This is a genomic window from Propioniciclava soli (assembly GCF_038502305.1).
GTDB classification, from domain to species: domain Bacteria; phylum Actinomycetota; class Actinomycetes; order Propionibacteriales; family Propionibacteriaceae; genus Propioniciclava; species Propioniciclava soli.
Window position 1 is genome coordinate 1,489,916 of the sequence record NZ_CP115965.1, and the last position, 57,671, is coordinate 1,547,586.

The following is a 57,671-nucleotide window of genomic DNA, read 5'->3' on the forward strand; positions in this document are numbered from 1 at the left end:
TCTTGGTGAGGGCCAACCCGGGCGCCAGTTCGACGCCGACCGTGGCCGCCCCGGCCCCCGTGACCGCCACGCCGTCGGGCAGTGTGCCGGTCGCCGTGGCGCCGTTCAGGACGCCCCCGGCGTCCACGTCGGCCTGGGTCAGCGTGTAGGGGGCCACCGCGCACGTCATGGACGCCGCCCCCGCCAGGCTCGTGGCCGGGCACGTGACGGCCAGCTCCACCCCGGTGGCCAGGGCGTCCGTCACGGTGATGGCGTCCACCGTGCTCGGGCCGGGGTTGGTCACGAGAACGGTGTAGTCCACGACGGCGCCCACGCCCGCGGCGACGTCGGTCGAGGCCGTCTTGACCACCTCCAGGCCGCCGCTGCTCACGATGGGGGTGCTGGTGGCGTCGGTGTTGTTCGCCAGCACGGGTTCATCCAGCCCGGTGGCCACCGAGGCGGTGACGGCCAGCTGGCCGGTCGCGTCCGCGTCCACCACGCCGCTCACCCGGAACGCCAGGGTCGCGCCGGCGGCCACGCGGGCCGCCCTGAAGCGCAGCGTCGTCGTGCCCGAGGCGTCCGGGGTGGCCGTCACGCTCCAGCCGTCCGGCAGGTCGAGCGTGGTCACGTCCGCGACCCCGGCGGGCAGGACGGCGGTGAGCACCACATCGCTCGCATCGGAGGGTCCGACGTTGGCCACCGCCAGGTCCCACGCCACCACACCGCCGGCCACCGCCGGGTCGGGCTGGCCCTGGGACACGGTCACGGCAAGATCCGGGCGCGGCGTCACCGGGACGACCACCGTTGAGCTGTCGTTCCCCGTCGACGGGTCCGGGGTGGTCGACGTGAGCTCGGCGGTGTTCGTCACGTCACCGATCACGTCGGAGGCGAGCGTGCCGCCCACCACGATCTCCACGGCGTTGGCCTCGCCGACGCCCTGTTCGGGGATCGAGCAGGTCAGCGTCGCGTCCGCCACCGCGCACGACCCGAAGGCCGCCGAGGTGGTCACCGTCACCTCGGTAAGACCGGCGGGTAGGGCGTCCGTCACCACGCTGTCGCGGGCGAACGACGGCCCGAGGTTCACCACGCGGATCAGCCACGCCACGCTCTCGCCCGGCACCACCGGCTCCTCGGAGACCAACGTCTTGGTCACCCCCTGGTCGGCCACCGCGCTCACCGTGGTGTCCACGGACGCCACGTTCGAGGCATCGTCGAGGTCGGGGGTGGCCGCATCCACGGTCGCGTTCTGCCGGAACGTCCCCACGAAGGCCGGGTCGATGACGGCGCTGACCGTCATGACGACGCTGGCCCCCGGTGCCAGCCGCTCGCCCGAGCAGTCCGGCCCCGTGTTCGTGGCTTCACACGACCAAGAGGGGTCGTCCACGCTCGCCACCACGTCGTTGAGCTGCTCCAACGGCGGGAGGTCGACCACGCGCGGGTTGAGCGCCGTGGACGGGCCCGCGTTGGTGAGGGTGAGCGTCCACGTGATCGGATCGCCGGCCCGCGCGGTGGCCGGCCCTGCCTTCACCAGGACGAGGTCGGCCCGCGGCTGCGTGGCCGCCCGGGCGACGCCGGTGTTGTCCGTCGGGTCGAGGTCGACTGTGTCGCTGGTCACGTTGGCGGCGTTCACCAGGTCACCCGAGAAGTCCGGGCTGAGGACGCCGGCGATCGTGATCGTCGCCTCCGCGCCGAGCGGCACCGTCGCTGCCGTGCAGGACACCTCCTGGCCGTCCACGGCACAGGACCAGCCGGCCGCGTCCGCCCCCGGCGTCACCGTCAGGTCGCCCACGCCGTCCGGCACGCGGTCGGCCAGCAAGGCGTTGAGCGCCAGAGACGGCCCGGCATTGCGCACCGTCACGTCCCAGCTCACCGCCTCGCCGGGCACCGGCACGGCCGGGGTCGGCGCCGACTTCCTCACCGACAGGTCGGCGCGCTGGGCCACCGGGGACTCCGAGGTGGCGCTGTTGTCGGTGTCGTCCGGGTCGAGCGTCGCCTGGCCGAGCAGGGCCGTGTTGGGCAGCGTCCCGACCAGGTCGGACCGCACGACGCCCGTCACGAACACCGTGATGGCGCTGCCGACCGGCATGGTCGCGGCGTCACAGTGCACGTCCTGACCGGACGCCGCACACACCCAGCCCGGCGCCGCGGTGCGGACGCCGACCAGCTCGACGTCGGAGACCACCGCGTCGTCGAGAGTCAGGCCGGTCGCGGTCGACGGACCCGCATTCACGACCGTCAGCGCCCACTCCACGGCCTCACCGGCGATGGCGGGGTTGGGGATGGTCTGGCTCTTCGTGAGCGAGAGGGCCGTCGTGGGCTGCACGGGCGTCCTCGCGGTTGCGGTGTCGTTGCCGGGCACCTCATCGGTGGTCGAGGCGGCCACGGAGGCCGTGTTGACCAGGTCAGCGGTCGTGGCGGGGTCCAAAACGCCCGCGACCGTGATCGTCACCGACGCACCCGCGGCCAGGGCGTCCGCCGCGCAGTCCACCCTCTGGCCGGCCACCCCGCACGTCCAGGCCGGGGCCGTGGTCGTGACCTGGACGCCGCCGACGACGTCCGGCACCAGGTCGGTCAGCGTCACCGCGCGCGCCAGCGAGGCCCCGTTGTTGGTCACCGTGAGCGTCCACGTCACCGGGGAGCCCGGCACCGCGGGGGGCGGGCTGGTGAGCTCCTTGGCCACCGCCAGGTCGGCCAGGGCGCGCACCGGTGAGGTCACCGTGTCGGAGTCGTCGGACGAATCAGGGTCCTCCACCGGCGAGGACACGCTCGCGGTGTTGCTGATCTCACCGGTGAGGTCGGAGGCCAGCACACCGCTCACGGTCACCGTGGCCGTCGCGCCCGCGGCGAGGCGCTCACCGTCGCAGACGGCCCGCCCGCCCGCCACGGAGCACGACCAGCCGGCGTCGTCCGACGATGCCGTCACGTCGGACAACCCGGCCGGCAACGTGTCGACCACGTGGGCCTCCCGGGCGTCCGACGGCCCCGCGTTGCCCACGGTGAGCGTCCAGGAGACCTCCTCGCCGGCGACCGGCGGGTTGGGGGTGGGGTCGGACTTCACCAGCGTCAGGTCGGCCAGCCCGGTGGTGGCCGTCGACGTGGCGCTGGCGTTGTTGCCGAGCGTCGGGTCGAACGTCGCACTGGTGAGCACCACCGCGTTGGCCACGGCCCCGGTCGTCGCCGGGTCGAGGTCGGCGCCCACGAGGAAAGTCATGGCCGCCCCCGCAGCCAGGGCGCCGGCGGTGCAGCTGGCGACGGCGGCGGTGGACGCCGAGCAGTCCCAGTCCGCCGCACCCGGGGCGTCCGGGTCCTCCGGGGCCACGGTGGCGTTTGTCAGCCCGGCACCGAGCTCATCGGTGAACCGCGCCCCGAGCGCTGTGGAGGGGCCGTTGTTGGTGACCGTGATGCGCCACTGGGCCGCGCGGCCGGGCACGAACACGACGTCCACCGCCTCCTTGGTGACGGCGAGGTCGGCGGTCGGCACCGTGGCGGTGGTGCTCGAGGCCTCGTTGTTGTCGGCATCGACATCGTCGGCGACGGTCACGCTGGCCGTGTTGGTCACGGCGCCGAGCGTCGACTCCGCCAGCACTCCCGAGACCGTGATCGTCACCGCCGCGCCGACGGCCAACTCGGCCGCCGCGCAGGTCACGTCCTGCCCGGCCACGGCGCACTCCCATCCCGCCGCGTTGGCGGAGGCGGCGGGTGAGAGCACGCTGGCGGGGAGGCTGTCGGTCACGACCAGGTCTCGGGCGAAGGACGGCCCGATGTTGGTCACGCTCAGCGTCCACTGCACCGGCAGGCCCGGTACCGCCGGCGACGGGGAGGCCACGCTCTTGGTGAGCGCCACGTCCACCTGGGGGCTCACCGGCAGGCTCGCGTCCGCCGACAGGTCGGTGTCATCGAGGTCGGTCGTGGTGGCGCTGAGCGTCGCCGTGTTGGTCAGCGACTCCTCCGCGAACGACGGGTCCAGCGCTCCGCTCACGGTGATGCTGGCCGAGCCGACGGCGAAGCTGTCGGCCGCGCAGGTCAGCTCCTGGCCGGAGAGGTCACACGTCCAGCCGTCGGGCACCGCGTCGAGGGTGAAACCCGACTGCACGGGTGGCAGGGTGTCGCGGACGAACACATCCCGGGCGACCGACGGCCCGGCGTTCGTCGCCGTGATCGTCCAGCTCACGCGCTCACCGGGCACCGCCGAGGCCTGGGGGCTCGTCTTGGCCACCGACAGGTCCGCCAGCGGCGTGATCGTCGAGCGGGTGGCGTCGGTGTTGTTGCCCGTGTCGTCACCCGGGGTCGAGGTGCTGATCGTGGCGGCGTTGTCGAGTTGGCCGGTCGCGGCGGCGTCCAGGGTGCCCGTGAGGGTGAAGGACGCGCTCGCGTTCGGCGCCAGGTCCGGCCCCGCGCACTCCACCACGGTCGCGGTGCTCGCCGCGCAGTCCCAGCCGGCGCCGCTGACCTCGGTCAGGCTCACGGCGGCCGGCACCGCGTCGGTCACCACGATGGCGCGCGCGGCCGACGGGCCGTTGTTGATCGCGACGACGGTCCACGTGACCGGCTCGCCGGGCACGGCGGTGGCGGGGGCGATCTTGTCGATCGTGACCTCGGCGGCCGGGAACGTCTCCGACGTGCTGCTCGCCTCGTTGTCGCCGAGGGCGTCCTCGGCCGTCGCGCTGGTGACCGCGGCGGTGTTCGTCAGCACCCCGACGTGGAAGGGGTCGAGCAGGGTGCCCGTGACGGTGATGGTGCTGGTGGCACGCGGCACGAGCGATTCCCCGGTGCACGTGATCGTGCCGTCCGCGATCGCGCAGGCCCAGCCGGCGGCGTCCGCCACGGCGACGAGGTCGCCGACGACGGCCGGCGGGGTGTCGGTGACCACGAGGTCGGTCGCGGTCGACGGGCCGGCGTTCGTGACGGTCAGCTGCCAGGTCACGGACTCACCCGGGACGACCGTGCCGGAGATCTCCGCCTTGCCGATCGCGAGGTCGGCCAGTGGGGTCAGCGGGGTGGTCGCGGTGGCGGAGTTGTCATCCGGATCCCGTTCGGTGGTGAGGGACGCCACCGTCGCGGTGTTGGCCAGCTCTCCGACGGCCGAGGGGTCCACCCGGCCGGCCACCGTGACGGTGAACGTGGCGGACGCGGCCAGCGCGCCGCGGGCACAGCTCACCTGCGTGGTGGAGACCGAGCAGCTCACCGCGGGGTCGCTGCTGGTCGCCGTGGCGTCCAGCAGCGCGTTGGGCAGCGCATCACTCACGACCACGTCGGTGGCCTCCGACGGCCCGTCGTTGGTCACCACCACGTCCCAGGACGCCTGGTTACCCGGGGTGAACGTCGTGGCGGACGGGGTCTTGGCGACCCGCAGGTCGGCCTCCTGGCCGACGGGCGTCGACGCCTCGGCGCGGACGGACACCGGGTCGCCCTCGGCGTCCGAGGCGCCGCCCACGACGCGGTTGCCGACGGCGCCGACGGCGTCGGGGGCCACGGTGCCGGTGACGACGACGGTCACGGACGCCCCGGGCAGCAGTTGGTCGCCGGTGCACGTGATCGTGGTGCCGGGGGTGCAGGCCCAGGCGGCCGGATCAGGGGCATCGGTCACGACGACGCCGCTCACCGTGATCGTCGGGTCCGGGGTGTCGACGAGGCTCGGGGCGAACGCGGTGGCGGGCCCGTCGTTGGTCAGCACGACGGTCCAGCTCATGGCCTGCCCGGCCACGACGGCCGCGCGGTCGGGCGTCTTGGTGACGCGGAGGGCCACGTCGGCGTCCACGGGCGTCACCGACGTCGCGGTGTTGGCCTGGACGCCGGGGTCGGGGGTGTCGGCCGCCACCGTTGCGGTGTTCGCGAGCGGACCGGAGAAGGACGGGTCGAGCGTGCCGCCCAACGTGAGGCTCAGCGACTCGCCGGGAGCCAGCGTGGCGTCGGCGCACGTCACGCGCTGGTCGACCACGGTGCAGGACGCCCACGCCGGCGACGCCGCGTCGACGGTCACGTCCGAGACCCCATCGGGGACCTCGTCGGTGGCCGTGACGCCGGTGGCGACGGCGGGCCCGAGGTTGCTGACGCTCACCGTCCAGGCCACGGCCTCACCGGGGGAGGCAGGGTTCGGGGTTGCCTGTGTCTTGGCGATGGCCAGCTCGGCGGTGGCCGCCACCTCGGTCGTGACCGAGGCGGTGTCATCCTCGTCCGACGGGTCGTCGGTGGCGGTGGAGACCGTCGCGGTGTTCGTCAGTGACGAGCCGGGGGCGGTGGCGGGGGGCAGGAGCGCCGAGACGGCGAAGGTCACCGTCGCGCCGGGGGCCAGGGTGGGGGCCGAGCACGCGACGTCCTGGCCGGTCACCGTGCAGGTCCATCCCGCCGTGTCGGGCAGCACGGTGGTGACGGTGGCGGGGGAGGGCACGGCGTCGGAGACCACCGGATCGACGGCGGTCGAAGGGCCGTCGTTGGTGGCCGTGACGAGCCAGGTCACCTCGGTGCCGGCCTGCAGCGGAGCGTCGCTGAGGAGTTCCTTGGCGACGCGCAGGTCGGCCTCGGGAACCTTCACGTCGTCGGTGCGGGCCGTGTTGTCCGACGGGTCGGAGTCCGCCGTGTCCGAGCCCAGCCGGGCCACGTTGCTGAGCGTGCCCGTGACGTTGGGCGCCAGGTCGGCCTCGATCGTGATCGTCGCGCTCGTCCCCGGAGCGATCGACGGTGCGGTGCACGCGACCTCGAGCTCGGCCACCGTGCACGCGAAACCGGGGGCCGTGCTGGTCGGGTCGACCGTCGCCGTGACCCCGCTCAGGGTGCCGATCAGCGTGTCCGCCAGGCGGGGGTTGACGGCCGTGGAGGGGCCGGCGTTGGCGACGACGACCGTCCAACGCTGCCGGGTACCGGGGACGGGCGGATCGTTCTCGAGGTCCTTCGTCACGACCAGGTCGGCCGCGGGGGCGACCGGCGTGGAGCTGGAGGCGGTGTTGTCGGCCGGCAGGGCGTCGGGAAGGTCGGACGCCGCCGTGGCGGAGTTGACCAGGGGGGCCAGGCGGTCGGCGTCCACGGTGGCAGTGACCGTCGCGGTGACCGGAACGCCGGGGGCCAGGGCGTCCGCGGCGCAGGTGAGGGCGGTGTCGTCGCACGTCCAACCGGCCGCATCGGTCCTGATGGTGCCGGCGCTCGTCCCGGCCGGCAACGCGTCGGCCAGCGAGACGCCGTAGGCGGTGGACGGGCCGCGGTTGGTGAGCGTCACCGTCCAGGTCACGGTCTCACCCGGCACGGCGGGGTTGGGCGAGCCGACGCTCTTGACGACCTGCAGATCCACGCTGCGGGTCACCGGCGCGGTCAGGGTGGCCGTGTCGTCCGCCGTGCCCCCGCTGTCCGGCGTCGCGGTGGTGAGCGTCGCGGTGTTGGTCAGCTCGGGCCCCTGCGCGGCGATCCAGTCGGCGTCCACGACGGCGGAGAAGACCACGGAGCTGGACGTCTCCGCGGCCAGCGTCGGGCGGGTGCAGGAGAGATCGGTGCTGGTCGTGGAGCAGAGCCAAGTGGCCGACGACACGAGCTGCACCCCGGAGAGGCCCGGCGTCAGCGCGTCCGTGAGGACCAGTCCGGTGGCATCGGAGGGCCCGGCGTTGCTCGCGGTGAGCCGGAAGGAGACGCGCTGCCCGGCGACGACCGTCGCCGTGGCGGGCTCCAGGGTCTTGGTCAGGCTGACCTGGGCGTCGGTGGTGATGGTGTCGCTCACCGACGCGGCGTTGTCGGACAGGTCCGGGTCGGTCGTGGACGCCGCGAGCGTCGCGTTGTTGGTGAGCGTGCCCGTGGCCGAGCCGGCGACGGTTCCCGACACGGTGATGTCGGCGGACGCGCCGACGGCCACGGCGTCCGGCCCGGTGCAGGTCACACGACCGGAGGCGACCGTGCAGGCCCAGCCGTCGGGCGCGGTGACGCTCGCACCGGTGACCGCGGCGGGCAGCACGTCGGTCACGACCGGGCGGACGCCCACCGACGGACCCTCGTTGGTCGCGGTCAGGGTCCAGGCGATCGTCTCCCCGGCGACGGGGGCGGCGGCGGGTGCGGGCGTCGTCCGCGCCTTGGTGAGCGTGAAGTCGGCCTCGGCGGCGACGGGGGTGTCGCTGGCGTCGGTGTTGTCCTCGGCCTCCGGGTCGTCGGTGGCCGCCGTCACGGTGGCGGTGTTGGTGAGGACGCCGGTGCGCGCGGCGTCCACGCGGCCGGTGACCGTGACGGTCGAGGTCGCGTCCGGCGCGAGGCTGGGCAGGGTGCAACCGGCGGTGCCGGTGTCGCAGGCCCAGCCGTCGCCGGTCACCTCGGTCGGGGTCACCCCGGCGGGCAGGGCGTCGGTGAGTTGCAGATCCGTCGCGGTGGAGGGGCCGAGGTTGGCGACGTCGATCGTCCAGGTCACCGCCTCACCCGGCACCGCCGGGTTGGGAGCACCGACGGACTTGGTGAGGTGGAGGTCGGCGCTGGGCGCCACCTGGGTCTCCACCGTCGAGACGTTGTTCTCCGTGTGGGGGTGCGGCGTGGTCGAGGTGACGGTGGCGGTGTTGCTGAAGTCCTCGGTGACCGACGGGTCCAGGAGCCCCGAAATGGTGAGGAAGACGTCGGCGCCGACGGGCAGCTCCGTGCCGGAACAGGTCACCGTGTTGTCGGTGACGTCGCATTCCCAGCCCGACACGTTGACGTCGGCCGTGATGTCCCCCAGACCGGCGGGGACCTCGTCGGTCACCGTCACCGTCCGGGCCACCGAGGGGCCGTCGTTGTGCACCTGCAGGCGGTAGCTGGCGCGCTCGCCGGGGGTGACGGGGTCGGCGGAGCCGTTGGTCTTGGTGATGCCGGTGTCCGCGCTGGCCACGGTGGTGACCACGTCGGTGTCGGCGTTGTTGCCGGGTGCCGGGTCGGTCGACTCCGACACCACCGACGCGGTGTTCGAGACGGTGCCGGTCGTGGCCGGGTCCAGGACGCCGGCCACGGTGATCGTGGCGGTGGCCCCGGTGGCCAGCGATTGGGCGGTGCAGTCCACGGTCTGACCGGTCACCGTGCACGTCCAGCCGGCGGCGATGGCGTCCTCGTCCGGGGTGGCGGTGACACGGGTGACGGCCGGGGGCACCCGGTCCAGCATCTCCGGGTTGGTGGCCGCCGACGGCCCGGCGTTGGCGACGACCAGCGTCCAGGCGATGGCCTCACCGGGGGTGCCGCCAGTCGCGAGGCTCTTGACCAGGGAGACGTCGGACTCGACCCCGACGTTCGTCGTGACGGCGTTGGTGTTGTTCGCGGTGACCGGGTCGGCGGTGGCGGCGGAGATCTCGCCGGTGTTGGTGATCTCACCGACGTGGGTGGGGGACAGGGTGCCGGCGATGACGAGGTCGATGGGCGTGGCTCCCGGCAGCAGGTCGGGGTCGGTGCAGGTGACCAGCTGGCCGTCGAGCGAGCACGTCCACGCCGGGTCCGAGGGGGTGACCGTGACGTCGGTGACGTCGTCCGGGACCGCGTCGGTGAAGGTGGGGGCGACGGCGGTGGACGGGCCAGCAGTGGTCACGCGCGCCGTCCACTCGATGGGCCCGCCGGCGACCGGTGTGTCGCCGGTCAGCCGCTTGGCCACCGCGAGGTCGGCCGCGGGGGCGAGCTCGTGGGTCGCGGACGCGGTGTTCTGGCTCGTGTCCGGGTCCGCGGTGGCCGCGGTGGCCGTCGCGGTGTTGGTCAGCGTGCCGGTGGCGGATGCGTCGAGGGTGCCGGAGACGGTGATGCTCGCGGTGGCGCCCGGGGCCAGGGAGGCTGCGCCGCACGTCAGGTTGCCGGTGGCCGCGGTGCAGCTCCACCCGGCCGTCGGGGTGGTGGTGGCGACGCCGGTCAGGCCGGCGGGCAGCGTGTCGGTGATCGAGGGGGACGCCGCCGTCGACGGCCCGGCGTTGGTGAGGGTCAGCGTCCAGCTCACGGTGGCGCCCGGGGTGACCGGGGCGGGCGAGGCCAGGGCCTTGCTCAGGCGCAGGTCGGCGCTCGGCGCCGTCGGCGTCGTGCTCGTGGCGGCGTTGTTGGTGGTCACGGGGTCGGCGGTGGCCGCGCTGATCGTGGCCGCGTTCGTGAGCGAGCCGGTGGCCGTGGGGGCCAGCGTGCCGGTCACGGTGAACGTGGCCGAGGCGCCGGGGGCGAGCGCGGCCGCCGTGCAGCGGCGGGTGTCGGTGCCGGTGCACGTCCAGCCGGCCGGGGCCGAAACGGTGGCGCCGGACACCTGGGCTGGCAGGGCGTCGGCCAGCGCGAGACCCGTCGCGGTGGACGGACCGAGGTTGGTGACGGTCACCGTCCAGCTCACCGCCTGGCCGGGCACGGCGGGGTTCGGCGAGGCCGGGCTCTTGCTGACCGTCAGGTCGGCGCGAGGAGTGCTCGGCGTCGTGGCGGTGGCCGTGTTGTCGGACGGGTCGGCGTCGGTCTCGGTGGCGGTGAGCGTGGCCGTGTTGATGAGATCGCCGGTGCGGTCGGGCGCCAGGGTTCCGGTGACCGTGAATGTGACGGACGCCTCGGGAGCCATCGTGCCGTCGGCGCACGTCGTGGCGGTGCACGACCAGCCGGCGGCGGTGGTGGTGAGGGCCGCACCCGTGACCCCGGCGGGGATCACGTCGGTGAGGGTCACGCCGGTGGCGGTCGAGGAGCCGTTGTTGGTGGCCACGAGCGTCCACGTGGCTGGCTGACCCGGCACGGCCGGGTTGGGGCTGGCCTGGCTCTTGCTGAGCGCGAGATCGACGCTCGGGGTCACGTCCGCGGTGGTGCTGCTGGTGTTGTTGCCGGGCACGCTGTCGGGCGTCGAAGCACTGACGGTGGCCGCGTTGGTCAGGGCACCGCGGAACGACGGGTCGAGCTCGCCGACGACCGTGGCCGTGACAAGGTGGCCCACCTCGTGCCGGTCGGTGGCACAGGTGATCGTCTGCCCATCGACCGCGCAGGGGCCCTCCCCAGAGTCCTTCGTGGCGCTCACGATCGTGACGCCGGCGGGCACCACGTCCACCACCCGCTTGTCGAGCGCCGCGGAAGGGCCGTTGTTCATGATCTGGATCTGCCAGGTCACCTGTTCGCCGGGCACCGCGTCCCCGACCAAGGTCTTGGTGACCGCCATGTCGGCGTCCGGGGTGATCGGGTCGCTGGTCGTGGCGACGTTGTTGGTGAGATCGGGGTCGGCCGTGTTGGTGTTGATGCGCGCCGTGTTGGTCAGGGTGCCGGTCGCCGTCGGGTCGAGCAGGCCCGAGAGGGTGACGGTCGACGTTCCGCCGGCAGGCACATAGGCCGCGGTGCAGGTGAGGGACTGGGAGGCCAACGAGCAGCCGAAGGCGTGGTCGGACGTCGCGACGACCTCGATGTCGGAGATGGTGGCCGGGATGACGTCGGTGACGACCTTGTCCCGCGCCGCCGAGGGGCCGGCGTTGCCGAGGTTCAGGGTCCACGTGACGCGTTCGCCGGGCACCGCGGGTGTGTCGAGCGTCTTGACGACCGACAGGTCGGCGCTCGGGGCCGTCGGGGTGCTGGCCGTGGCGGCGTTGTTGCTGGTGACCGGGTCGGAGGTCGCGCTGGTGGCGGTGACGCCATTGGTCAGGGTGCCCGTGGTGTCGGAGGCCAGCGTCCCTGCGATCGTGAAGGTGGCGCTCTGGCCCGCGGCGAGCGTAGCCGCCCCGCAGCCCCACAGGCCGGCGGTGGCGGCATCCTCGGCACAGGTCCAGCCCGCGGGGCCCGTGACGGTGCCGCCGGTGACGGACGCGGGCAGCTGGTCGGTGATCGCGGGGGACACCGCGGTCGAGGGGCCGACGTTGGTCAGGGTGACCGTCCAGCTGACCGGCTGGCCGGGCACCGCCGGGTTGGGCGAGGCCGGGCTCTTCGCGACCGCGAGGTCGGCGCTGGGCGCGGTGGTGGCGGTGACGCCCGCGGTGTTGTTGGCGGGCACGGGGTCGGCGGTGTCGGCCGCCACCTGGGCGGTGTTCGCCAAGGTGCCGGTGAACGAGGGGTCGAGGGTGCCGCTGACGGTGATGGTGCCGACGGTGCCGACCGGGAGGGCGGCCGCCGCGCAGGTGATGGTCTGGCCGGTGGTGGTGCAGGTGATCGCGGACGACGATGCCGTCACGGTGATGGCGGTCAGCGCATCGGGCAGCGTGTCGCTGCCCACGATGTTCGTGGCCACCGACGGGCCCAGGTTCTCCACGGTGAGGGTGTAGGCGACCCGCTGACCCGGCACCGGGTTCGTGGGGGAGACCGTCTTGGCCATCGTCAGGTCGGCCCGGGGGGTGAGGGGCACCGCGACGGTGGCGGCGTTGTCGGCGGTCACCGGGTCGGTCGTGCTCGAGGTGGCGGTCGCCGTGTTCGTCAGCGTTCCGGTGGCCGTCCCCGCCAGCGTCCCGGTGACCGTGACGGTGGCCGAGGCCCCCGGCGCCAGCGCGTCGTCAGCACAGGAGACCGCGTTGCCGGTGCCGACCGAACAGGTCCAGCCCGCGGTTGCGCTGGCGTCGTCGGGAGTGGCCGTGACGCCGGTGACGGTGCCCGTCAGGGTGTCGCTCAGCCGGGGCGCAACGGCCGTCGACGGGCCCGCGTTGGTGAGGGTCAGCCTCCACGTCACCGAACTCCCCGGCACCGCCTCGCCGATGAGTTCCTTGGCGAGCCCCAGGTCGGCGCTCGGGGCGGTGGGCGTCGAGGCCGTCGAGGAGTTGTTGGTGGTGAGCGGGTCGGTGGTGGCCGAGGCGAGGCTGGCGGTGTTGACGAGGTTGCGGGTGTGGGACGCGGCCAGGGTTCCGGTGATGGTCACGGTGACGGACGCCCCGGCGTCCAATGACGCGGCCTCACAGCCGACGGTCTGGCCGGTCACCGAGCACGTCCAGCCCGCCGCGGCGGTGGTGGCCCCGATGCCGGTCACGGTGGCGGGCAGCGTGTCGGTCAACGTCGGATCCAGCGCCACCGAGGGCCCGTTGTTGGTGACCGCGACCGTCCAGCTCACCGCCTGCCCGGGCACGGCGGGGTTGGGCGTGGCGGCCGACTTCACGGCCAGCAGGTCGGCGCGCGCCGTGGTCGGCGTGGTGGCCGTCGCAGTGTTGTTGGCCGCAGTCGGGTCGGGGGTGGTGCTGGCGACCGTGGCCGTGTTGGCGAGGTCGCCGGTGTGGGTGGCGGCCAGGGTGCCGCGCACGGTGACCGTGACCGTGGTGCCGGGCGCGAGCGAGGCGGCGGCGCAGCCGACATCCTGCCCGGTCACCGTGCACGACCAGCCCGGCGCGGCGGTCGTGGCCGTGATGCCGGTGACGTCGCCGGCCAGGGTGTCGGCGACGCTGACGCCGGTGGCGGTCGACGGGCCGGTGTTGGTCACGGTCAGCGTCCAGGAGACGGGCTGGCCGGCGACGCCCGGGTTGGGCGTCGCGCCCGACTTGGTGATGCCCAGGTCGGCGCTCGGGGCGGTGGGGGTGATGAGGGCGACGCTGTTGTTGGTCGACACCGGGTCGGCGGTGCTGGCCGTGACTGCGGCAGCGTTGGTGAGGTCGCCGGTGTGGGAGGCCGCCAGCGTGCCCGTGACCACGAACGACGTGTTCGCGGCGGGCGCCAGCGTGGCCGTGGTGCAGGTGACCGTGCTGCCCTGGACCGAGCAGGTGGTGCCGGCCGGGACTCCGCTGACGGCGACGCCGGTCACGTCGGCGGGGACGGCGTCGGTGGTCGTGACGCCGGTGGCCGTCGAGGGCCCGCCGTTGGTGACGGTGACGCGCCAGCTCACGGTCTGGCCCGGCACGGCGGGCGACGCGGTGAGCAGTTGCTTGCCGACGCCGAGATCCGCGCTGGGGGCCGTGGCGGTGGTGACCGCGGCGCTGTTGTTGCCGGTGACCGGGTCGGTGGTCGAGCTCGAGGCGCTCACGCTGTTGGTGACCTGGCCGGTCGTGGCGGCGGCGATCGTGCCAGTGACCGTCACGGTGACGCTGGTGCCGGGGGCGAGGGCGTCGTCGCCGCAGCCCAGCGACGTGCCGCTCACGGTGCACGTCCAGCCCGCGGCCGACGCGTCGTCGGACAGCGCGGCGGTCGCGCCCGTCAGCGCGGAGGGCAGGGTGTCGGTGATGCGCGGGGCCAGGGCCGTCGACGGGCCGGCGTTGGTGAGGGTGATCGTCCAGCTGGCCGGCTGCCCGGGCACGAGCGGGGTGGGGGAGGCCGCCGACTTCGTGACGGCCAGGTCGGCGCTGGGGGACGTGGGCGTCGACGTGGTCGAGCTGTTGTTCGTCGTCAGCGGGTCGGTGGTTGCTGAGCTGACGGTGGCGGTGTTGGTGAGCGTGCCGGTGTGGCTCGGGCTGAGCGTGCCGGTGACCGTGAACGTCACCGAGGTGCCGGCGGCCAGCGTGGGGGCGCCGCACGCCACGGCGTTGCCGGCGCCGACCGTGCAGGCCCAACCCGTCGCGGGCGTCGTGACGGCCACGCCGGTGACCGAGGCCGGCACCGTGTCGGAGAACACCGGGGCCGTGGCCACCGAGGGGCCGTTGTTGGTGAGCGTCACCGACCAGCTGACCGGCTGGCCCGGCACCGCGGGGTTCGGGGCGGCCTGGGACTTGACCGCCAGCAGGTTTGACGACACGGTGATCGGCGTCGTCGTGGTGGCGGAATTGTTGACCGGCGCCGGGTCGGCCGTCGACGTGGTCAGGGTTGCCGTGTTGGCCAGGGATCCGGTGGCGGTGGGCGACACGCGGCCGCTGATCGTGATGCGGGCGGACGCCCCGACGGGCCAGTCGGTGTTGGGTGTGCACGTCACCGTCTGCCCGCTCAGCGAACAGAATCCCTGGGGCAGGCCGGTCGTGATCGTGATGCCGCTCACCGCGTCCGGCACCACATCGGTCAGCACGATGTCCCGCGCCACCGACGGGCCGTTGTTGACGACGTCCAGGTTCCAGGTGACCGTGCCGCCGGCCGTGACCGAGGTGCTGGTGGCGGCCTTCGTCACCGCCACGTCGGCGCTCGGCGTGAGGGTGACCGAGGCGCTGGCCGTGTTGTTGGCCGAGGTGGGGTCGGTGGTCGCGGAGGCGACGCTGGTGCTGTTTGTGAGCGTTCCGCTGGCCGTGGCGGCCAGGGTGCCGGACAGTTGCACGGTGGCGGACGCCCCCGGCGCCAGACTGGCGGCCGAGCAGTTGACGTTCTGGCCCGAGACCGTGCAGGTCCACCCGCTCGGGGCCGTGGCGGTGATGCCGGTGACGGCCGCGGGCACGGCGTCCGTGAGGGTGGGGGAGGCCGCCGTGGAGGGCCCGTTGTTCGTCACGGTGGCGCGCCAGCTGACCGGTTGGCCCGGCGTGGTGCCCGCGACGTGGGTCTTGGCGGCGACGAGGTCGGCGCGCGGGGCCGTGGGCGTCGACGTGGTGGAGGAGTTGTTGGTGGTCACCGGATCGGTCGTGGCCGCGGTCACGGACGCGGTGTTGACCAGCGTGCCGGTGAAGCTCGGGCTGAGGGTGCCCGCGATGGTGACGGTGAAGGACGCGCCGAAGGCCAAGGAGGGGTTGGTGCAGGTGACGTTCTGCCCGGTCGTCGAGCACGTGACACCGCTGGGGGCGGTGACGGCCAGGCCCGTGACCGCGGCGGGCACGGCGTCGGACAGGTTGACCACCGTGGCCACGGAGGGGCCGTTGTTGGTGACCGTGACGTTCCACGACGCGGTGCCACCGGGGGTGAACGACGTGGCGCCGGCCGTCGACTTCACCGCCAGCAGGTCGGCCGCCTGGGTGATCGGCGTCGTCACCGAGGCGCTGTTGTTGGCGCCGGCCGGGTCGGGAGTGCTCGAGGTGAGCGCACCGGTGTTGACGAGCGACCCGCTGGCGGTGGACGCGACCGTGCCGCGGACGGTGACCGCCGCGGTGGCGCCGGGGGCGAGCGAGGACGCCGAACAGGTCACCGTCTGCCCGCTCACCGCGCACGTCCACCCGGTGGTGGCGGTCGTCGCGGTGATGCCGGTGACGGTGGCCGGCAGGGTGTCCGTGATCGTGGGGGTGACGGCTGTGGAGGGGCCGGCGTTGGTCGCGGTCAGCGTCCACGTGGCCTGCGAGCCGGCGACGAGCGGGGAGGTCGTGGCGGCCTTCGCCAACGACAGGTCGGCACTCGGGGCGGTGGCGGTCGTCTCGGAGTCGGTGTTGTTGGCCGTGTTGGGGTCGCCCGAGGAGGAGGACGTGGTGGCGGTGTTCGTCAACGGGCCGGTGTGGGCCGGGTCGAGCGTGCCGGTGACCCGGATGGAGGCCGTGGCGCCGACGGCGAGGCTGGCGGCGTTGCAGTTGACGTTCTGGCCCGCGATCGAACACGTCCAGCCGGCGGAGACGTTGCTGACGGCGAGGTTGGTGACCGCGTTCGGAACGACATCGGAGATGGTCGGGTTGGTGGCGACCGACGGGCCGTTGTTGCGCGCGGTGACCGTCCAGCTCACCTGCTGGCCCGGCACGAACGGGGTGGCCGCGCCGACGGTGACGGACTTGTCGGCCACCAGGTCGGAGCTCGCGACGTAGGGGACGGTCACCCGGGTGCTGGTGGCGGTGACCTGCTGTGCGGTGGGCGTCGTGCCGGCGGCCGTGGCGGTGTTGGCGACCTGGCCGGCGGTCACGTCCGCCGCCGTGGTGGTGTAGGACGCCGTACAGGTCGTGGACGCCCCCGGTGCCAGCGTCGTCGTGGGGCAGGAGACGGCGGACAGCCCGCTCAGGGGGTCGGCGACCCGGACGCCCGTCAACGTCTGGCCGCCGGAGTTGGTGACGACGAAGGAGTAGGCGACCGGCTGGCCCGCGGCCGAGAACGACGTCATCGATGCCGATTTCACGATGCAGATCGCCGGTGGGGGCGCGGTGTTGGTGAGGATGCAGGTGATGTTGTCGTTCGCCGTGGTGGGTGAGATGGACACCCTCGTGCCAGTCGTCCCCTGGGCCGGAAGCACCGTGGCGGATCCGGTGGCGGCGTTGGTGCAGGACCAGGACTGGGAGTACCGGCTCAGGTCGGTCCCGGCGTTGGCCGCCACCTCGTCGAGGGTGACGGCGCCGCCGATGAATCCCATGGCGGAGCCGGTGGTGGCCGAGTTGGCGCCCGAGGTGGTCGCGGTGATGGGGGTCCCACCCGTGGGGGTGGCGCGGATGGTGAAGGCGTCGGAGGCGTTGACGAGGCCGTTCACGTTCTTGCGCAGCGTGATGGTGGGCAGGTAGACGCCGAACATGAACCCCTGCGCGCCGAATGAGGGGCGGTTGAGGCGCACGTCCATGGACATGTTGCTCGTGGCGGGGGCCTGGACGATGAGCGCCCCCGGGTTGGCGACGTTGCCCACGCCGTCGATCGAGGTGGAGGTGGTGGTGAGCCCACCCGTGCAGGCCAGGGCACCGGTGCCCGAGGGCACGTTCTCCAGCACCGAGACCGTCGTGTTCTGCACCGAGAAGCGGATGTACTCCCGAAGGGAGCCGGCGGCGTCCGTGGACTCGCCGTCGGCCCCGATGAGGGCGAAGTTCGTGATCTGGGCTCCTGCCGGGTTGCGCAGGACGACCCCTGAGACGCGGAAGGTCTCGTTGAGGCTTGAGCCGGCCGTGACGTACCACACCGGCTGTCCCTCGATGCCCAGGTACGCCGTGTTGCCGATGGCCGCGCCCTCCCCCGACGCGGTGTCGTACCACGTCGGTGTGGCGCTCGCGGACGCGGTCGTGCCGGTACCGGTGGTGCGCCGAAGTTGAACGTGAGGGTGAAGCCGCCCGGCAGGGTCTGGGTGACGGTCTGGCCGTTCGCCGAGTTGACGGTGCTGTTGCTGAAGTCGGCCAGGTTGACCCAGCAGATCCGGTCACGGTAACTCCCGACGCCACCCCGGTCGGCGAAATCGCACCCCGGCGTCGCGGCCGCGGCGGGCGTGGCGTTGAGCACGGTGATCACGGGCAGCCCGAGAAGAGCCAGGGTGAACGCGACCACGAGGGCGACCAGACGGCGGGTGTGGCCGGCTGGGCGACGGACCTCGGGGGCGGCGTGCAACACGGGGGATGCCTCTCGGGGACGACGACGACTCAAGGCGTCCCCCCGGCGCGAGAAGGAGTGTAAGGGGAAACGGCGAATTTGGCATCCCTGGCCGCGGGGCGGGCGGGGGTGGGGCACGGGCCGCGGCAGCTGGGCTGCCAGTAGGGTGGTGGCGCGCTGGGGGCGTTAGCTCAGCCGGTCAGAGCAGGGGACTCATAATCCCTGGGTCGCGGGTTCGAGCCCCGCACGCCCCACCAGCCCCGCAGATGCGGGCCGACACGCACACTGTGGTCTCACACTCCGGTTCCGGTCGCGGAGTTTGAGGCACATACCGGAGTGTGAGTTGCGCCGGAGCCGGCGCGTCGCCCGGACGGTGGCACCTGGCAGCCGGGAGCGAGGCGGCGCCGGACGCCCATCCCACCTCGCCAGGGTGGGTTAGGGTGGCGGGGAGTCGTCGTGTGACGCTCGGCTTGGCCAGAGGGGATTGGCACCATGGAGATCGGTCTGCTCAGTTCGTACCCGCCCACCCTGTGTGGGTTGGCCACGTTCAACGCCGCCTTGGCCGGCGCTCTGCGTTCGCACGGCGCCGGGATCCGCGTGGTCCGCTCCCTGGACGCCCCCGAGCACCTCGCCCTGCCCGACGTGGCCAGCGAGCTCTGGGCCGGCGACGAGCTGAGCCGGCGGCGGGCGGCAGCGGAGTTGAACGCCTGCGATGTCGTCGTCGTGCAGCACGAGTACGGCATCTACGGCGGCCCGGACGGCGTCGAGGTGGTGGACGTCCTGGACCGGATTCGGGTGCCCGTGATCGTCGTGGTGCACACCGTGCTGACGCAGCCCTCCACCACGCAGCGCGCCGTTCTCGAACGGGTGATGGACCGTGCGGACGCCGTCGTGACCATGACCCAGGCAGCCCGGACGCGGCTGCTCGGCGGCTACCGCGTCGACCCGGAACGCGTCGTGGTCATCCCCCACGGCGCCGCCCCGCCGGCCCAGGCCCGTTCCACCGACGAACGCCCCAGCCCGCGCATCCTCACATGGGGGCTCATCGGGCCCGGCAAGGGCATCGAGTGGGCGATCGAGGCGATGCCCCGCCTGCGCGACCTCGACCCCCGTCCGCACTATCTCATCGCCGGCGAGACGCACCCCAAGGTGGTGGCGCGCGAGGGCGAGCGCTACCGCGACGGCCTCCGCCGCCGCGCAGACGAGTTGGGTGTGGGGGACATGGTGCGCTTCGACGCGACCTACCGCGCCACCGACGCGATCCCCGCGTTGCTGGCCACCGCCGATGTCGTGCTGCTGCCCTACGACTCCACCGAGCAGGTGACCTCGGGCGTGCTCATCGACTCGGTCGCGGCCGGCGTGCCGGTCGTCTCCACGGCCTTCCCGCACGCCGTCGAGCTGTTGGCCGGCGGGGCGGGCGTGACGGTGCCCCATCGGACGCCGGAGGCGATGGCGGACGCCCTCACCACCATCCTGACCCACGAGGAGGAGGCGGATCGCATGCGGGCCAGCGCCCAGCGGGAGGCCGCGTCCCTCTACTGGCCGGCGGTGGCGGCACGCTATCTCGACGTCGCGGCGGCCCTCCTCGGCGCGCGCCACGGGGACCCGGCCGGGGAAGCCCGGTGACCCTGCCGGAGCCGAGGTTCACCCACCTGAGGCGCCTCACGGACGCGCGCGCCCTCTTCGAACACGCCGAGATGGACGCCCCCCGCGTCGGGCACGGCTATTGCGTGGACGACAACGCGCGGGCCGTCGTCCTGCTCTGCCGGGCGGCCGACCCGTCCCTCGATGACCTGCTCGCCGTCCACCTGCGCATGGTCTGCGACGCCGTGACGGCCGACGGTCGCTGCCACAACAGACTGGGCCCGGGGGGCTGGCAGGACGAGCCGGGGGAGGGTGACTGGTGGGGCCGGGCGACGTGGGCGCTGGGGACGGCTGCCGCCGACCACCGGCTGGACGCCTCGGCGCGACGCGACGCCGCGCGGGGCTTCGCGCTGCTGGCGCGCCGCCGGCCACGCTCCCCCCGGGCGGTGGCCCTCGCCGTGCTGGGCGCCGTGGCGGAGGGCGGCCCGGCGGCCCGCGCCCTGGTGGCCGACGCCGCCGACTGGCTCGCAGCGCTGGGCTCGGGGCCCTGGCCCGAGGAGCGCCTCGCCTACGACAACGCGCGTCTACCGGAGGCGCTGCTGGCGGCCGGCTCCGCGCTGGCGCGCCCCGACCTCATCGCCCTCGGGCTCGAGCAGCTGCGCTTCCTGGTCGACGCCGAGACTCTGGGGGACCACTTCTCGGTGACCCCCGTGGGTGGGCGAGCCCTGGGGGAGGAGGGCCCCGGTTTCGACCAGCAGCCGATCGAACTGGCCGCGTTGGCCGATGCCTGTGCCCGCGCCCACGACCTCACCTCGGACGCCTTCTGGTCGGTCGCCGTCGACCGCAGCTGGCGGTGGTTCACCGGCGACAACGACGTCGGCGTGTGCCTGTACGACGAGGCCACCGGTGCTGGTTACGATGGCTTGCAGCCGCACGGGCGCAACCAGAACAGGGGCGCGGAATCCACCCTGTCCGCGTTGTCGGTGCTGCTCCAGGCCCGCCGCAAAGGAGTTGTGCATGCCCCCGCACGTCATCCGTCACGCCGACCAGACGCTGGATCCCGACCCTGAGCGCGTCGTGGCGCGCCTGTTCATGCCCAGCGCCGACCCGGGGCACGGCAACCTCGCACCCGATCTCGTCGCCCGCGTCATGGCCCTCGACGAGGCCGAGGTGGAGCGGCTCGCCGGCGACGTCGTGGCCCGGTTCGCCCTCCACCACGGCACCCTCCGCCAAACCCTGCTGCAGCACGCGCACCCCCTGACCCCGCGGGGCGAGCACATCAGCGACGCCCGCGCCGTCGTCCTCGGCGCGGTGTTCACCGCCGAGTTCTCCCTTGAGGGCGCCGCGCTGTGCAACCCCAGCGCCGTGCCGCACCCCGACCAGTCCGGCCTCGGCCCCGACGAACTCCGGGTGGCCCTCAGCCTGCGGGCGATCGGGGAGGGTCACGTGTCGTCGATCGAGTTCGCGTCCGGGGTCGTGGGCGATGACGGCTGGCGATTCGAGCCGCGCTCCGGGCCGCCGGTGCTCGGCACCATCACGCCCGCGGCGCTGCCCTGGGAATTGATCGCCGCCCTGACCGGAGCGGCGGGGGAGGGTGGTGAGCTGACCACGGCCGTGCTCGGCCGGCTGCCCGAGCGGATCCGTGCCCAGGACGTCGACCAGGCCTTCGACGATCTGCCCCCCGACCTGCTCCTGCACCCCGCCTCGCACCGGCAGGCCGAGGCGTTGCGGCGCGCGTCCCGCTCGGCCTACTACACGGCGTTCGACCCCCGGACGCGGCTGGACCAGCGGGTGCTGATGCCGGCCGTGGACGACGAATCCCACGGCCTGGAGGACGCCCGGTTCACCCTGTTCACCGACGAGGAGGGCAGCACCCAGTACCGCGCGACGTACACGGCGTACAACGGACGCGACATCCAGGTGCGGATGCTGACCAGCGCCGATCTCACCTCCTTCCAGTCCACCCCCCTGGCGGGGGTGGCCGCCACCAACAAGGGCATGGCGATCTTCCCCCGGCTGATCGGTGGGCGTTTCGCCGCGCTGACCCGGCACGACGGTGCCCGCAACGGTGTCTCCTTCTCCGCCGACGGGCTCACCTGGGACGATCCCACCGTCATCGAAGAGCCCGGTGGGGCTCCGTGGATGATCCGGCAACTGGGCAACTCGGGCGCCCCTGTGGAGATCGACGAGGGCTGGCTCGTCCTCACGCACGGCGTGGGCCCGATGCGCGTCTACAGCCTCGGCGCGCTGCTGCTCGATCGCGACGACCCGACGCGCGTGATCGCCCGGCTCGAGGAGCCGTGGCTGACGCCGCACCCGCACCACGGGGGGTATGTACCCAACGTCGTCTTCTCGTGCGGGGGGCTCGTCCACCGACGACGGCTGTTCGTGCCCCACGGGATCGGCGACCAGCGCATCGCGGTGGCGTCCGTGGCCGTCGACGACCTGGTCGCTGCGATGCGCCCGGAGCCTCAGCCCAGCAGGCGCGCGTAGGCGGCGAGGTAGCCGTCCACCATCGTCTCGACGCCGAACCGGTGGGCCGCGCGCGCCCTCACCGCCGCCCGGTCCAGGCCGACAGCAGCCGTCACCGCCTCCGCGGCGGCGGCCACACCGCCCTCCCCCTCGTCGACCAGGAAGCCGGTCACCCCCTCGTCGACGACCTCGGGCATGGAGCCGCGCCGGTGGGCCACCACGGGCGTGCCGCAGGCCATGGCCTCCGCGACGGCCAGGCCGAACGGCTCGTCGAAGCCGATGGGGTGGAGCAGGGCGGCCGCCGATCCCAGCACCTCCGCGCGGCGTTTTGGACCGACGGAACCCAGATAGGTGACGGCCTCGCCGTCGACGTGGGGCAGCACCTCCCGGGCGTGGTACTCGGCGTCGTGCACGGGCCCGCAGATCACCAGCCGCCGCCCGGCCGCCCTCGCGATCGCGATGGCGTCCGCGGTGCCCTTGTCGGCGTGGATGCGCCCGAACGCCACCAGGGCGTCCCCGCCGGGGCCCTCGGGCAGCTCCGCCAGGTCCAGCCCGTGGTGGACGGTGGCGAGGTAGTCGAGGTCGGGGCTGCGGTCGGCGTCCGAGATCGAGATGTAGGCAGAGCGACCGGCGCGGTAGGCGGGCAGGATCGCCGGCCCGGAGAAGCCGTGGATCGTCGTCACCATGGGGGCCCGGCACAGACCGCTGAAGGCCAGGGGGAGCCAGTCCAGCTGGTTGTGGACGAGGTCGAACTCGCCGGAGCGCTCCAACGCGTGGGCGACGTGCAGCGCCTCGGCGATCCGTCCGTCGACCGTCGGGTCCTCCTCGTAGCCGCAGGGCACCACGCCGTCGAGCTTGGCGGAGGTCACCGAGTCGAGCGTGGCGAAGAGGGTCACGTCCACACCCCGGCGCACCAGCCCCTCGGTGAGCAGGCTCGTGACGCGCTCCCACGGGCCGTAGTGACGCGGCGGCGTCCGCCACGCAATGGGCCCCAGCATCGCCACTCTCACGCGCCCACCCTTCTGGGTGGCGGATGAGGTGTCAAGCGCCCTGGGGGGCGCCGACACGCACGCTTGGGTCTCAAACTCCACTTCCGGTGGCGGAGTTTGACGACAGAACCGGAGTTTGAGCCCGTCCGCCGGAAGCCGTGACGCAACGCCCCAGGCCGCCGGCGTCCTTGCCGCCCTCAGGCGTGGTTCGCGTACCAGGTGCCCAGGTACCCGCAGAACAGCGCCACCGTCACGACGTGGACCACCGTGCACCAGGAGCAGATCTGGCCAAGGCTGATCTCGCCGTAGACGAGGTAGAGCACGAACAGGACGCCGAGGCCGGTGTAGCCCGCACCCAGCAGGCGCGCCCGCTGCTGGGGGAGCCGGGGCTCCAGCACCCAGGCGAACACGGTGCCCGCCACGAACCAGAGCAGCCCGAGCAAGGCCACGGGGACGCCGAACACGTACGCCCACCGGCTGGTCGTGACCGACTCGCAATTCACGATGCCCGCGTTCGTGCACGCCAGGGTGGCGTTGCCCGTGAAGTGCTGGACGGTCAAATACGCGGAAACGAGCAGCCCGACAGTCCACAGCCCCCGGCTGAGCCACGTGGGCATCAGCCGACGAATTCGGCGGCGGCCCGGACGCCGGGGGCGTCGCACACCTCGCCCGGCTGGTTGCCGGTGAGCGCGCAGATGCGGGCGGTGTGCACGTTGGCCGCCCCGAGGATGCCCTGCGCCTCGGAGCTGTTGGCGTCGCCGAGGCGGGCCAGCACCTCGTCGGGGTTCGCGTCGGCGAGGAAGCCGCCGTCGTAGGACGCCCCGAGCTGATGGGAGGTGCCCCAGTACGTCCAGGGAACGCTGCCACCGGGATTGAACTGCCGAAGCGTGGCGTCGTCGTCGGCCGACAGTGTCTGGAGTGGTCGGCCCTCGGCGTCGGCGGTCTCGAATCCGTCGAAGACGATGAGATCGCTCGCAAAGGTGGCGTGTTCGTAACTGACGGTGGGGATGCTCGACTCATTGGCGGGGGTTCGGGACGCCTCCAAGCCATCGAACGTGCCGAACCGCGACAGCGCGATGGTGAGCGCCCAGCGTTCCATGCCGCAGTAGGGGCAATACTCCGTGCCCACGTACAGCACACGGGGCTTCCCGTCGACCATGACTGGTTCGCCGCCCTCGACGGGGGTGGCGGCATCGCGCGCCGCGCCCACGCCCACGGCGTCCAACTGGGGGGCCGAGACCTGCGACAGGCCGGACACATAGGCGTCCGACCCCTCACCGGCCGCTTCGCGCTGACGTGCGGCGTTGGCGAGGAGCATGGCTCCGATGATCATCGCGAGCGCGACGACGACCGCCACGCCCACCATGATCATCCTGGTGCGCTTCCGGCGCACCTGCTCGGCGCGCTGCTGCTCCGCGATGCGCTGGCGCGCCGACACGGCCGCCTGCTTGTCTCTCCTGCTCGCCACCGGACCTCCTCCACTGCTCACCCGATTCTGGCACTCCACCCGTCCCCCCAAGAGGCGCCGACACTCACGTTTGAGACTCAAACGCCGGTTCCGGTGGCGGAGTTTGAGGACCAAACCGGAGTGTGAGCGGCGGCGACGACGTCTGCCGCGCGGCCGACACGCTGCTCCGCCTGAGCGTCGTGCACGGGTCCCCTGTGGACGGCCATGTCGACCTGCACGGCGCTGAGACCGGACGCCGCGAGCTTGGCTTCCAGATCGGCCCCAGGCCGCGGTGGGCCGGGGCACGGACTGGCCTCACCGCGCGCCGGCGTCCGCCACGGATCCGAGGTCTTTCAGCTCCAGGAGATCGGGGTCGAGACCCAAGTCGTCAACCACGCTTCCGTCCGGATCCTCGAGACGATCGGCATGATCGAGACGGGACGCGGTGCCGACGGCCACCGCCTGGGGCGACCGACGTTCCACCGCCGATTTCGGCTCGCCCGTCCGGTTGGGTTCGCTCACACTCCGGTTTGGGCCTCAAACTCCGCTACCGGAACCGGAGTTTGAGCCCGAAGTGTGCGTGTCGGCGCCCGGACGGGCGGGCCAGCCGACGCTCGCCAGACGTCAGGAGCCTGCGCGCACACCCACGGTCAGCAGCAGGTTGGCGTACAGGCGCTGGTCGGCCGAGACGATCACGACCGTCACGTCGCTCGCCCGGGCGGCCTCGTAGAAGTCCCAGCGCGTGATCTCGTCGAACGCGACGCCCGGCAACGCCGCCCGGTACTCGTCGTGGGCCGGGATGGAATCGGGACGCTCCGCACCGGTCGCGTCGTCGGCCGGAACCATCAACCCCGCCCGCTCGATCGGAATCGCCTGCCGCACCACGTCGAGGATCTGGCTCACGGTCAGCAGCCCGGGCGCGAGGTTCAGGTACACCCGATCGGCGGACGCCGGCGCCCCGCTCGTCACGGGGTAGTTCCCATCGGTGATCAGGAGCTTGCCGCCGTGGCCGGAGCGGCCGAGCGCGGAGAGCAGTTCGGGATGGATCAGGGGTCCGTACAGCATGGTTTCCTCTCAGGTGGACGCGCGGACGATCAGGGTGGGTTGGATGACGGACGACGTGGCCGCCTGACCATTCATCAGGAGGTTCAGCGACGCGACAGCCTGGCGTCCCACGCCGTGGAAGTCCTGGCGCAGCGTGGTCAGCGGCGGATGGAACGAGTCGGCCCCAGGAATGTCGTCATAGCCCACGACGCGGACGTCGCCGGGGACGGAGCGGCCGGCCCGCCACAGCGCGTGGAGCGTGCCGAGCGCCAGTTGGTCGTTGGCGGCGAACACGCCGTCGATGTCGTTTGGCAGCGCGCTGACGAGCGGCACGGCCGCGGCGGCGTCCCAGGAGTCCGCGGGCAGTACCAGCTCGGGCATCCCTGCCTCCGCGCACACCGCCCGGTAGCCCGCCAGGCGGAGGTGGGCGTCCATCCAGTCCGGCGGCCCCGACACGTGCGCGACGCGCCGGCACCCGACGTCGAGGAGGTGGGTCACCCCCGCGCGCGCCCCGGCTTCATGGTCCACCGCGACGCCGACCGCCGTCGCCGGCAGCCGGTGCACGCGTCCCATGACGACCGTCGGCATCAACGCGGCGATTTGGTCGACCCACGGGCTCGGCTCGGTGCGGCCGCCGAGGATGATGATGCCGTCCGCCCCCATCGGCACCAGCTCACGGATGTCCGCCTCCTGCGTCCCGGGCGGCAGGACGGACGTGGACGTGTGCAACCCCAGCGCGGCCAATTCCTCGCAGATCGCCACGAACGCGGCCACCTGCCCGTGGAACATCTGGACGGCGTTGATGACGTGCACCGACCCGGTGCGGTGGGCCGACAGGGACCGCGCGGCCAGGTTCGGTTGGTAGTTCAGCCGACGCACGGCCTCCAGCACGCGCTCCCGCGTGGGTTCCGCCACCAGATCCAGCCCACGCACGACCCGGGAGGCCGTCACGACCGACACCCCCGCGTCGGCAGCGATGTCGCGCAGGTTGATCCGCTTCCCCCTGTTGTTCATGCCCTCATTCAATCCCACGCGCGGCCGGGTCGAAGGTGCGCGTCGCGGTGGACGCCGTGATCACCCCGGCGCGCTCGTCCGGCCCGAACGCACCCGTCAGCTCCAGCTGCGCGAGCAGCGAACCGAGCGCAGACGCCTCGGCCGGCCCGGCGACCACGGGGACGCCCACGGCGTCGGCGGTCAGCTGGCACAGCAGACCGTTGCGGGAGCCGCCGCCGACGACGTTCACCTGATCGGGCGGTCGGCCGGTGAGGTCGGCCAGGTCGCGGACGCCGCGCGCGTACCCGGCCGCCAGCGACTCGAGGACGACCCGCACGGTGCCCCCCTCGTCCAGCGGCGGCCCACCGCCGGCCGCCACGGCCGCGCCGATGCGCTCCGCCATGCCCCCGGGCCGGGCGAAGCCGGCGTCGTCGGGGTCGATGAGGACGCCGGCGCTCGGCGTCGCGCTGGCCCGCGTCACCAGCTCCGCGATGTCGTGGCAGGCGCCGGCCCGGCGCCACTCGCGCTGGCACTCCTGCAGCATCCACAGGCCCGTGATGTTGAACAGGGGGCGCAGCCCGCCGCCCGCGCAGGCCTCGTTGGTCAGGCCCAGGGCGCGGGCGGCGTCCGACAGCAGGGGTGCGTCGTGCAGCACGCCGAGCACCGACCACGAGCCACAACTGAGGAAGGCCGTGGTCGAGCTCACCGCGCGCGGCAACGCCTGGACGGCGCACGCGCTGTCGTGGGCCCCGCCGCGCACGACGGTCAGCCGCTCCAACCCGGGCAGGAGGCAGGGGCCGACGACGGTGTGCTCCGGCGTCACCCCACCGAACCAGGAGCGGGGGAGGCCCAACGCGGCGAACACCTCGTCGGAGAACGTCCCCGCGCCCGGCCGGGTGAGGGCGGTGGTCGAGGCGATGGACCGCGACCACCCCAGCTCGCCCGTCAGCTCCCGGACAAAGTAGTCCGGCAGCAGGAGCACGCGCTCGACGCGCGCGGCGGCGTCCGGCTCCTCGGTGCAGAACGCGAAGAGCTGGTTCGCGGTGTTGATCAGCGCGGGCGCCGTCCCGGTGGCCGCCCAGACGGCGGCGTCGTCCAGCCGCTCGCGGAAGGCGGGCAGCGTCCGCTCGGTGCGCTCGTCGCGGTAGGCGCGCACCAACGTGACGCGCTCACCCGCGGCGTCCAGGGCCGCGAAGTCCACCCCCCAGGTGTCGATCGAGACGGTGGCGGCGTCCGGAAACCGCTCCACCCCGGCCCGCAGGCCGGTGGCGATGTGGCCAAGGATGCCGTCGACATCCCAACACAGGTGCCCGTCGACGCGCTGGGCCTCGTGGGCGAAGCGGTACACCTCGGTCTGGCGCACCGCCTCGCCGTCGAAGGACCCGGCCACGACGCGGCCGCTCGAGGATCCCAGATCGACGGCGAGGGCGGTGGGTGCCATGGTTCAGCTCCCCTCGATCAGCCGTACAGCGGGCCGAAGGTGGCGCAGGCCCGGAAGTCGGCTCCCTCGGCGTCCTGCGTGCCGAACGACAGCCACGCCTTGGGCCGGAACACCTGGTCGGGCGCCACGTTATGCATGTTCACCGGGATGCGCAGCATCGCGCACAGCGTGATGAGCTGCGCACCGATGTGGCCGTGGCTGATCGCGCCGTGGTTGGCACCCCAGGCGTTCATGACGTCGTAGACGCTGGTGAGGGCGCCCTCGCCGGTGAGGTTCGGCACGAACCAGGTCGTCGGCCACGCCCGGTCGGTGCGCGCCTCGATGGTGGTGGCCACCTCGTCGGGCAGCTCCACGGTCCAGCCCTCGGCGATCTGCATGACCGGGCCGAGCCCGTCCACCAGGTTGACCCGGCACATCGTGACCGGTACCTCACCCGCGGAGCGGAAGTGCGTCGAGAAGCCGCCGCCGCGGAAGTAGCCCACGTTGGCCGGGTGGAACGTGGTGGCCCCCAGCATGGCCGCCTGGTCGTCCTCGGTGAGATCCCACCAGTGCTTGATGCCCGGCTCGCCGTCCACCGTGGCGGCGAACGTGCCGTCCAGCGTGGTGGAGCCGGAATTGCGCAGGTCGATGATGCCGCCGGACGCCCGACCCTCCAGCCGGTGCCCGGTGACGCGTTCGACCGCCTCGGGGCTCCAGTAGGTGCGCACGTCGGAGAAGAGCTGCGCCTTGTTCGTCAGCAGGTGGTTGAACAGCATGGACGCGCCGTTCAGGGCGTCGTTCTCCGTTGCCATGATGTGGGGCGGACGCGGCCCGTTCCAGTCGAACTGGGTGTTGAGCACGGTCTCCATCACGTCGCCGTTGGGCATGCCGTCGGTCCACTGCCGCTGGCCCTGGAAACCGGACGCCAGCGCCCCGTGGCCCAGCGCCTCCTCGCCGAAGCCGAGCTCGGCGAGCCGCGGGTTGCCCACCATGAGGTCCCGCCCGATGAGCGTCATCTTCGTGCAGTAGTCCCACCAGTCGTCGTGCTGGGCGGTCATCTGGTCCTCGGCCGGGTTGAAGTCCTCGCCTTGGGTCAGGTTCTCCCGGATCCACGAGCGCGCCTTCTCGTACTCGTCGGGGTCGTAGATGCCTTCGCGCACCCGCCGGTCGAACTCGCTCATGTCGATGTACTCGTTGCGCATGCCGAGGTACTTCGACCAGAACTCGTCCTTGACGACCGACCCGGCAATACCCATGGACACGCCGCCCATCGCGAGGTAGCTGCGCCCCTTCATGGTCGCGACGGCCAGGCCGGCGCGGGCGTAGTCGAGGAGTTGGGTGCGCACGGCGTCCGGGATGGTCTCGTCGTCGGCGTCCTGGACGTGTTCGCCGTAGATCCCGAACGCGGGAATGCCCAGCTGCGCGTGGCCGGCGAGCGCGGCCGCGAGGTAGACCGCACCGGGGCGCTCGGAGCCGTTGAAGCCCCAGATCGCGTGCGGCATGGTGCGATCCATGTCGATGGTCTCGGTGCCGTAGCACCAACACGGTGTCACCGAGAGGGTGAGCCCGACGCCCTCGCGGCGGAACTTCTCGGCCGCCGCCTGGGCCTCGGGAACGCGGCCGATCGTGGAGTCGGCGATCACGCACTCGATGGGGGTGCCGTCGGGGTGGCGCAGTTCGGCCGAGTAGAGCGCCGCGACCCGCTCGGCCATCGCCATCGTCTGGTCCTCGAGGCTCTCGCGGACGCCGCGGCGCCGGCCGTCGATGATGGGGCGGATGCCGATCTTGGGGTGTGGGAACGGGGGCTGCGGGGACGGGGGTTGCGGGGTCACGAGGGGGACACTTCCTTGGGTCGGTGGGGGGGGGCGGGTGGACCCGTGGGCCCACCCGCACCGGGGGTCACTCGTAGAGGTTGGCGGCGATCTGCGGGTCGTCGATGTTGGTGGCGTCATACCAGGCGTAGCCGGAGTCGATGACCTCGTCGAGCGGGAGGTCGTTGATCGCGCGGACGGCGGCCTCCACCGTCAGGTAGCCCATGCGCACCGGGGACTGGGTGACGGCACCGGCCTCCTGGCCGCTGCGGATGGCGTCCAGCTGGGCTTGGCCGGAGTCGAACCCGACCACCGTGAGATCCTGGCCGGACTCGACCGTGCCCTGCAGCGCGCCGATGGCCGACGCCTCGTTGGAGCCGTAGATGCCGACCATGCCGGGGTTGGCCTGGATCAGGGCGCGGGCGGTGTTGGCGGCGAGCCCGACCTCACCGGCGTACTGCGGATCCAACAAGGTGATCTCGGGGGCGTTCTCGGCCATGTACTCCTGGAAGCCCTCGCAGCGCTGCTGGCCGGTGGCGGAGGTCTGGTCGTGGCAGACCAGGCCGACGGTGCCCGTGCCGCCCACCAACTCCACCATGTGCTCGGCCGCAGCCGCTGCGGCGGCCCGGTTGTCGGTGGAGACGGTCGTGAGCGGGATGTCGGATTCCACCCCGGAGTCGAACGCGATGACGGGGATGTCCGCGGCCTGGATCTCCTCGAGAACGGGGCCAGCCGCCCCCGAGTCGAGCGCCGCGAAGCCGATGGCGGCCGGCTGCTGCTGCAGCGCCGTCCGCAGCTGGTCGAGCTGCTGGGTGATGGCCTGCTCGTTCTCCGGGCCGACGAACTCGACGCGGTAGCCGTAGTCCTCACCCGCCTGCTCGGCCCCCTCGCGGACCGCCTGCCAGAAGCGGTGCTGGAAGCCCTTGGAGACCAGGTAGACGGTCTGGGTGCCGTCGCCCTTCGGCAGGGTGGGGTCGGCCGCCAGATCGCCCGACGGCGCAGCGGTGGTGGACGTCGTGGCCGGCGCCGCAGGCGTCGTGCCGGTGGCCGGCGAGGTGGTTCCGGAGCCGGAGGTCGAGCAGGCCGTGAGCCCCAACAGGAGCACGGACGACACGGCCAGTGCGGAGCGCAGAGTGCGCATGGCGGTTTCCTTTCGTGGGGGGAGGACGGGCCTCCCGGTGGTGGGGTGGTGGATCAGAGGGAGGCGGCTCGCTTGCGTCGCAGGATGTCGGCGTAGACGGCCATGAGGACGACGACGCCGGTCACGACGAGCTGCCACTGCTGGGCGACGCCCATCATCTGCAGCCCGACGCTGAGGGTCATCATGAGCAGCGCGCCCATCATGGTGCCGACGATGTTGGCGCGTCCGCCGGCCAGCGAGGTGCCACCGATGACCACGGCGGCGATGACCTGGAGCTCCATGCCCAAGCCCTCGGCCGGCTGGACGAAGCCGAAGCGTCCGGAGTAGAGGATGGCGCCGAGGGCGGTGAAGACGCCGGCCGTCACGTACACCAGGGTCTTCCAGAGCCGCACGTTGATGCCCGAGAGCCGCGTCGCCTCCTCGTTGGAGCCGATCGCGAGGGCGTAGCGCCCCAGCAGCGTCTTGCCGAGCAGGACGGCGGCGACCACGCCGAGCAGGATGAAGATGAGCGCTGCGTTGGACAGGAACGGCAGCAGGCGGCCGTTGGAGATCCAGGCGTAGTCGGGGTTCTCGATCCGGATCGACGAGGAGCCGGAGATGATGAGCGACAGCCCGCGGGTGACCATCATCATCGCGAGCGTGGCGATGAACGGCGGGATGTCGAGGAAGGCGATCAGGATGCCGTTGACCAGCCCGATCGCCACGCCGACGCCGAGGGTGAGGAGCAGGCCGACGCCCAGCGGCAGGTTCATGAACGCGCTCGACATGAACACGCCCGCCATGACGGCGCAGAACGTCATGCCGGTGCCGACGGACAGGTCGATGCCGCCGGTCGCAATGATGAATGTCGCACCCAGGGCCATCGTGCCGATGGCGGCCGCCTGGAGCAGGATGTTGGGGATGACGACGACGGGGTCGAAGTTGTTCGCGAACGCCATGAAGAAGACGAAGACGACAATCAGGGCGGCGAACACGAAGAGTTGCTGCAACGAGGCACGAAGGGCGTCCCGCACGGGGGAGCGGCGCTCGTCCGTGCCCTCGGGGGTGACGGGGACGGGTGGGGTGGTCGGGGCGGTGGCGGCGGTGCTCACGAGACGTGTCCTTTCAACTGGGCCTTGCCCACCGTGGCGAGCTGCATGATGGATTCCTGGTCGGCTTCGGCGTTGTCGAGGAAGCCGGTGATGCGGCCGTGGGCCATGACCGCGATGCGGTGGGAGACGCGGAGAACCTCGGGCAGTTCCGAGGAGATGACGATCACGGCCTTGCCCTGGGCCGAGAGTGACTCGATGAGTTCGTAGATCTCCTCCTTGGCGCCCACGTCGATGCCGCGGGTCGGCTCGTCGAAGATCAGGACGTCGCAGTCGCGCACGAGCCACTTGGCGATGACGACCTTCTGCTGGTTGCCGCCGGACAGGTTGCGCACCAGCTGGTTGACGCTCGGCGTCTTCACGCGGAGCCGTCGGGCGTACTCCTCACCCGTGGCGCGGATCTTGGCGTCACGGGTGTAGCCGGCCGTGCTGAAGTCACCCATGGCGGCCAGGGCGGTGTTGGCCTTGACGTCTTGTTCGAGCACGAGCCCGTAGCGCTTGCGGTCCTCCGACAGGTACCCGATGCCCGCGCGACGGCGTCCGCCGCCGACCGGATGCGCACCGGGTGACCGTTCACCGCTATGGTGCCGGACTGGCGCGGATCGGCCCCGAAGATGCAGCGAGCGACCTCGGTGCGACCGGCCCCCATCAGCCCGGCGAACCCCAGCACCTCGCCCCGGCGCACCTCGAAGGACACGTCGGAGAGGAAGTTGCGGGTGGAGAGGTTCTCCACGGCCAGGGCGACGTCGTCCGAGCGTCGGTGTGGGGCCGGACGCGCGTCCCCGGAGACCTCGCGGCCGACCATCATCGAGATGATCTCGCGCATCTCCACCTCCCGCGTCGCGACCGTGCCCACGTACTGGCCGTCGCGCAGCACGGACACCCGGTCGGTGATCTCCTCGATCTCGGGCATGCGGTGGGAGATGTGGATGAGGCCCGTGTCGGGGGCCACGAAGTCGCGGATGAGCTCGAACAGGGCGTCGCTCTCGGCGAGGGTCAGCGCGGCCGTCGGCTCGTCCATGACCAGCACCTTGGAGTCATAGGACAGGGCCCGGGCGATCTCGACCATCTGCTGGCGCGCCACCGACAGGTCGCGGATGAGCGCGCGCGGGTCGAGTGCCTTCATGCCGAGGCGCTCGAAGAGTTCACCGGCCCGTCGATTGAGCTGGCTGTCGCGCACCAGGCCGCGGGTGTGGCTCTGGGGCCTGCCCAGGAACAGGTTCTGCGCGACCGTCAGGTCCGGCACCATGTTCAGTTCCTGGTGGATGATGCTCAGCCCGAGCTCGCGGGCGTGATTGATGTTGCGGACGTGCACCTGCTGGCCCTGGAGCCAGATCTCGGCCCCCGGGTCGGGGGTGTAGATGCCGGTCAACACCTTCATCAGGGTCGACTTGCCCGCACCGTTCTCGCCGCACAGGCCGAGCACCTCGCCGGCGCGCAGATCGAGGTTCACGTTCTGGAGCGCTCTGACGCCGGGGAACGTCTTGGAGACGTTCTTCAGCTGCAGAAGAGTGTCCACGGGGTACTCCTTCGTACCGGGTTGTGATGCTTCGTGTTGCAGCGATGATAACGCTGTCATTCCAATCGGGCAACCCAGCGCCTGCGTCTGTTGGGGCCCGACAGGCACACTCCGGTCTCAAACTCCGCTTCCGGTGGCGGAGTTTGACGACCAAGGTGGAGTTCGAGCCGACAGGAAGGGGCGGTGTCGTTGACCCCTGCGTTTACGGTGACCCCATGAACCGCCTGCCGCCGGTCGTCACGCTGCGTCCGTCCACGCTCGCCGACGCCGACGTCATCGCCGGATGGGGATCCGATGACGCGTTCTGTCGCGCGGCAGACTGGACGGTCGGGTTGCCGCCGGATCGCCTTCTCGCGTTCCACCGGCGCCTGGTGACGGACCCCCCGACCGGACTGCTCCGCCTCAGCGTCGTCCACGAGGTGCAGGTGGTCGGCTACGTCGACCTCTACGGCACAGACCCCGGACGCCGCCAGCTCGGCTTCCTCATCGGGCCACGGGAGCGGTGGGGCCGGGGGTTCGGCCTGGCCGCGGCGCAGGCAGGCGTGCGCCACGGGTTCGACGTCCTCGGCCTGGACGAGATCTGGGCCGAGGCCCTCGACGCCAACCGCGCCTCCGTCCGAATCCTCGAGAAGATCGGGATGATCGAGACCGGACGCGGCGACGACGGCCACCACCTGGGCCGTCCGACGTTCCACCGCCAGTTCTGTCTCACCCGTCCGGTCGGACTCGCTCACACTCCGGTTTGGGCCTCAAACTCCGCGACCTGAACCGGAGTTTGAGCCCGAAGTGTGAGTGTCGGCGCCCGGATCCGGGGCGCGTCAGCCGAGCAGCCGCGACACCGCGGCGGACGCCAGCGCCCGCACCTCGGCGTCCGGGCGCGGCGCGTAGAGCAACTGTGTTGCCGCCCCGTGGGCGAGCGCCACGAACGTCCAGGCGACGCCATCGGCGTCCACCTCCTCGCCGACGCGGCCACGCGCCTGCTCCTCGCGCACCCAGCCCGCGATGGTCGCACGCAACCCTGCGTCGGACGCCGCGACAGCGCCGGCGATGCGCGCGTCATGGGCGGCGCGTTCGGTGAACGCGGCCGCCTCGAGCGTCGTGGCGCGGGACGCGGCGTCGCCGGGCATCAAGGACATGAACACCGCCACCAACCGCTCGGCCAGGGGGCCGGAACCCACACCGAGCGACGGCGCGCCCTGCCGGTGCCGGATGTACATCGCCCGAACCAGCTCGTCCTTGGAGCCGAACGCCTTCTGCACGGCCCCGAGCGACCACCCGGACGCCGACGCCACCGCCCGGAAACTCACCGCCCCCAGGCCCTCACGCGCCAAGATCGAAAGGGCCACATCGGCGAGTTCGGTCTGGCGGGGCGAGAGCACGAATCCCAGCCTAGCGAGCGGGCCGCTGCACCCGGCGGGCTGGGTCGGGCACAATGGCCCCCATGGTGGACGAGAGCGCGGCGCGCTGATGCCCACGTCGATCACGTGGCAGGGCGCGCTGCTGGCGTTGCAGATCTTCGGCGCCGGCCTCCTCGTGTCCTATGCCGTCCGGTGGCTCGCCCGCCGGCTCCTGTTGTGGCGCGGCCGCGGCCCCAGCTCCGCGGCCGTGTTCGCTCAGGTCACCCAGTGGGTCGTGGTGTTCGCGTTCCTGAGCGCGGCCATGACGGTGGTGTTCCCGAGCGTCCGCCCCGTCGACATCCTCGGTGGTGTCACCATCGTCTCGGTGGCCGCCGGTACCGCGTTCCAGACCGTGCTGGGCAACATGTTCGCGGGCCTCGTCATCCTGGCCCGTGACCGGTTCCGCGTCGACGACCAGATCTCGATGGACTCCCTCTCCGGCACGGTGGTCGCCATCGGCCTGACCTCCACCGTGGTGCGCACGTTCGACGGACGCCTCGTGGTCGTCCCGAACACGGTGCTGCACGACAACATCGTCACCGTCCAGACCGGGTATGAGCAGGTGCGCAGCACGGTCACGTTCAACCTCGACCCGGGTGCCGATTTCGAGCATGCCCGCACGGTTGCGCTGAAGGCGCTCTACGACATCCGGGGGGTGTTGAACGACCCCGAGCCCAAGGCGCTGCTCACCGAGGTCGACGAGGCGGCGGTCACCCTGGAGCTGCGTTTTTGGACCGGATCGCTGCAGCTCGAGACCCTCGAGGCCCGCAATCTGGTCGTCTCCCGCGTGCTCCAGGCCTTCGCCGCGCAGGGGGTGGCCACGCAGTCGGCCACCGTGATGATCGAACCTGGGCCGGTGTTGCGCTCCCTGCTCAACGGCTCCCTGCGGCCGCCCACGTCCTCACCGGCCGCTGACTAGCATGGGGGCATGGCAGCGAAGCAGAACTCACGGCGCAAGGTGCTCATCACGGGTGTGACCGGCAATCTCGGCCTCGTGCTGGAGGAGCGGTTGGGTGAGGACTACGACCTCGTGACCCAGGGTCGTCACCCGGCGAACGAACACCAGGAAAAGACCATGCACAAGGTCGACCTCGACGACTACGACGAGGTTCTCGGCATGATGGAGGGCGTCGACACGGTCGTCCACCTGGCGGGCGCGGCCTCCCCCGATTCGGAGTGGGACGCCGTCCTCACGGCCAACATCGTCGGCCTGCGCCACGTGCTGGAGGCGGCGCGCGAGTCCGGCGTCCGCCGGGTCGTCTTTGCCTCCTCCAATCACGCCATGGGCATGTACGACCGCCACGAGGAGTGGCCGGTCTACCCCCACCACCTGCCGCGACCGGACTCGCTCTACGGCGTGTCGAAGGCGTTCGGCGAGGTGCTCGGCCGGTTCTACCACGACGAGTTCGGCCTGGACTTCATCGCCCTGCGCATCGGTTGGATGTCGGGCGACCCGATGGCGGCCGACGAGGACATCCTGCACGCCATGTGGCTCAGTGAGGACGACTGCGAGCACGTCATCCGCCGCGCCATCGAGGCCGAGGTGACGTTCGGCCTCTACTACGCGATCTCGGACAACCCGAACCGCCGGTGGGACCTCACGAACACCATGCTCGACCTCGGCTACCGCCCCCAGGACTCGTGGACCGACCGCACGACGGAGCAGGAGGAGGTCGTCGAGGGCGGCGCCGAGGTGCGCGACAACTGGCCCGCCGGTTCGTGACGCACCGCGCCCCGGGCGGGGTGGGGTCGCCCGGGTGCCGTAGTCTCCACCCATGACGAATCCCACCACGCCGTCCGATCCCGAGTGGGAGCCGGCGGATCCCGACGCCACCCGGGTTGAGCCGGCCGGGCATGGGGACGCCTATGCGGACGCTTACGCCGATGTCGACGCGGACGCCCCCGCGTCCGACCCGGACGCCTCGCACCTCGGCGCGCCGACCACGCACAGCGAGTACACCCGCGTGGAGTCCGGGATGGCTGAGACGGCCGTGACACCGCGGCCGATCACCAGCCAGTGGTGGTTCTGGGCGCTCCTGGCCGCCCTGGTGGCGGGGCTCGTCATCTGGGCGCTGACCTCGTTTCGCGGCAACCAGAGCGCGACCCCCGCGGCGACCCCCACGCCGTCAACCGTCGTCACGGCGACCGCGACCACGTCGCCCAGCGCGACCGCGGAGCCCAGCCCGAGCGCGACGGCGAGCGCGACGGCGAGCGGGACGGGAACCCCGTCCCCGTCGGCCACGTCGACGGCGACGACCACCCCCGGCAGCGACCTGGGCGACGCGGCGGGTGAGGAACTGCACCCGCTGGGCAGCGTCGTCTCTTCGGGCCCGTTGGACCTCGTCGTGCACAACGCAACCTTCGACGAGCCCTCCGGTGGCACGCGCCGCCTCGTGGTCGACGTCACGGTCACCAACAACGACGCTGCGGCCCTGCCCCTCATCCCCGGCCAGTTCGTGGCGGTCACGCCGCAGATGTCCGGTGACCAGGTCGAGTTCGTCCGGCACCAGCTGGACGAGGCGGCGACCGCCGACCTCGGCACCGCGATCTTCGACGCGCAGGTGCAGCCCGGTGAGGCCGCGCAGGGACAGCTCGTCTACGAGGTGCCGGCGGACGCCGTCGCCTACGCCCTCGCGTTCCGTGGCACGACGGACGCCTCGATCGTCGGCATCGACCTCGGTCGCCCCTGACCCGGCGGCGGACCCCCGGGCTGCGGCCTCAGCTTTCGCAGACCACCCCGTCGTCGTCACCGTCCCGGTACCAGTCGTACTCCGGGTCGACCCCACTGCGGTAGGGGCCGTGCCCGTTGGCCCGCGCCTCCTTGCAGGTCGAGAAGCGGGGATCGGTCTGGGCCGCGGCGGCGGGCACGGACGCGAACCCCGCCGGCTGTGCGGGCGGAGCCGCCTCGACCGTTGTCGTCACCGTGACGGCCGGGGCGGTCAGGGTCACCGGGGGCGCCGTGACGGTCGCTGGCGGTGCCGTGCGGGTGACGGGCGGCGCAGTGATCGTGACGGGAGGGGCTGAGGGAACGGCGGCCACCCCCTGGGCGGCCGAGCCCTGGCCACTCACGTTGCCCAGCAACCCGCCTGCGAGAAATGCCAGCGCGGGCGCCAGAATCCAGTGCCGCGCGCTCCAAGGCCGGGTCTTCAGCGGCGAGGGAGTCGCGGTCGTCGCGTCGTCCTCGACCCAGAATTCCCATCCCGGAGGAGCAGGCGGCCAACTGGGATCCGGCTTCCAGGACGCATCGGGCGTCCAGTCGGCCGGCGGTTGCGGCCAGCCGGGCGGGGCGTTGAATTGCGGGGCCATCGATACTCCTTGCGGGTGAGCGGTGGGTGCACAGGCACCACCGCTGCACCGTAGCCCCCCGCGGGCCGTCGGTCTAGCTCACCGGAGCGTCCCAACAGGGAATTGCTCAGGAGCCGGCCAGGGTCAGGGTGACGGTGGCGAAGCTGTGCGGCGGCAGGGTGATCCGCACGCCATCCTCCCGCCAGTCCACATCCACCGCCACCGGGCGCACGGCGTCCGGATCGTCCACGGTGTTGTGGGCCGCCGCGGAGGCCGCGGCGAGCACCGTCCCCTCGGCCGCCTGCACGGAGCCCCCGCGCAGGTCGAGCTCCACGGTCTGCTCGGCGTCGGGGTCGAGGTTGGACAGCGACACCAGAGCCCGGCCGTCCTTCACCGAGGCGGACGCCGACAGCAGCGGCAGCGTCCGCCCGTCCACCTCGCGCGAGGCCAGCGGCCCGCCCAGCGGGTGCACCGCCAACGCGGCGGCATCGTGGTGGCCCCGGTTCATGGCGAATACGTGGAACGTAGGCGTCCGCACCACCGCGTCCGGCGTGGTGAGCAGCATGGCCTGCAGCACGTTGACCGTCTGGGCGATGTTCGCCATCGCCAGCCGGTCGGCGTGGCGGTGGAAGCTGTCGAAATGGACGCTGGCGACCAGCGCGTCGCGCAGCGTGTTCTGCTGGTACAGGAATCCCGGGTTGGTCCCCGGCTCCACGTCGTGCCAGGTGCCCCACTCGTCCAGCACCAGCCCGATGCGGCGGTCGGGGTCGTAGACGTCCATGATGGCCCCGTGTCGGCGGAGAAGATCCTCGATGCCGGCGGCGCGGGCCAGGCAGGTCCAGTACTCCTCGGCTGAGAACTCGGTGGCCGAACCCTTGTGCTGCCAATCGCCCACCACCGTGTAGTGGTGCAGCGAGATCGCGTCGAAGTGCCCGCGGGCGTTGCAGCCGCAGCCGAGGTCGCCGAGCGTCTTCATGAGCGTTTCGGTCCAGTGGTAGTCATCGCTGTTGGCGCCGCCGGCGATGCGGTACAGCACGTTGCCGTCGTGGTTGCGGCAGTACGTGGCGTACTGGCGCGCGAGATCGGCGTAGTACTCGGCGCGCATGTTTCCGCCGCAGCCCCAGCTCTCGTTGCCGATGCCCCAGAAGCGCACCCGCCACGGTTCCTCGCGGCCGTGGGAGCGCCGCAGCTCCGCCATCGGCGAGGTGCCGCCCCGGGTCAGGTACTCCACCCAGTCGGCCATCTCCTGCACCGTTCCCGAGCCCACGTTGCCGCAGATGTACGGCTCGGCGTCCAGCTGGGCGCAGAGGTCCAGGAACTCGTGGGTGCCAAAGGCGTTGTCCTCCACCACGTCACCCCAGTGCGTGTTGACCATGGTCGGACGCCCCGCCCGCGGCCCGACGCCGTCGCGCCAGTGGTACTCGTCGGCGAAACAGCCACCGGGCCAGCGCAGGTTCGGCACGTCGAGCTCCCGCAGAGCCGCCACCACGTCGGAGCGGATGCCCCGGGTGTGGGGTACGTCGGCGTCCTCACCCACCCAGAACCCGCCGTAGATGCAGGCGCCGAGGTGTTCGGCGAAGTGCCCGTACAGGTGCCGGCTGATGGTGGGGCCGGGGAGGTCGAGGTTGATCGCCAACGTCGTCGTCCGCATGGTCGCCCACCCTACGCCGGGGCCACCCCCTAGGGTGGCGTCCATGGCGATCGAGATGGACGCGGACACGTTCGAGGCGCACGTGAGGGACGCGATCGCCACCGTGCCCGCCGAGCTGATGGACCTGCTCGACAACTGCGTCATCGTCATCGAGGACGACGCCCCGGCCGACGACCCCGACCTGCTCGGGCTCTACGAGGGCGTCCCCCTCACCGAACGCGACTCCTGGTACGGCGGTGTGCTGCCCGACCGGATCATCATCTTCCGCAACCCCACGCTGGCCCTCTGCGACACGACCGAGGACGTGGTCGAGGAGGTCCACATCACGGTGGTCCACGAGATCGCGCACTTCTTCGGCATCGACGACGACCGGCTCCACGCGCTGGGCTACGCCTGAGCCGGGGCACGCGGCCCCCGGCGGGCGTCGGGAGAGATTCCCCACAATGCGGGTTCGGGTGGCGCACAATGAAGGACGACACTCACGCCCGCGGAGCCCCGTGAAGGAACCTGTGACAGGAGCGGAACTCCTCACGGGCGTGAGTGTCGCCAGGAGGGGGCCGGTTCGCCGGCCGACCCCCGGTTCAGGGTGGGCCGGGCTCAGGTGGCCTGGGCCATGCAGAACGCCAGCAGGTAGGTGCGCGAGTTGCCGTCGTCGATGAACTCATCGGGCAACGACCGGGCCGTGTCGAGGGCCTCGGCGGCGTCCTCCTGCCCCGCGAGCGCCCGGTACATGAGCAGGTAGTCGCCGTAGGTCTGGGCGTACCCGCCGGTCGCGGTCGCCTCGGCGACGTTGGCGCGGATGCGCTCGGAATCACCGGCGAGGAACTCCGACGACGGGCTGGCGGGAATCACCAGGATCGCCAACATGGCGGCCGGCTCGGCGGAGAACCACGTGGCGTAGTCCCGCTTGCCGCCCCACACGAGCGAGGTGATCTGGTGGGCGAAGCCGTCGTAGGCCGGCTCGGTGGTGTCAAAGTCGGTCCAGTACGCGCGGGCCGCCTGCGCCTCCAGCGCCTGCAGCCACGTGCCTTCGACCTCGAGCGGGTCGTTGCCGGACGCGCGGGCCCACAGCGTCAACCCCGCCCAGGCGTTGATCGCCTCCGAGACGGACTCCTGGTTGTTGCCGTCGGCGAACGGCGAGGTGCCGGACGCCCACGAGTGCGACGCGTACACGTCGAACGTCCGGCGTTCGGGAAAGAAGTCGTTCGGCTCGGACGACGCGATGTCGGCGGCCAGCAGGTCCATCACCGGTGCCCAGCGTTCGGCGAGCTCGGGATCGTCGGCGGCCAGCACGCCCGCGGCGTACAGGAAGTAGCCGTAGTGGAAGTGGTGGTCGTTGTACCGGTCGGCGTCGAACGTCGCCACGCGGCCCACGACACCGCGGTTGGTGGTGTCGTAGACGAAGCAGAACGCGTCGGCGCTCGCGCAGCGCTCCGGATCGGTCCACAGGTCCATGGTCTCCACGATCTTGGCGCGCAGCGTGGCGGCGGACGCCTCGTCGCCGAGCTGGGTCGCGATCTGCCACAGCATGGCGTCGCGCTGCAGCGCCTTGCCGCCGAAGTAGGTGTCGGCAGGGTAGTCCGGGTCGCTCGCCACGTCGGCGACCAGCGCCTCGCCGAGCTCGGCGCGCTGGGCGTCCGAGAGCCCCGCCAGGTCCAGCCCCGCGTTGGCCGGCTGGGTCGGTGAGGTCCACGTCAGCTCCGACCCGGCGCACACCGCGAGCGTGCCGTAGATGCTCGCGTAGGTGCCGAGTGAGCAGTCGGTGGACGCCTGGTGGGGCATCGCGGCCACCGCCGTTTCACCCCCGGCGGTGGCGTAGCTCAGCGTGGTGGACGCCTCCTCGCCCTCGACGGTGTAGCTCAGCGTCGATCCGGTGACCGGCGCGGCCAGGGCGGCCAGCGCGTCGGCGTCCCCGCCCTCGGGCAGGGCGAACCAGGTGGCGTGACCGCCGGCGTCCACCGAGATCGACTCGCCGGCGACCCGGACGCCCTCGCCGAGGAGCACCCACGTGTGGTCGCCGACCGTGGTGGTCCAGCGGTCGCCGTCGGCGGCCCAGACGGCGCCCGAGGAGGTCAGCTCGGTGGCGGCGTCCGCGGTGAACGTCAGGAACGGCGAGCCCTGCGCGAGCACCAGCGAGCCGTGGGACACGGTGTCGGTGAGGGTCACCGTCGCCGTGTCGTACGCGCTCACCTGCCACGCGGGGGCATCCGGCAGGAGCAGGGTGATCTCGGGGGCGTACGGGCCCGTGATGACCTTCTCCGCCGCCGTGACCACGGGCAGGTTGAAGCCGAACCCGGCGTCGGTGAGGCCGAAGGCGTAGGGCATCGGGAAGACGGGCATCGGCTCCTCGCCGAAGACGAGCCCCGAGAACCACCGGTTGGTGGGCGGCACCAGGCCGTCGGCGAGGCGGTCGGCCTGCAGGTCGAGCCCCTCCTCCTGCGGCAGCGCGGCCACCTGCTCGGCGAGGGCGGACGCCTCGAACACGGCACCGTCGCCGCCCGAGACCGCGGGGGTCTCGGACGGGGCGGTGCCCTGGGGCTGGATGCCCGTGCAGGCACCCAGCGTGAGCACGAGCGCCGCGGCGAGCGCGACGGGGCGCAGGGCCTTCATCAACGCAGACCGATCTGGGTCAGGAACCCGCGGAAGGCCTGCGTCGGGCCGGCGAGCAGGCCGTCGTCGCGCAGTTCCATGATGGCCTGCACGGGCGAACCGGCGCGGGTCAGCTGGGCATAGGCCGCGTCGGTGATGGTCGGAACCGTGACGTACGCGACGGTGATGGCCTCGCCGTTGTCGGTGACGACGGACACGTCGGTCACCTCCCCCTCGAGCTTGGTGTTGTCGGCCAGGTTCACGATGACGCGAGCCCCCGTCTCGACGCGGCTGTAGTCCACCGGTTCGAGTTCGAACCGTGCCACCACGGTCTTGGGGCTGCTCGCGGCGATCGTCGCGAGCGAGGTGCCGCTGTTGACGAAGGAGCCGGCGGTCGCGGCGACGTCGGTCACCTGGCCATCGATGACGGCGAGATAGGTGACGGTGCCGGTCTCCTCGTCCACGGTGTAAGCCGCGGTGTCGGCGACGTTCAGGCCGTTGGCGACGGCGTTCTGCACGTCCGGGCTGACGACGGTGAAGAGCCGGTCGCCGGCTGCGACGTCCTGGCCCGCGGTGATGAAGGTCTCGGTGAGGACGCCGGCGTAGTTGGAGCCGACCAGGGCCGAGGGGGCGTCGACGGTGGCGGTGACGGATGCGACGCGGGACTGCCGCTGGTTGTAGAGCAGGGTCAGCAGGACCATGATCACGAGGACGGCGGCCACGCCGCCCCAGAGTCGGAATCGGTTGCTCCAGGTCATCGGAAAACCTCCTGGGTGTCAGTGGTGGGAACGGTGGGTTCGGTGGTGGCGGGCAGGGACGCCGCCGCGCGGCGCGGCGCCGGGATGACGGAGGCGTCCAGTCCGCGGCCGCGGCGGACCGGCACGGGCATGACGCCGAGTTGGGAGTCCCCCGGGGTGTAGCGCTGGGCGAGCAGGAGCGTGGAGGGCTCGACGGCCATGGCGGGCTCGCGGCCCGCGAGCAGCGAGTCGACGTCGCGCCGGGCGCCCTCGATGGCCGAGCGGTCCAGCACCTCGACGACCGAGGGGAGGGGCTCCGGGCTCGACTCGACGGGGTCCGGGAGCGGCGTCGCCGCGGCGGCCCGTGCGCTGCCGACGGCGGCGCGGCCCTCGAGGTAGGCCACGACCATGAACGCCGTGAGCGCCACGAGGTTGATGCCGTTCCAGATCGTGGCGATGTTGAGGTGGCCGAGCGACATGTCCCGGTAGACCGAGACGGAGGTCGCGCAGATCAGGAACACCCACACCAGCACCTGCGGGATGATGAAGTTGAACGGGGAGACCTTGCCGCCGGTGGCGCCGGTGACGCTCCACTTGGTGTCGACCCCGATGAAGGCGTTCTTGAAGGCGCGCAGGTAGATGGGGAAGGAGCACTGCGCGAGCAGGAGCACCTCCCAGCGGAACGTGCCGAGCGTCAGGCCGGCGAGCAGGATCTGCAGGAGGTAGAAACCGGCGTAGAACAGGAACCACTCAAAGGGGCCGACGGTGAGGTTCACCGGCCGCAGGTCGAAGAAGATCTCCAGGGCGGGGACGAAGAGCAGGATGCCCGGGGCGATGCCCGTGAGGTAGTGCGTGGCGGTCACGAAGTACATGAACCGCTGGTCGAGCGTCAGCCGGCGGCGCGGGCTGAACGGGAAATGGGTGAGCAGGATTTCGAAGCCGCCCGTCGCCCACCGTTGCTGCTGCTTGGTGTAGGCCTCGATGGTCTCCGGGGCGTCCCCGACCGCCAGGGTGTTGGGGATGTAGATGGAGCGCCAGCCCCGCTCGTGGAGCAGCAGCGATGTCCACACGTCCTCGGACTTGGAGTCGGTGTACAGGCCACCGATGTCGAGCACCGCGGCGCGCCGGTAGAGCACGTTGGTGCCCACCGAGAAGGCCGCATTGAACTCGTTGCGGCCCGGCTGGACGAACCGGTAGAACATCGTCTGCATGTAACCGGCGCCGCGGGAGATGATGTTGTGCATGTTGCCGTAGGTCTGCGGAGTCTGCACCAGGGCCACGTTGTTGTCGACCATGAACGGCAGGGTCTCCTCGAGGAACTCCGGCCGGGGCACGAAGTCGGCGTCGAGAATGACGAAGAACGGCGCCTTGGCGACGGTCAGCGCGTTGTTGACGTTGCCGGCCTTGGCGCCGTGACTGGTGAGGCGCCGCACGTAGCTGCACCCCAGCTCGGCGGCGAGGTCGCGGACCTCGTCGGAGCGGCCGTCGTCGAGGATCCAGGTGCCGTGGGCCCCGCGCACCGCCAGGGCGGCCTCGGCCGTCTTGCGGATGACGTCGACCGGCTCGCCGTACACGGTGATGAGCAGGTCGGCCGCGACCTCCTGGCTGCCCAGGAACATCGGCCAGCGGGTGGGGTCGTGGCTCACGCCCCGCTCCGCGTTCGCGTCGGCGTCGTAGAGTTCGGACTTCGCCTGGTGGAAGGCGAAGGTGCGAGGGTTGCGAATGCCCGACAGCACCGTCCACATGCTCATGAGCGCGTGGAAGATGAGGGTGACCTCGGCGAAGATCACCAACAACCAGGGCAGCAGGTCACCGCGGTTGGCCGGATTCAGCAGGAACCAGGCGTACGCGAGAATTCCGATGAGGGCCATCAGCGACACGGCCACCATCACGGGGGAGTAGGGGTTGCGGGTTGCCTGGCGGCGGGACCGGGGGACGTGGGCGTCCACCCGGGCCAGGTCGTTGGTCTCCTCGAGCACCAAGGGTGCCTGGGGAGTGATGCTTGCAGCAGCCATCTGCCGTCGCGTCCTTCCTGTCTGAGCTCGGGATGCGACGTCGAATCCGTTGCGGGTTCCTTCACTTCAACAGTAGGACTGATGGCTGGGGAATGAGAGGGCCCAATTCATCATTGTTGAGCGGTAAGCGAATACCCTCGTGAGCGGTTGCCACGGCGTGGCGCGCAGGGGCTTTTCGACACCGGAGCCCGTGGCTAGGCCCGACACGGTCCGTGACGTCGGGGCGGGCAGGGTGCAGGTGCCTTCCTTGTTGCAGGCGAAGCAACAGAGCGCAACTGGGCGGGCTCCGGCCGCTGCTGGGTTCAGCCGGGGAGGTCGTCGGCCTCGGCCAGCAGCCGGGTGAGCGTGGTGCCGACGCCGCCGTCGGCGTTGGTGCCCACCACCTCGAAGCGCGCTCGCAGCGTCGGGTGCGCGTTGCCCATCGCGAAGGGCCGACCGGCGAACTCCAGCAGGGCCAGGTCATTCGGCATGTCGCCGAACGCGGCGACGTGGGCCGGCGCCACGTCCCGCTCGGCGCACAACTCGGCGAGGGCGGACGCCTTGGACACCCCGGGCGCGCTGATCTCCAGCAGGGCGCGGTGGCCGGGCAACACCGAATGGGTCACGACGGCACGCTCGCCCAGGTGGTGGGCCGCGGCGTCGGCGAAGGCGTCCACATCGCCCACCGGCCCGGCCGCCGGCGCCAGCGCCAACAGCTTCACCACGGGCGTGACGCGATCGAGCAACTCCTCGAAGGGCGCGCGCACGGTGACGGCGTTCTCGGTATCGGTGGTGCGGCTCGTGTCGGGGAACGCGGAGACCCAGCCGGGCTCGCAGCCGAACACCTCGCCGTGCTCCAGGGCGAGCAGGACGCCGGGGAAGGCGGTCCGCAGCGCGTCCGCCAGGGAGGTGAGCGTGGCGCGGGGCAGGGGATGGCGCCGCACGATGACACCGGAGGCCAGGTCGACCACCGCCGCGCCGTTGCTGACGATGACGTGGGGCCGCGCGCCCGCGATGGGCTCCAGGCACCCCAGCCACCGGGCGGGGCGTCCGGTGGCCACCACGAGGTGGACGCCGGCCGCGGCCGCGGCGTGGAGCGCGGCGACGTCACCGGGCGCGATGCGCCCGTCGGGGCCGAGCAGGGTGCCGTCGAGGTCGGTCGCGACCAGCCGGATCACAGGCGGCTGTTGGGTGACGGCGAGCCGCCGGGGCTGCCGGACGGCGAGGGCTCGGGGGAGCCGCTCTGGGGGCTCGGCGAGGCCGAGTCCGGGGACGGGGACGCGCTGTCCGGCGACGGGGAGGCGGTGTCGGGGGACGGCGAGGCCGAGTCGGGGCTCGGGGGCGGGGATTCGGTGGACTCCGTCGGGACGGGCGGCGGCGGGCTCTGCGGGGGCGCGGCCTGGAACAGCAGGATGGCGACGAGGATGGCGAGCGCCATGAGCAGCATCATGATGAGCCAGGAGAGCAGCAGCGTTCCCCACCCGGCGCGGTCGCCCCGGCCGGGCCACGGCAGCGGCCAGGGCCGTGAGAGCCCGGGGGCGACCTTGTCGATCCAGGGGAGCCGGTAGTCGGGGCCGGCGGGGCGGCCCTGCTGCGGCAGCCAGGACAGATCGACCTCGGCGAGCACGCGCTCGGCCTCGTCGACCGCGCGGGAACTGCCGTCGAAGGCGAGCGCCACCCAGGGGGCGTTCGGCCGCTCGTCCGGGGCGGCGGGCGTGGCCGGCCCGGGGGCGAACGTGTGGCCGAGGCGTCCCTCGCCCTGCCCCCGGCCGCCGCGCGCGAGCACGGTGTCGATGTGCATCTTGTTCACGGTGCCGGCGAACCGGTCGACGGCGGCGGCGTCCGCCGAGGCGCCCTCGGACAGCATGACGAGCAGCGCCGGGGTGTTGTGGTCGTCGTGGGCCGTGAACGCGACGCCGGAGGGCGAGGCCGCCACGCGCGCGTCCAACCAGCGGCCCCCGACGCTCGGCGGGTCGTCGGCCAGCAGGGGGTGCAGCAGCGCGCGATCACCGGAGGCGGCGCCGGCGCCGGGGTCGGCGTCGGGCTCGGCCTGCGGCTCGGGGGCCTCGGAAGTGCTCATCGCCGCCCATTCTGCCCGGTGGGGCAACGCGTGCCCACCCCGGGCCGTGCCGAGTTCGGCTGTCGGGGCCAGCGGGTAGGGTGTGTCCCGCATCGAGTTCCCGGCCCCGCAAGGGAGCAGTGTTCCAGGAGGTGGCGTTGTCCAGCAGCCAGACCGCAGAGGTCCGCGAGGCCGCGCAGCAGCTCAGCGAGGCGATCGCCGAGGTCCAGCGCGTCATCGTCGGGCAGGAGCACATGGTCGAGCAGCTCATGGTCGGCCTGCTCGCCAAGGGTCACGTGTTGCTCGAGGGCGTGCCGGGCACGGCGAAGACGCTGGCGGTCCGCACGTTCGCCCAGGTGGTCGGTGGTGAATTCGCGCGCATCCAGTTCACGCCCGATCTGGTGCCGTCCGACATCGTGGGCACGCGCATCTACTCGGCGCAGCAGGAGAAGTTCGACATCGCGCTCGGCCCGGTGTTCGTCAACTTCGTGCTGGCTGACGAGATCAACCGTGCGCCGGCCAAGGTGCAGTCGGCCATGCTCGAGCTGATGGCCGAGAAGCAGGTCTCCCTCGGCGGACGCACCTACCCGGTGCCGCAGCCGTTCATCGTCATCGCGACCCAGAACCCCATCGAGTCCGAGGGTGTGTACCCGCTGCCCGAGGCGCAGCGCGACCGTTTCCTGCTCAAGGTCGACGTGCCGTACCCGCGGGGCAACGAGGAGTTCGAGATCCTGCGGCGCATGAGTGTGACGCCGCCCACCGCGCGCAACCTGCTGCACCCCGAGCGGGTCGCCGAGCTGCAGGACCTGGCGTCCAACGTGTTCGTGCACAACCTCGTCGCGGAGTACATCGTGCGGCTCGTGCTCGCCACGCGCACCCCGGGCGAGTTCGGCATGCCCGATCTCGACGGTGTCATCCAGATCGGCGCCTCGTCGCGCGCCACGCTGGGCCTGACGGCCGCGGCGCGCGCGCTCGCGCTGATCCACGGTCGGGACTACGTGCTGCCCACCGACGTCCAGGCCGTGGCGGCCGACGTGATGAGCCACCGCGTCGTGCTCGGGTTCGACGCCGTGGCCGACAACGTGTCGCAGGTGCAGGTCGTCGAGCGCATCCTGGCGATGGTGCCGGCGCCCACGCCGGTGTGGAACGACCAGCGCTCTCGGACGCCGCAGCCCGCCGTCGGCGGCTCCCAGCCCGGCTGACGGGCGCTGGCGTGGCGCAGGTCTCGTTCACCCCACCCTCGGACGCCCTCGGGGCCGTCGGGTCGGTGCTGCGCGAGCCCACCCAGGCGACCCTGCCGCTGTCGAAGCTCGCCCCGGAGCAGGCGTTGCGCCGCCTGGAGCTGGCCATCGTGCGGCGCATGGAGGGCTTCCTCCACGGCGATCACCGTGGATTGCTGCCCGGCCCGGGTTCGGAGACCAACGACGCCCGCGAGTACGTGGCGGGCCAGGACGACGTCCGCCGCATGGACTGGGCCGTCACCGCCCGCACCGGGACGCCCCACGTGCGGGACACGATCGCCGATCGCGAGCTCGAGGTGTGGGCCATGCTCGACGTCACCCCGTCGATGAACTGGGGGACGGAAGGCGTCACCAAGCGTGACCTGGGCATCGCCGCCATCGCCACCATCGGCTTCCTCAGCCAGCGGATGGGCGACCGCTTCGGCGGCCTCGTGATGCGCCCGGAGACGTTGGTGCGCATTCCCGCCCGTTCGGGGCGCATGGCGCTCTACTCGCTGCTGCGCCGCATGTTGACCGAGCCGATCGTCCACGACCGCGCCGAGGGGCCGTACTCGCTGGCGCGTGGCATCGACCAGTTGGCGCGCGTCCAGCGGCGCCGCGGCGTCCGCGTGGTGGTGTCGGACTTCCTCACCCCTGGCGACACGGAGCTCGACCCCGACGTCGAGCCCGAGTGGGAGCGCGCCCTGCGCCGCCTCACCGTCCGCAACCAGGTGATCTGCGTGGAGGTGGTGGACCGCCGGGAGGTGGAGTTCCCTGACGTGGGTGACATTCTGATCCGCGACCCCGAGACCGACTTCGCGCGCTACATCAACACGTCGGACGCCGCCGCCCGGGCCCGTTTCGACGCGGCCTCCGCCGCCCAGCGCGAGCGCATCCGCATCGCGATCCGCCGGGCGGGTGCCGGGCACATCCAGCTGCGCACCGACCGAGACTGGGTGCACGACATTGCCCGGTTCGTCCTCACCTACCGGCGGGTGGCCTCGGCGCTCCACGCGCCGCCGCAGGGGGTGCAGCGCTGATGGACCTGTCCTTCCTCAACCCCGAGCGGCTCTGGGTGCTGGCCGTCATCCCGTTCCTCGTGCTGCTCTACGTGTGGGCGTTGCGCCGCAAGAGCCGCACCGGCATGCGCTTCACCAACACCGCGGTGCTGGGGCGTGTGGTGCCCCGCCAGTCGCAGTGGCGCCGCCACCTCGCCGTCGCCATGTCCCTGCTCAGCCTGATCACACTGGTGCTGGCCTGGTCGCGCCCCAACGGCGTCGACCGGGTGCCCCGGGAGCGGGCCACCGTCGTCCTCGTCATCGACGTCAGCCGGTCGATGGCGGCGACCGACATAGCGCCGAACCGGCTGGAGGCCGCGCAGCAACTCTCGATCGACTTCATCGACGAGCTGCCCGAGCAGTACAACGTGGCCGTCGTCTCGATGTCGGGCAGCCCGGCCACCCGGTTGCCCCCGACGACCGACCGGACGCTGGCACGCCGCGCGATCGACGCGCTCGCGCTGCAGGACTCCACGGCCGTGGGGGACGCCATCTACGTCGCGCTCAGCGCGATCCAGATGGCCCCGCGCAGCGACGACGGCTCGGTGGCACCGGGCGCCATCGTGCTGCTCAGCGACGGGCAGAACACCGCGGGGCGCGCCCCCGCCCAGGCGGCGCAGCAGGCGGAGGCGGACGGCGTGCCGATCCACACGATCGCCTACGGCACGGACAACGGCTCGGTCGACCTCGACGGCGTCCGCGAGCGTGTGCCCCCCGACCGGGAGCTCATGCAGCAGATCGCGCAGGAGACCGGCGGCACCTACGCGAGCGCCGAGAGCGCCGGCGACCTCAGCCGGGTGTACAACTCCATCCGGTCGTCGGTGGGGTATGAGGAAGTCCTGACGGAGACGACCGCGACGTGGGCGGGGTACGGGCTCGCCTTCGCCGTGGTGGCCGCCCTGGCCGCGGTGTCCCTGGGAGCGAGGTGGCCGTGATGCTGACCCCGTTGATCTCGTTCTTCCACCCCGAGCGGCTGTGGTTGCTGCTGCTGGTGCCCCTGCTGCTGCTGACCTACCTGGCGCTCGCGCGCCGGCGGGCGTCCCGGACGCGGACCTTCGGCATCGAGAACCTCAGCCGCGTCCTGCCGAAGCAGGCGGCCTGGAAGCGTCACGTCGCGGTGGTGGCGGCGGTGCTGAGTCTCGCGTCGCTGACCGTCGCGTTCGCCCAGCCGAAGGACTCGGTGAACGTGCCCCGCGAGCGCGCCACCGTGGTGATCGCCATCGACGTGTCGCGCTCGATGGAGGCCACCGACGTCGAGCCCAACCGGCTGGACGCCGCCAAGGCGGCCGCCCAGGGGTTCGTGGACCTGCTGCCGCAGGGGTTCAACACCTCGCTCGTGGCCTTCGCCGGGTCCGCCGCGGTCATCGTGCCGCCGACGCAGGATCGGGCGCTGGTGAAGGCGTCCATCCAGAACCTGGCGCTGGCGCCGTCCACGGCCATCGGCGACGGCATCTACGCCTCGCTGGACGCCCTCGCGCTGGCCCCGCCTGACCCCGACGACCCCGAGGCCCCGACGCCGGGGGCCATCGTCCTGCTCTCCGACGGCTACACCAACATCGGCCGCAGCTCGACGACGGCCGCGCGGGACTCCCGGGAGGCCGGGTTCCCCGTCTACACGATCGCCTACGGCACCCCGAACGGATTCGTCGTCACCAACGGCCGGCGCGAACCGGTGCCGGTGAACCCCGCGGAGCTCGCGACCGTGGCCCGGGAGTCGGGCGGGGAGGCCTTCCGGGCCGGTAGCAGCGACGAGCTGCGCAGCGTCTACGCCTCGATCGCCCGGTCGGTCGGCTATGAGCAGGTCGACCAGGAGGTCACGGAGCTGTACGCGGGCATCGCCCTCGGGTTCGCGCTCCTGGCCTCGCTCGCCGTAGTGTCGCTCGCCGCGCGCTGGCCGTGAGCTAGGCTCAGCCGCACCTTCGCCGAGCGCGGCAAAGGTCCACCGACACTCATCCCAGCGTCCGGTGTCCGAGGACACACCCGGCGACCCGATGAGGGAACCCCTCGTTCCCTTCGTCGTCGTCCCGGGAGGATCCGCCCATGTTCCACGTTGCCGACACGCCCGTCATGGTGGTCGGGCTGCTGGTGCTGTTCACCTTCTGCGCGGTGTGGGAGGTGGTCGCCCTCGCCCGGAGCCGGACCGCGACCCAGCGGGTGTCTTCCGGACTGCACCTGGTGATGGCCCTCGTCATGGCGGGCATGGTGCTCCCGCTCACCTGGGCGCCGTTGCGCGATGTCGTGGGCTTCCCGGTGCTGATCGGCTTCTTCGCCCTGGGGGTCGCCTGGTTCGTCGCCCTCGCGCTGCGCGGAGCCGATCACCGCTGGCACTTCGCCGGGCACGCCGTGATGTTCGCCGCCATGGCGTGGCACCTCGCAGGCATGGCGGTCATGCGGCAGGCGATGCAGGGCGGCAGCGCGCCCGGCCACGGCCACGCCGCCCACACCGGCCACGCCGGCGGCGCGATGGCATCGCAGCCCCTCGGGGTGGTCGCCTGGGTGGGGGTGCCGTTCATGGCGTACCTCGCCGTCGGAGCCCTCGTGGCCCTGGTGCGTGCCCTGGCCCCCGTGCGGCGGGCACCCCACTCCGCAGCCGTGGCCGACGAACCGGGCGTGGGCGCGCTCGTCCCCGTCGGTTGCACCGCGCCCCACCGTGCCGGCGGGCTCACGCAGCGGATGTCGGAACTGGCCGCCGCCGCGATGCTGGGGGGCATGTTCTGGATGAGCGTGGGGCTGCTGGCCCCCGTGGCGCCGTGGCTGGGTGTGCTCAGCTTCTGACGCGCAGCGTGGGGCGTCCGACCCGCCCGGTGTGTGGTGGGATGGGGCCGTGAGCATCTCCGCCAACATCGCCGCCGCCCGGAGCCGCATCGCCGCCGCCTGTGCCCAGGCCGGACGCGACCCGGGTGAGGTGGAACTCCTCGCGGTGAGCAAGACCCACCCGGCGGCCGCGATCCGGGAGGCACGGGCGGCCGGGTGCTGCCGCTTCGGCGAGTCCCGCCCCCAGGAACTGCGCGACAAGGCGGTTGAGCTGGCCGGTGCGGACGTGGATTGGGTCGCCATCGGCCACCTGCAGACCAACAAGGCCAAGCTGGTCGCCGAGCGTGCCCAGGAGTTCCAGGCGCTGGATTCGTTGGCCCTCGCCGAGGCCCTCGACCGGCGGTTGCAGACCCTCGGGCGGCGCCTGGCCGTGCTCGTCCAGGTCAACAGCTCCGGGGAGGCGGCCAAGGGCGGCTTCGCGCCCGACGCGGTGGCGGACGCCGTCGCCCAACTCGCCCACTGCGACGCGCTGGACGTCCGCGGCCTGATGACGCTGGCGGTCCACAGCGACGACGAGGCCGCCGTCCGGGCGTGCTTCGCGACGATGACCGACCTGCAGGCCCGGCTGCGCGACGCCCACGGCGGCGGCTTCGACACGCTGAGCATGGGGATGTCCGGCGACTTCGAGCTGGCCATCGCGTGCGGCTCGACCTGCGTCCGGCTCGGCACGTTGCTGTTCGGCGCCCGCCCTCCCGCGCCGGTGGGGCCATGACCGAGATTCCCGACGGCTCCGACCCGGCCGCGCTGGCCCACTGGCTGTTCGACCTGGCCCGCGCCGGTGACGCCGCCCGCCTGGCCGCCTACGTCGACGCCGGCGCGCCGGTCGACCTCACCGACGCCGACGGCAACACGCTGCTGATGCTCGCGGCCTACCACGGGCAGGCCGCCACGGTGGCTGCCCTGGTGGAGCGCGGTGCGGACGTCGACGCCCTCAACGGACGCGGTCAGTCCCCGCTGGCCGGCGCCGTGTTCAAGGGGGAGGACGCCGTCATCGACGTGCTGCGGGCAGCTGGCGCGAGCCCGGATGCGGGGACGCCGACCGCCCGGGCCACCGCCGCAATGTTCGGCCGGCCCGACCTGTTCGTCTGACCGGCACGGCGCCCACCAGCGTCACTGCGGCGAGTCGACGCCCCGCTGGGCCTCGACCTTGGCCGTCAGGTCGTCCTTGAGCTCGGCGATGGTGGAGCGGTACCGGGGGAGCGCGACGGCGGCGAGGTCGTTGAGCACCAGCCGGAGCTTGCGGGGCACCTGCAGCCCGCCCGCACCGTAGTGGATGAGCTCCTCCAAGGACAGGCGGAGCAGTAGGTCGCCCGTCGGCGGGTGCACCACGAGGCGGACGACCCCCTCCTCGGCGATGTAGGGGCTCGGGGGGTTTCGCTGGACGATCTCGCGCAGCAGGTGGTGCAGCTCGTCGATGACCTGGGTGGCGGTCGTGGGGTCGTTCACGCCGGGTGAGAGCGCCCGCTCCCCGATGTCGACGAGCTGGCGGAACCCGAACGACAGGTCCTGGCGCATGGACCGTTCCGTGGCGAGCCGGACCTCGGAGTTGACCCGCTTGCTCAGCTCGGCCTGCTTCTTCTCCCGGTCCTCCCGCGTCTCGTCGTCCGCGAGCTCGTCGTCGGCGTCCCACAGGGTGGCCAGCGGGTGTCCGTGGGTGGTGAAGTCACCGAGTTGGGGGTGCAGCACCAGGACGCCGCCGGCATCGGTGGCGATCGACACCAGGCCCGGGAAGTCGATCTCGTCGACGTGCCCGTGACGGTCGCCGACCTCGATGTCGATGCGCGTCATGCCGGCCGTCGGCGACCAGCTGGGCCCGGCGTCCACGCTGCCGCCGGTCTCGGCGCCGGGATACACCCGGTCAACCAGGTCCATCGTGGCGTCGCCGATCCGGGAGATCACCTTGCTGACCTGGATCGTGCTCGTGATGTGCCGGATGAACGCCAGGAAGCAGACGAGGCAGGCGAGCACGAGCAGGAAGCCGAAGCTCACGGCGACGCGGGGCACGAACGCCTCGTCCCCGCGTCCGTCGTCACCCATCACCGACCGCAGCACCGTGAGCGCGTAGAGGAAGGTCGCGATGAAGAACCCGAACGTGACCTGCACGACGCGGCTGTCGAGAAAGGTGCCGAGCACCCGCGGGGTGAACTGGCTGCTGGCCAGTTGCAGCACCACCATGGTGATCGAGAACACCAGGCCGGTCACCGAGATCATGGCGCTCGCGATCGTCGTCAGCATGCCGCGGGCGGCCTCGTCGTCACCCGGGAACATGAAGAAGGCGAATTGGCGCAGCTGGTTCTCCGCGTTCGGCAGGACGACCCCCACCACCACGGCGGCCACGCTGAACGCCGCCGGCACGGCCCAGAACGGCCGCCACAGCCGCTGCCAGGCATTCCACTGCTTCACCTGGGGCGCGTTGCCGCGCGCGCGGCTGGAGTCGGGCATGGCGGGCATCCTGCCAGAGAACCCCTTGCCAGCCACGTCGCAACGCGCCACATGGTCAGCCACGGTGCGCCGCACGGGCCGCGCACGCTAGGGTGGAAGCCCGTGGGGCAGACATCACCGACCAAGCACATTTTCGTCACCGGGGGCGTCGCGTCCTCGCTCGGGAAAGGCCTCACGGCCTCGTCCCTGGGCTCATTGCTCGTCGCGCGCGGCATGCGCGTGACCATGCAGAAGCTGGATCCGTACCTCAACGTCGATCCGGGCACGATGAACCCGTTCCAGCACGGCGAGGTCTTCGTCACCGAGGACGGCGCGGAGACCGATCTCGACATCGGGCACTACGAGCGGTTCCTCGACACCGACCTGAACGGTGAGGCGAACGTCACCACCGGCAAGGTCTACTCCACGGTCATCGCGAAGGAGCGCCGTGGTGATTTCCTCGGCGACACCGTCCAGGTGATCCCGCACATCACCAACCAGATCCGCGACGACATGCTCGGCATGGCCCGGCGCGACACCGACGTCGTGATCCACGAGATCGGCGGCACCGTGGGCGACATCGAGTCGCTGCCGTTCCTGGAGGCGGCTCGGCAGGTGCGCCGCGAGGTGGGCCGCGAGAACGTCTTCTTCCTCCACGTGTCCCTGGTGCCCTACATCGGGCCGTCCGGCGAGCTGAAGACCAAGCCCACCCAGCACTCGGTCGCGGCGCTGCGCCAGGTCGGCATCACCCCCGACGCCGTCGTCTGCCGTTCCAACCGGGAGATCCCGGCCAGCATCAAGCGCAAGATCGCCCTCATGTGCGACGTGGACGAGGAGGCGGTCATCTCCTGCCCGGACGCCCCGAGCATCTACGACATCCCGCGCGTGCTGTTCAACGAGGGGCTGGACGCCTACGTCGTGCGCCGGCTGGGCGTGAGCTTCCGCGACGTGGACTGGAAGCGCTGGAACGACCTGCTCGAGCGCGTCCACCACCCGCGCGACGAGGTCACCATCGCCCTGGTCGGCAAGTACATCGACCTCCCCGACGCCTACCTCAGCGTGTCGGAGGCCGTGCGGGCCGGTGCGTTCGCGAACTGGGCGAAGGCGCACATCCGCTGGGTGGCGTCGGACTCGTGCGCCACCCCGGAGGGCGCGGCCGAGCAGTTGCACGACGTGGACGGCATCGTGGTGCCGGGCGGCTTCGGCATCCGCGGCGTCGAGGGCAAGCTCGGCGCGCTGACGTATGCCCGGGAGAACCAGATCCCGACCCTCGGGCTGTGCCTGGGCTTGCAGTGCATGGTGATGGAGGCGGCGCGCACGTTGGGCGGGCTGGCGGACGCCGCGTCCACCGAATTCGACCCGGCCACCGAGCACCCCGTGATCTCGACGATGGCCGAGCAGCACGCGTTCGTGGAGGGCGCGGGCGACCTCGGCGGCACGATGCGGCTGGGCGCCTACCCGGCCACCCTGGTGAAGGGATCGCTGGTGGCCGACACCTATGGCACCACCGACGTGTCGGAGCGCCACCGCCACCGCTACGAGGTCAACAACGACTACCGCGAGCAGCTCGCCGAGACGGGCCTGCGCGTCAGCGGCACCTCGCCGGACGGCACGCTCGTCGAGTTCGTCGAGTTCGACCGCACCCGGCACCCGTTCTACGTCGGCACCCAGGCCCACCCCGAGCTGAAGTCGCGGCCCACCAAGGCCCACCCGCTGTTCGCCGGCCTCCTGAAGGCGGCGGTGGACCGGATGCGCAGCCAGCGGCTGTTCACCGAGGAGAGCTGATGAACACCCCCCGGGTCCTGCCGCGCGACGCGGTCCGCGACGAGCCGCTGGACTGGCCGGTCGTGGGCCACGAGCTCCTGGGCGGCGGCCTGGTCAGCGACTTCGTCCGCGACACGGTGGAGACCCCGGCCGGGTCGACCATGCGGCGCGACTACTTGCTCCACCCGGGTGCGGTCGGCATCATCGCCCTGGACGCCGACGAGCGTGTGGTCGTCGTCCGCCAGTACCGCCAGCCCGTCGGCTTCCGCCTGGTGGAGCCACCGGCGGGGCTGCTGGACGCCGACGACGCGAGCTGGGTGGGGGCCGCGCAGCGCGAGCTGGCCGAGGAGGTCGAGCTGGCCGCCGCGGACTGGCGCGTGCTGGTCGACCAGTTCAACTCGCCGGGGTGCTGCCAGGAGTCCCTGCGCATCTACCTGGCCCGTGACCTCACCCCGGTGCAGCGGCCCGACGGTTTCACGGTGGAGGACGAGGAGGCCGACATGGACGTGTGCCTCGTCGCGCTGGACGACCTCGTCGACGCCGTGCTCGCCGGAGCCGTCCAGAACCCGACGCTGGTCGCCGGCGTCCTGGCCACCCACGTGGCCCTGCGGAGCGGGCGCCTGGACGCGCTGCGCCCGGCCGACGCGCCCTGGCCCGCGCGCGACGTCAAGGCGTCCCGCGACGCCCAGATCCGTGCCCACGGCGGGCAGACCCGACCGCGTTGAGGCGGTGACGGTGGCGGGGGCGGGAGCTGGGCCGGCCGGGCAGCGCCGGGGCGGCCTCGCGCGGGCCGTCGCCGCCTACCTCGACCACCTGACAGCCGAGGTGGGGGCGTCCGAGCACACCGTGGCCGGTTACCGGCGGGATCTGGCCCGGTACGCCGAGCACCTGGCCGCGCTGGGGGTCACCGAGCCCGCGCAGGTCACCCCCGAGCACGTCAGCGCGTTCGCCGCGGCCCTCAGCGCGGGCAGCCCGGCCACCGGGGAGGGGCCCGGCAGGCGTCCGCTGGCCGCCTCGAGCGTGGCCCGGGCGCTGGCGGCGGTCCGCTCGTTCCACGCGTTCTGCGCCCGCGACGGGGAGACGCCCGACAACGTGGCCGCCCGCGTGGCGCCGCCCCGGCAGGGCCAGCGCCTGCCGAAGGCGCTGCCGCTGGACGCCGTGGAGGCGCTCCTGGCGGCCCCCGACCGCACCACGCCCATCGGCCTGCGGGACGCCGCCCTGCTCGAGCTGCTGTACGGCACCGGCGCCCGCGTGTCGGAGGTGGTGGGGCTGGACGTCG

39 protein-coding genes, 1 tRNA gene and 1 pseudogene (2 of these 41 running past the window's edge) are annotated in these 57,671 nt (G+C 72.3%); 19 read left to right on the plus strand and 22 right to left on the minus strand.

Features of this window, described 5'->3' with window-relative positions; all coding sequences use genetic code 11:
* Positions 1-17,494, minus strand: partial view of a DUF7507 domain-containing protein gene (locus tag PCC79_RS06855; protein ID WP_342373383.1) — the 5' portion only. 602 nt of this gene lie to the left of the window's left edge; the window shows 17,494 of its 18,096 coding nt (coding positions 1-17,494); the start codon lies at positions 17,492-17,494; its stop codon lies beyond the left edge, outside the window.
* Between the two features lie 581 nt (positions 17,495-18,075).
* Here PCC79_RS06855 and PCC79_RS06860 point away from each other — a divergent pair.
* The 4 genes from PCC79_RS06860 (at position 18,076) to PCC79_RS06875 (ending at position 21,972) form a co-directional block, all read left to right on the plus strand.
* Positions 18,076-18,152 (plus strand) — tRNA-Ile (locus PCC79_RS06860).
* 235 nt (positions 18,153-18,387) lie between these two features.
* Positions 18,388-19,521 (plus strand): glycosyltransferase, encoded by a 1,134-nt coding sequence (locus PCC79_RS06865; protein WP_232548175.1) that lies wholly within the window; start codon positions 18,388-18,390, stop codon positions 19,519-19,521.
* Entirely contained in the window at positions 19,518-20,549 is a 1,032-nt protein-coding gene (locus tag PCC79_RS06870) for a hypothetical protein (protein ID WP_232548174.1), read from the plus strand. The genes PCC79_RS06865 and PCC79_RS06870 overlap by 4 nt, the downstream gene beginning before the upstream one ends.
* Positions 20,497-21,972: a hypothetical protein gene (locus tag PCC79_RS06875; protein WP_232548173.1), complete on the plus strand. Its 1,476-nt coding sequence runs from the start codon at positions 20,497-20,499 to the stop codon at positions 21,970-21,972. The genes PCC79_RS06870 and PCC79_RS06875 overlap by 53 nt, the downstream gene beginning before the upstream one ends.
* Here PCC79_RS06875 and PCC79_RS06880 read toward each other — a convergent pair.
* The 12 genes and pseudogenes from PCC79_RS06880 to PCC79_RS06935 all read right to left on the minus strand — a co-directional run.
* Entirely contained in the window at positions 21,951-22,961 is a 1,011-nt protein-coding gene (locus PCC79_RS06880) for a glycosyltransferase family 4 protein (protein ID WP_332836155.1), read from the minus strand. The genes PCC79_RS06875 and PCC79_RS06880 overlap by 22 nt on opposite strands.
* Before the next feature lie 176 nt (positions 22,962-23,137).
* Positions 23,138-23,557 (minus strand): vitamin K epoxide reductase family protein, encoded by a 420-nt coding sequence (locus tag PCC79_RS06885; protein WP_342373384.1) that lies wholly within the window; start codon positions 23,555-23,557, stop codon positions 23,138-23,140.
* Complete coding sequence (locus PCC79_RS06890) at positions 23,557-24,408, minus strand: DUF929 family protein (RefSeq protein ID WP_342373385.1); 852 nt, start codon at positions 24,406-24,408, stop codon at positions 23,557-23,559. The genes PCC79_RS06885 and PCC79_RS06890 overlap by 1 nt, the downstream gene beginning before the upstream one ends.
* Positions 24,409-24,702: 294 nt before the next feature.
* The gene (locus PCC79_RS06895) at positions 24,703-24,909 is read right to left on the minus strand and encodes a hypothetical protein (RefSeq protein ID WP_342373386.1); all 207 of its coding nucleotides are present in this window, start codon (positions 24,907-24,909) and stop codon (positions 24,703-24,705) included.
* 102 nt (positions 24,910-25,011) lie between these two features.
* Entirely contained in the window at positions 25,012-25,452 is a 441-nt protein-coding gene (locus PCC79_RS06900) for an RbsD/FucU family protein (protein WP_232548169.1), read from the minus strand.
* A gap of 9 nt (positions 25,453-25,461) precedes the next feature.
* Positions 25,462-26,445 carry a LacI family DNA-binding transcriptional regulator gene (locus tag PCC79_RS06905; RefSeq protein WP_232548168.1) on the minus strand — a complete coding sequence of 328 codons (984 nt, stop codon included), beginning with the start codon at positions 26,443-26,445 and terminating at the stop codon, positions 25,462-25,464.
* Positions 26,446-26,449: 4 nt separating this feature from the next.
* Positions 26,450-27,865 (minus strand): rhamnulokinase, encoded by a 1,416-nt coding sequence (locus tag PCC79_RS06910; protein WP_342373387.1) that lies wholly within the window; start codon positions 27,863-27,865, stop codon positions 26,450-26,452.
* Positions 27,866-27,882: 17 nt separating this feature from the next.
* A complete protein-coding gene (locus PCC79_RS06915; protein WP_425325656.1) occupies positions 27,883-29,796 on the minus strand; it encodes an L-fucose isomerase in 1,914 nt (637 codons plus the stop codon).
* Positions 29,744-30,796: an ABC transporter substrate-binding protein gene (locus PCC79_RS06920; RefSeq protein WP_342373389.1), complete on the minus strand. Its 1,053-nt coding sequence runs from the start codon at positions 30,794-30,796 to the stop codon at positions 29,744-29,746. The genes PCC79_RS06915 and PCC79_RS06920 overlap by 53 nt, the downstream gene beginning before the upstream one ends.
* Positions 30,797-30,849: 53 nt before the next feature.
* A complete protein-coding gene (locus PCC79_RS06925; RefSeq protein ID WP_342373390.1) occupies positions 30,850-31,887 on the minus strand; it encodes an ABC transporter permease in 1,038 nt (345 codons plus the stop codon).
* On the minus strand, positions 31,884-32,369 hold the full coding sequence (locus tag PCC79_RS06930) for an ATP-binding cassette domain-containing protein (protein WP_342373391.1): 486 nt from the start codon (positions 32,367-32,369) through the stop codon (positions 31,884-31,886). Before PCC79_RS06930 ends, PCC79_RS06925 begins: the two co-directional genes overlap by 4 nt.
* 125 nt (positions 32,370-32,494) lie before the next feature.
* Positions 32,495-33,463: pseudogene (locus PCC79_RS06935) on the minus strand (sugar ABC transporter ATP-binding protein); the annotation flags it as partial.
* A 155-nt stretch (positions 33,464-33,618) separates the two neighbouring features.
* Here PCC79_RS06935 and PCC79_RS06940 point away from each other — a divergent pair.
* The gene (locus tag PCC79_RS06940; protein ID WP_232548161.1) at positions 33,619-34,170 is read left to right on the plus strand and encodes a GNAT family N-acetyltransferase; all 552 of its coding nucleotides are present in this window, start codon (positions 33,619-33,621) and stop codon (positions 34,168-34,170) included.
* Positions 34,171-34,221: 51 nt separating this feature from the next.
* Here PCC79_RS06940 and PCC79_RS06945 read toward each other — a convergent pair whose 3' ends face one another.
* Positions 34,222-34,782 carry a TetR/AcrR family transcriptional regulator gene (locus tag PCC79_RS06945; RefSeq protein WP_232548160.1) on the minus strand — a complete coding sequence of 187 codons (561 nt, stop codon included), beginning with the start codon at positions 34,780-34,782 and terminating at the stop codon, positions 34,222-34,224.
* Positions 34,783-34,870: 88 nt separating this feature from the next.
* Here PCC79_RS06945 and PCC79_RS06950 point away from each other — a divergent pair, with 88 nt between their 5' ends.
* The 3 genes from PCC79_RS06950 to PCC79_RS06960 are packed head-to-tail and all read left to right on the plus strand — an operon-like array spanning position 34,871 to position 37,490.
* Positions 34,871-35,719: a mechanosensitive ion channel family protein gene (locus PCC79_RS06950; protein WP_342373392.1), complete on the plus strand. Its 849-nt coding sequence runs from the start codon at positions 34,871-34,873 to the stop codon at positions 35,717-35,719.
* Between the two features lie 9 nt (positions 35,720-35,728).
* Positions 35,729-36,523, plus strand: coding sequence for an NAD-dependent epimerase/dehydratase family protein (locus PCC79_RS06955; protein WP_232548158.1), 795 nt, complete (start codon positions 35,729-35,731; stop codon positions 36,521-36,523).
* 52 nt (positions 36,524-36,575) lie between these two features.
* Positions 36,576-37,490, plus strand: a complete 915-nt coding sequence (locus PCC79_RS06960) for a DUF4352 domain-containing protein (protein ID WP_232548157.1) — start codon at positions 36,576-36,578, stop codon at positions 37,488-37,490.
* A 28-nt stretch (positions 37,491-37,518) separates the two neighbouring features.
* Here the strand turns inward: PCC79_RS06960 and PCC79_RS06965 are convergent, their stop codons facing one another.
* Entirely contained in the window at positions 37,519-38,106 is a 588-nt protein-coding gene (locus PCC79_RS06965; protein ID WP_232548156.1) for an excalibur calcium-binding domain-containing protein, read from the minus strand.
* A 106-nt stretch (positions 38,107-38,212) separates the two neighbouring features.
* Positions 38,213-39,736 carry an alpha-N-arabinofuranosidase gene (locus tag PCC79_RS06970; protein WP_232548155.1) on the minus strand — a complete coding sequence of 508 codons (1,524 nt, stop codon included), beginning with the start codon at positions 39,734-39,736 and terminating at the stop codon, positions 38,213-38,215.
* A 43-nt stretch (positions 39,737-39,779) separates the two neighbouring features.
* Between PCC79_RS06970 and PCC79_RS06975 the strand changes: the two genes are divergently transcribed.
* Positions 39,780-40,133 (plus strand): metallopeptidase family protein, encoded by a 354-nt coding sequence (locus PCC79_RS06975; RefSeq protein ID WP_232548154.1) that lies wholly within the window; start codon positions 39,780-39,782, stop codon positions 40,131-40,133.
* Positions 40,134-40,333: 200 nt separating this feature from the next.
* Here PCC79_RS06975 and PCC79_RS06980 read toward each other — a convergent pair whose 3' ends face one another.
* The 5 genes from PCC79_RS06980 to PCC79_RS07000 form a co-directional block, all read right to left on the minus strand.
* Entirely contained in the window at positions 40,334-42,346 is a 2,013-nt protein-coding gene (locus PCC79_RS06980; RefSeq protein ID WP_232548153.1) for a glycosyl hydrolase, read from the minus strand.
* Positions 42,346-43,083 (minus strand): HlyD family efflux transporter periplasmic adaptor subunit, encoded by a 738-nt coding sequence (locus tag PCC79_RS06985; protein ID WP_232548152.1) that lies wholly within the window; start codon positions 43,081-43,083, stop codon positions 42,346-42,348. The genes PCC79_RS06980 and PCC79_RS06985 overlap by 1 nt, the downstream gene beginning before the upstream one ends.
* Positions 43,080-45,077: a glycosyltransferase family 2 protein gene (locus tag PCC79_RS06990; RefSeq protein WP_232548151.1), complete on the minus strand. Its 1,998-nt coding sequence runs from the start codon at positions 45,075-45,077 to the stop codon at positions 43,080-43,082. Before PCC79_RS06990 ends, PCC79_RS06985 begins: the two co-directional genes overlap by 4 nt.
* A gap of 302 nt (positions 45,078-45,379) precedes the next feature.
* Positions 45,380-46,234, minus strand: coding sequence for an HAD family hydrolase (locus tag PCC79_RS06995; protein ID WP_232548150.1), 855 nt, complete (start codon positions 46,232-46,234; stop codon positions 45,380-45,382).
* Positions 46,231-46,923 carry a hypothetical protein gene (locus tag PCC79_RS07000; protein WP_416046558.1) on the minus strand — a complete coding sequence of 231 codons (693 nt, stop codon included), beginning with the start codon at positions 46,921-46,923 and terminating at the stop codon, positions 46,231-46,233. Before PCC79_RS07000 ends, PCC79_RS06995 begins: the two co-directional genes overlap by 4 nt.
* A gap of 350 nt (positions 46,924-47,273) precedes the next feature.
* Between PCC79_RS07000 and PCC79_RS07005 the strand changes: the two genes are divergently transcribed.
* From PCC79_RS07005 to PCC79_RS07035, 7 genes are all read left to right on the plus strand, one after another.
* Positions 47,274-48,317 (plus strand): AAA family ATPase, encoded by a 1,044-nt coding sequence (locus PCC79_RS07005; RefSeq protein WP_232548148.1) that lies wholly within the window; start codon positions 47,274-47,276, stop codon positions 48,315-48,317.
* Between the two features lie 65 nt (positions 48,318-48,382).
* Positions 48,383-49,375 (plus strand): DUF58 domain-containing protein, encoded by a 993-nt coding sequence (locus PCC79_RS07010; RefSeq protein WP_342373604.1) that lies wholly within the window; start codon positions 48,383-48,385, stop codon positions 49,373-49,375.
* Positions 49,375-50,328 carry a VWA domain-containing protein gene (locus PCC79_RS07015; RefSeq protein ID WP_232548147.1) on the plus strand — a complete coding sequence of 318 codons (954 nt, stop codon included), beginning with the start codon at positions 49,375-49,377 and terminating at the stop codon, positions 50,326-50,328. Before PCC79_RS07010 ends, PCC79_RS07015 begins: the two co-directional genes overlap by 1 nt.
* The gene (locus tag PCC79_RS07020) at positions 50,325-51,293 is read left to right on the plus strand and encodes a VWA domain-containing protein (protein WP_232548146.1); all 969 of its coding nucleotides are present in this window, start codon (positions 50,325-50,327) and stop codon (positions 51,291-51,293) included. The genes PCC79_RS07015 and PCC79_RS07020 overlap by 4 nt, the downstream gene beginning before the upstream one ends.
* 140 nt (positions 51,294-51,433) lie before the next feature.
* A complete protein-coding gene (locus tag PCC79_RS07025) occupies positions 51,434-52,168 on the plus strand; it encodes a DUF5134 domain-containing protein (RefSeq protein ID WP_232548145.1) in 735 nt (244 codons plus the stop codon).
* Positions 52,169-52,217: 49 nt separating this feature from the next.
* A complete protein-coding gene (locus PCC79_RS07030; protein ID WP_232548144.1) occupies positions 52,218-52,919 on the plus strand; it encodes a YggS family pyridoxal phosphate-dependent enzyme in 702 nt (233 codons plus the stop codon).
* Complete coding sequence (locus PCC79_RS07035) at positions 52,916-53,296, plus strand: ankyrin repeat domain-containing protein (RefSeq protein WP_232548143.1); 381 nt, start codon at positions 52,916-52,918, stop codon at positions 53,294-53,296. The genes PCC79_RS07030 and PCC79_RS07035 overlap by 4 nt, the downstream gene beginning before the upstream one ends.
* Positions 53,297-53,317: 21 nt before the next feature.
* Here the strand turns inward: PCC79_RS07035 and PCC79_RS07040 are convergent, their stop codons facing one another.
* A complete protein-coding gene (locus PCC79_RS07040; RefSeq protein ID WP_232548142.1) occupies positions 53,318-54,649 on the minus strand; it encodes a DUF2254 domain-containing protein in 1,332 nt (443 codons plus the stop codon).
* Positions 54,650-54,751: 102 nt separating this feature from the next.
* Here PCC79_RS07040 and PCC79_RS07045 point away from each other — a divergent pair, with 102 nt between their 5' ends.
* The 3 genes in view from PCC79_RS07045 to PCC79_RS07055 are tightly spaced (at most 10 nt apart) and all read left to right on the plus strand, a layout consistent with a single transcriptional unit that may run on beyond the window.
* Positions 54,752-56,413 carry a CTP synthase gene (locus PCC79_RS07045; RefSeq protein WP_232548141.1) on the plus strand — a complete coding sequence of 554 codons (1,662 nt, stop codon included), beginning with the start codon at positions 54,752-54,754 and terminating at the stop codon, positions 56,411-56,413.
* Positions 56,413-57,117, plus strand: a complete 705-nt coding sequence (locus tag PCC79_RS07050; protein ID WP_232548140.1) for an NUDIX domain-containing protein — start codon at positions 56,413-56,415, stop codon at positions 57,115-57,117. Before PCC79_RS07045 ends, PCC79_RS07050 begins: the two co-directional genes overlap by 1 nt.
* Before the next feature lie 10 nt (positions 57,118-57,127).
* On the plus strand, positions 57,128-57,671 hold the 5' portion of the coding sequence (locus PCC79_RS07055) for a site-specific tyrosine recombinase XerD (RefSeq protein WP_416046557.1). The gene runs 443 nt beyond the window's last position; the window shows 544 of its 987 coding nt (coding positions 1-544); it begins with the start codon at positions 57,128-57,130; its stop codon lies beyond the right edge, outside the window.

Bases quoted from the DNA above. Each gene is read 5' to 3' on its own strand.
- PCC79_RS06965 (WP_232548156.1), bottom strand. From the start codon at position 38,106: ATGGCCCCGCAATTCAACGCCCCGCCCGGCTGGCCGCAACCGCCGGCC.
- PCC79_RS06905 (WP_232548168.1), bottom strand. From the start codon at position 26,445: ATGAACAACAGGGGGAAGCGGATCAACCTGCGCGACATCGCTGCCGAC.
- PCC79_RS07015 (WP_232548147.1), top strand. From the start codon at position 49,375: ATGGACCTGTCCTTCCTCAACCCCGAGCGGCTCTGGGTGCTGGCCGTC.
- PCC79_RS06970 (WP_232548155.1), bottom strand. From the start codon at position 39,736: ATGCGGACGACGACGTTGGCGATCAACCTCGACCTCCCCGGCCCCACC.
- PCC79_RS06910 (WP_342373387.1), bottom strand. From the start codon at position 27,865: ATGGCACCCACCGCCCTCGCCGTCGATCTGGGATCCTCGAGCGGCCGC.
- PCC79_RS06960 (WP_232548157.1), top strand. From the start codon at position 36,576: ATGACGAATCCCACCACGCCGTCCGATCCCGAGTGGGAGCCGGCGGAT.
- PCC79_RS07035 (WP_232548143.1), top strand. From the start codon at position 52,916: ATGACCGAGATTCCCGACGGCTCCGACCCGGCCGCGCTGGCCCACTGG.
- PCC79_RS06985 (WP_232548152.1), bottom strand. From the start codon at position 43,083: ATGACCTGGAGCAACCGATTCCGACTCTGGGGCGGCGTGGCCGCCGTC.
- PCC79_RS07000 (WP_416046558.1), bottom strand. From the start codon at position 46,923: ATGCTGTCCGAGGGCGCCTCGGCGGACGCCGCCGCCGTCGACCGGTTC.
- PCC79_RS06940 (WP_232548161.1), top strand. From the start codon at position 33,619: ATGAACCGCCTGCCGCCGGTCGTCACGCTGCGTCCGTCCACGCTCGCC.
- PCC79_RS06955 (WP_232548158.1), top strand. From the start codon at position 35,729: ATGGCAGCGAAGCAGAACTCACGGCGCAAGGTGCTCATCACGGGTGTG.
- PCC79_RS07050 (WP_232548140.1), top strand. From the start codon at position 56,413: ATGAACACCCCCCGGGTCCTGCCGCGCGACGCGGTCCGCGACGAGCCG.
- PCC79_RS06900 (WP_232548169.1), bottom strand. From the start codon at position 25,452: ATGCTGTACGGACCCCTGATCCATCCCGAACTGCTCTCCGCGCTCGGC.
- PCC79_RS06915 (WP_425325656.1), bottom strand. From the start codon at position 29,796: ATGACGCCACCAACATCGACGACCCGCAGATCGCCGCCAACCTCTACG.
- PCC79_RS06865 (WP_232548175.1), top strand. From the start codon at position 18,388: ATGGAGATCGGTCTGCTCAGTTCGTACCCGCCCACCCTGTGTGGGTTG.
- PCC79_RS06885 (WP_342373384.1), bottom strand. From the start codon at position 23,557: ATGCCCACGTGGCTCAGCCGGGGGCTGTGGACTGTCGGGCTGCTCGTT.
- PCC79_RS07025 (WP_232548145.1), top strand. From the start codon at position 51,434: ATGTTCCACGTTGCCGACACGCCCGTCATGGTGGTCGGGCTGCTGGTG.
- PCC79_RS07040 (WP_232548142.1), bottom strand. From the start codon at position 54,649: ATGCCCGACTCCAGCCGCGCGCGCGGCAACGCGCCCCAGGTGAAGCAG.
- PCC79_RS06875 (WP_232548173.1), top strand. From the start codon at position 20,497: ATGCCCCCGCACGTCATCCGTCACGCCGACCAGACGCTGGATCCCGAC.
- PCC79_RS06980 (WP_232548153.1), bottom strand. From the start codon at position 42,346: ATGAAGGCCCTGCGCCCCGTCGCGCTCGCCGCGGCGCTCGTGCTCACG.
- PCC79_RS06950 (WP_342373392.1), top strand. From the start codon at position 34,871: ATGCCCACGTCGATCACGTGGCAGGGCGCGCTGCTGGCGTTGCAGATC.
- PCC79_RS06990 (WP_232548151.1), bottom strand. From the start codon at position 45,077: ATGGCTGCTGCAAGCATCACTCCCCAGGCACCCTTGGTGCTCGAGGAG.
- PCC79_RS06920 (WP_342373389.1), bottom strand. From the start codon at position 30,796: ATGCGCACTCTGCGCTCCGCACTGGCCGTGTCGTCCGTGCTCCTGTTG.
- PCC79_RS06975 (WP_232548154.1), top strand. From the start codon at position 39,780: ATGGCGATCGAGATGGACGCGGACACGTTCGAGGCGCACGTGAGGGAC.